47 protein-coding genes, 1 tRNA gene and 1 other RNA gene (2 of these 49 cut by a window edge) are annotated in these 57,671 nt (G+C 38.0%); 7 read left to right on the forward strand and 42 right to left on the reverse strand.

All coding sequences use genetic code 11. From position 1 onward, the window contains the following. The 3 genes from leuS to pheA form a co-directional block, all read right to left on the reverse strand. A protein-coding gene (gene leuS / locus DYE54_RS02565) for a leucine--tRNA ligase (protein ID WP_115309767.1) crosses the window boundary here: on the reverse strand, positions 1 to 1,339 show its 5' portion. Its footprint begins 1,130 nt before the window's first position; only the first 1,339 of its 2,469 coding nucleotides appear in the window; its start codon is at positions 1,337 to 1,339; the stop codon falls past the left edge of the window. A 113-nt stretch (positions 1,340 to 1,452) separates the two neighbouring features. Continuing rightward, positions 1,453 to 3,120 (reverse strand): glycosyl hydrolase family 18 protein, encoded by a 1,668-nt coding sequence (locus tag DYE54_RS02570; protein ID WP_115309768.1) that lies wholly within the window; start codon positions 3,118 to 3,120, stop codon positions 1,453 to 1,455. A gap of 50 nt (positions 3,121 to 3,170) precedes the next feature. Continuing rightward, positions 3,171 to 4,025 carry a prephenate dehydratase gene (pheA, locus tag DYE54_RS02575; protein ID WP_172460541.1) on the reverse strand — a complete coding sequence of 285 codons (855 nt, stop codon included), beginning with the start codon at positions 4,023 to 4,025 and terminating at the stop codon, positions 3,171 to 3,173. A 139-nt stretch (positions 4,026 to 4,164) separates the two neighbouring features. On the opposite strand from pheA, the gene lgt reads away from it, so the two are divergent. Further along, positions 4,165 to 5,064, forward strand: a complete 900-nt coding sequence (gene lgt, locus DYE54_RS02580; RefSeq protein ID WP_115309770.1) for a prolipoprotein diacylglyceryl transferase — start codon at positions 4,165 to 4,167, stop codon at positions 5,062 to 5,064. Positions 5,065 to 5,333: 269 nt separating this feature from the next. On the opposite strand, the gene DYE54_RS02585 is transcribed toward lgt, so the two are convergent. Further along, entirely contained in the window at positions 5,334 to 5,942 is a 609-nt protein-coding gene (locus DYE54_RS02585) for a ferric reductase-like transmembrane domain-containing protein (protein ID WP_147285256.1), read from the reverse strand. Between the two features lie 211 nt (positions 5,943 to 6,153). Between DYE54_RS02585 and DYE54_RS02590 the strand changes: the two genes are divergently transcribed. Further along, entirely contained in the window at positions 6,154 to 6,981 is an 828-nt protein-coding gene (locus DYE54_RS02590) for a LysR family transcriptional regulator (protein ID WP_115309772.1), read from the forward strand. Positions 6,982 to 7,126: 145 nt separating this feature from the next. Here the strand turns inward: DYE54_RS02590 and hslU are convergent, their stop codons facing one another. The 20 genes from hslU to DYE54_RS02690 all read right to left on the reverse strand — a co-directional run bounded on the left by hslU (position 7,127) and on the right by DYE54_RS02690 (position 29,689). Next, positions 7,127 to 8,530, reverse strand: coding sequence for an ATP-dependent protease ATPase subunit HslU (gene hslU / locus DYE54_RS02595; RefSeq protein WP_115309773.1), 1,404 nt, complete (start codon positions 8,528 to 8,530; stop codon positions 7,127 to 7,129). Positions 8,531 to 8,549: 19 nt separating this feature from the next. Then, on the reverse strand, positions 8,550 to 9,092 hold the full coding sequence (gene hslV / locus DYE54_RS02600) for an ATP-dependent protease subunit HslV (protein ID WP_115309774.1): 543 nt from the start codon (positions 9,090 to 9,092) through the stop codon (positions 8,550 to 8,552). Continuing rightward, positions 9,089 to 10,405 carry a methylenetetrahydrofolate--tRNA-(uracil(54)-C(5))-methyltransferase (FADH(2)-oxidizing) TrmFO gene (gene trmFO, locus DYE54_RS02605; RefSeq protein WP_245935679.1) on the reverse strand — a complete coding sequence of 439 codons (1,317 nt, stop codon included), beginning with the start codon at positions 10,403 to 10,405 and terminating at the stop codon, positions 9,089 to 9,091. Before trmFO ends, hslV begins: the two co-directional genes overlap by 4 nt. Positions 10,406 to 10,421: 16 nt before the next feature. Beyond that, the gene (gene topA, locus DYE54_RS02610) at positions 10,422 to 12,719 is read right to left on the reverse strand and encodes a type I DNA topoisomerase (RefSeq protein WP_115309776.1); all 2,298 of its coding nucleotides are present in this window, start codon (positions 12,717 to 12,719) and stop codon (positions 10,422 to 10,424) included. Further along, positions 12,709 to 13,857 carry a DNA-processing protein DprA gene (gene dprA, locus DYE54_RS02615; protein WP_115309777.1) on the reverse strand — a complete coding sequence of 383 codons (1,149 nt, stop codon included), beginning with the start codon at positions 13,855 to 13,857 and terminating at the stop codon, positions 12,709 to 12,711. The genes topA and dprA overlap by 11 nt, the downstream gene beginning before the upstream one ends. Before the next feature lie 65 nt (positions 13,858 to 13,922). Beyond that, positions 13,923 to 15,458 carry a YifB family Mg chelatase-like AAA ATPase gene (locus tag DYE54_RS02620; protein WP_115309778.1) on the reverse strand — a complete coding sequence of 512 codons (1,536 nt, stop codon included), beginning with the start codon at positions 15,456 to 15,458 and terminating at the stop codon, positions 13,923 to 13,925. Between the two features lie 33 nt (positions 15,459 to 15,491). Beyond that, positions 15,492 to 15,845 carry a YraN family protein gene (locus DYE54_RS02625; RefSeq protein WP_115309779.1) on the reverse strand — a complete coding sequence of 118 codons (354 nt, stop codon included), beginning with the start codon at positions 15,843 to 15,845 and terminating at the stop codon, positions 15,492 to 15,494. A gap of 324 nt (positions 15,846 to 16,169) precedes the next feature. Then, positions 16,170 to 16,985 carry a ribonuclease HII gene (locus DYE54_RS02630; protein ID WP_115309780.1) on the reverse strand — a complete coding sequence of 272 codons (816 nt, stop codon included), beginning with the start codon at positions 16,983 to 16,985 and terminating at the stop codon, positions 16,170 to 16,172. Further along, positions 16,972 to 17,892: a ribosome biogenesis GTPase YlqF gene (gene ylqF, locus DYE54_RS02635; protein WP_115309781.1), complete on the reverse strand. Its 921-nt coding sequence runs from the start codon at positions 17,890 to 17,892 to the stop codon at positions 16,972 to 16,974. Before ylqF ends, DYE54_RS02630 begins: the two co-directional genes overlap by 14 nt. A gap of 288 nt (positions 17,893 to 18,180) precedes the next feature. Then, positions 18,181 to 18,522 (reverse strand): 50S ribosomal protein L19, encoded by a 342-nt coding sequence (gene rplS, locus DYE54_RS02640; RefSeq protein WP_115309782.1) that lies wholly within the window; start codon positions 18,520 to 18,522, stop codon positions 18,181 to 18,183. 121 nt (positions 18,523 to 18,643) lie between these two features. After that, the gene (gene glyS / locus DYE54_RS02645; RefSeq protein ID WP_115309783.1) at positions 18,644 to 20,695 is read right to left on the reverse strand and encodes a glycine--tRNA ligase subunit beta; all 2,052 of its coding nucleotides are present in this window, start codon (positions 20,693 to 20,695) and stop codon (positions 18,644 to 18,646) included. Position 20,696: 1 nt separating this feature from the next. Continuing rightward, positions 20,697 to 21,572, reverse strand: a complete 876-nt coding sequence (gene glyQ / locus DYE54_RS02650; RefSeq protein WP_115309784.1) for a glycine--tRNA ligase subunit alpha — start codon at positions 21,570 to 21,572, stop codon at positions 20,697 to 20,699. Positions 21,573 to 21,690: 118 nt separating this feature from the next. Then, the gene (gene recO, locus DYE54_RS02655) at positions 21,691 to 22,407 is read right to left on the reverse strand and encodes a DNA repair protein RecO (RefSeq protein ID WP_115309785.1); all 717 of its coding nucleotides are present in this window, start codon (positions 22,405 to 22,407) and stop codon (positions 21,691 to 21,693) included. Further along, positions 22,404 to 23,753, reverse strand: coding sequence for a hemolysin family protein (locus DYE54_RS02660; protein WP_115309786.1), 1,350 nt, complete (start codon positions 23,751 to 23,753; stop codon positions 22,404 to 22,406). The genes recO and DYE54_RS02660 overlap by 4 nt, the downstream gene beginning before the upstream one ends. Before the next feature lie 9 nt (positions 23,754 to 23,762). Continuing rightward, entirely contained in the window at positions 23,763 to 24,659 is an 897-nt protein-coding gene (gene era, locus DYE54_RS02665; RefSeq protein ID WP_115309787.1) for a GTPase Era, read from the reverse strand. After that, positions 24,652 to 25,128, reverse strand: coding sequence for an rRNA maturation RNase YbeY (gene ybeY, locus DYE54_RS02670; protein ID WP_115309788.1), 477 nt, complete (start codon positions 25,126 to 25,128; stop codon positions 24,652 to 24,654). Before ybeY ends, era begins: the two co-directional genes overlap by 8 nt. Before the next feature lie 35 nt (positions 25,129 to 25,163). Next, positions 25,164 to 26,156, reverse strand: coding sequence for a PhoH family protein (locus DYE54_RS02675; protein ID WP_115309789.1), 993 nt, complete (start codon positions 26,154 to 26,156; stop codon positions 25,164 to 25,166). 11 nt (positions 26,157 to 26,167) lie between these two features. Continuing rightward, entirely contained in the window at positions 26,168 to 27,133 is a 966-nt protein-coding gene (gene mnmL, locus DYE54_RS02680) for a tRNA modification radical SAM protein MnmL/YtqA (protein WP_115309790.1), read from the reverse strand. After that, positions 27,133 to 28,974 (reverse strand): B12-binding domain-containing radical SAM protein, encoded by a 1,842-nt coding sequence (locus DYE54_RS02685; protein WP_115309791.1) that lies wholly within the window; start codon positions 28,972 to 28,974, stop codon positions 27,133 to 27,135. The genes mnmL and DYE54_RS02685 overlap by 1 nt, the downstream gene beginning before the upstream one ends. 127 nt (positions 28,975 to 29,101) lie before the next feature. Continuing rightward, the gene (locus DYE54_RS02690; protein ID WP_172460542.1) at positions 29,102 to 29,689 is read right to left on the reverse strand and encodes a histidine phosphatase family protein; all 588 of its coding nucleotides are present in this window, start codon (positions 29,687 to 29,689) and stop codon (positions 29,102 to 29,104) included. Between the two features lie 286 nt (positions 29,690 to 29,975). Between DYE54_RS02690 and DYE54_RS02695 the strand changes: the two genes are divergently transcribed. Further along, complete coding sequence (locus tag DYE54_RS02695) at positions 29,976 to 31,187, forward strand: MFS transporter (protein WP_115309793.1); 1,212 nt, start codon at positions 29,976 to 29,978, stop codon at positions 31,185 to 31,187. A 67-nt stretch (positions 31,188 to 31,254) separates the two neighbouring features. Beyond that, the gene (gene nadE, locus DYE54_RS02700) at positions 31,255 to 33,207 is read left to right on the forward strand and encodes an NAD(+) synthase (protein WP_115309794.1); all 1,953 of its coding nucleotides are present in this window, start codon (positions 31,255 to 31,257) and stop codon (positions 33,205 to 33,207) included. 87 nt (positions 33,208 to 33,294) lie between these two features. Here nadE and DYE54_RS02705 read toward each other — a convergent pair whose 3' ends face one another. The 12 genes from DYE54_RS02705 to DYE54_RS02760 form a co-directional block, all read right to left on the reverse strand. Then, positions 33,295 to 34,134 (reverse strand): HAD family hydrolase, encoded by an 840-nt coding sequence (locus tag DYE54_RS02705; protein WP_115311067.1) that lies wholly within the window; start codon positions 34,132 to 34,134, stop codon positions 33,295 to 33,297. Between the two features lie 181 nt (positions 34,135 to 34,315). Continuing rightward, positions 34,316 to 34,684: a hypothetical protein gene (locus tag DYE54_RS02710; protein WP_115309795.1), complete on the reverse strand. Its 369-nt coding sequence runs from the start codon at positions 34,682 to 34,684 to the stop codon at positions 34,316 to 34,318. A 22-nt stretch (positions 34,685 to 34,706) separates the two neighbouring features. Next, positions 34,707 to 36,149 (reverse strand): Asp-tRNA(Asn)/Glu-tRNA(Gln) amidotransferase subunit GatB, encoded by a 1,443-nt coding sequence (gene gatB / locus DYE54_RS02715; RefSeq protein WP_115309796.1) that lies wholly within the window; start codon positions 36,147 to 36,149, stop codon positions 34,707 to 34,709. After that, on the reverse strand, positions 36,146 to 37,603 hold the full coding sequence (gatA, locus tag DYE54_RS02720; RefSeq protein WP_115309797.1) for an Asp-tRNA(Asn)/Glu-tRNA(Gln) amidotransferase subunit GatA: 1,458 nt from the start codon (positions 37,601 to 37,603) through the stop codon (positions 36,146 to 36,148). The genes gatB and gatA overlap by 4 nt, the downstream gene beginning before the upstream one ends. 13 nt (positions 37,604 to 37,616) lie before the next feature. Then, positions 37,617 to 37,907 carry an Asp-tRNA(Asn)/Glu-tRNA(Gln) amidotransferase subunit GatC gene (gatC, locus tag DYE54_RS02725; protein WP_115309798.1) on the reverse strand — a complete coding sequence of 97 codons (291 nt, stop codon included), beginning with the start codon at positions 37,905 to 37,907 and terminating at the stop codon, positions 37,617 to 37,619. Between the two features lie 60 nt (positions 37,908 to 37,967). Beyond that, on the reverse strand, positions 37,968 to 39,992 hold the full coding sequence (ligA, locus tag DYE54_RS02730; protein WP_172460592.1) for an NAD-dependent DNA ligase LigA: 2,025 nt from the start codon (positions 39,990 to 39,992) through the stop codon (positions 37,968 to 37,970). Between the two features lie 26 nt (positions 39,993 to 40,018). Continuing rightward, positions 40,019 to 42,214, reverse strand: a complete 2,196-nt coding sequence (gene pcrA / locus DYE54_RS02735; protein ID WP_115309800.1) for a DNA helicase PcrA — start codon at positions 42,212 to 42,214, stop codon at positions 40,019 to 40,021. 106 nt (positions 42,215 to 42,320) lie between these two features. Further along, positions 42,321 to 43,598, reverse strand: coding sequence for a manganese-dependent inorganic pyrophosphatase (locus tag DYE54_RS02740; RefSeq protein WP_115309801.1), 1,278 nt, complete (start codon positions 43,596 to 43,598; stop codon positions 42,321 to 42,323). Positions 43,599 to 43,796: 198 nt separating this feature from the next. Continuing rightward, a complete protein-coding gene (gene dcuC, locus DYE54_RS02745; protein ID WP_218564750.1) occupies positions 43,797 to 45,176 on the reverse strand; it encodes a C4-dicarboxylate transporter DcuC in 1,380 nt (459 codons plus the stop codon). A 314-nt stretch (positions 45,177 to 45,490) separates the two neighbouring features. Further along, complete coding sequence (locus tag DYE54_RS02750) at positions 45,491 to 48,634, reverse strand: efflux RND transporter permease subunit (protein ID WP_115309803.1); 3,144 nt, start codon at positions 48,632 to 48,634, stop codon at positions 45,491 to 45,493. Between the two features lie 11 nt (positions 48,635 to 48,645). Next, entirely contained in the window at positions 48,646 to 49,776 is a 1,131-nt protein-coding gene (locus DYE54_RS02755) for an efflux RND transporter periplasmic adaptor subunit (protein WP_115309804.1), read from the reverse strand. Next, positions 49,769 to 50,332, reverse strand: a complete 564-nt coding sequence (locus DYE54_RS02760) for a TetR/AcrR family transcriptional regulator (RefSeq protein WP_115309805.1) — start codon at positions 50,330 to 50,332, stop codon at positions 49,769 to 49,771. Before DYE54_RS02760 ends, DYE54_RS02755 begins: the two co-directional genes overlap by 8 nt. A gap of 434 nt (positions 50,333 to 50,766) precedes the next feature. On the opposite strand from DYE54_RS02760, the gene DYE54_RS02765 reads away from it, so the two are divergent. Beyond that, positions 50,767 to 51,171, forward strand: a complete 405-nt coding sequence (locus DYE54_RS02765; protein WP_115309806.1) for a ferritin family protein — start codon at positions 50,767 to 50,769, stop codon at positions 51,169 to 51,171. Positions 51,172 to 51,313: 142 nt separating this feature from the next. On the opposite strand, the gene DYE54_RS02770 is transcribed toward DYE54_RS02765, so the two are convergent. Next, complete coding sequence (locus DYE54_RS02770; RefSeq protein ID WP_115309807.1) at positions 51,314 to 51,868, reverse strand: YagU family protein; 555 nt, start codon at positions 51,866 to 51,868, stop codon at positions 51,314 to 51,316. A gap of 286 nt (positions 51,869 to 52,154) precedes the next feature. Between DYE54_RS02770 and DYE54_RS02775 the strand changes: the two genes are divergently transcribed. Continuing rightward, complete coding sequence (locus tag DYE54_RS02775) at positions 52,155 to 53,186, forward strand: YeiH family protein (RefSeq protein ID WP_115309808.1); 1,032 nt, start codon at positions 52,155 to 52,157, stop codon at positions 53,184 to 53,186. Positions 53,187 to 53,287: 101 nt separating this feature from the next. Here DYE54_RS02775 and DYE54_RS02780 read toward each other — a convergent pair. Next, positions 53,288 to 53,371, reverse strand: a tRNA-Leu gene (locus DYE54_RS02780). Positions 53,372 to 53,638: 267 nt separating this feature from the next. On the opposite strand from DYE54_RS02780, the gene ssrA reads away from it, so the two are divergent. Beyond that, positions 53,639 to 53,982, forward strand: a transfer-messenger RNA (tmRNA) gene (ssrA, locus tag DYE54_RS02785). Positions 53,983 to 54,109: 127 nt separating this feature from the next. Here ssrA and smpB read toward each other — a convergent pair. The 4 genes from smpB to sigH all read right to left on the reverse strand — a co-directional run. Further along, complete coding sequence (gene smpB / locus DYE54_RS02790) at positions 54,110 to 54,589, reverse strand: SsrA-binding protein SmpB (protein ID WP_115309809.1); 480 nt, start codon at positions 54,587 to 54,589, stop codon at positions 54,110 to 54,112. 103 nt (positions 54,590 to 54,692) lie between these two features. Next, the gene (gene rnr, locus DYE54_RS02795; protein WP_115311068.1) at positions 54,693 to 57,086 is read right to left on the reverse strand and encodes a ribonuclease R; all 2,394 of its coding nucleotides are present in this window, start codon (positions 57,084 to 57,086) and stop codon (positions 54,693 to 54,695) included. Positions 57,087 to 57,140: 54 nt separating this feature from the next. Further along, the gene (gene secG / locus DYE54_RS02800; protein WP_115311069.1) at positions 57,141 to 57,377 is read right to left on the reverse strand and encodes a preprotein translocase subunit SecG; all 237 of its coding nucleotides are present in this window, start codon (positions 57,375 to 57,377) and stop codon (positions 57,141 to 57,143) included. A gap of 14 nt (positions 57,378 to 57,391) precedes the next feature. Beyond that, a protein-coding gene (gene sigH, locus DYE54_RS02805; RefSeq protein WP_115309810.1) for an RNA polymerase sporulation sigma factor SigH crosses the window boundary here: on the reverse strand, positions 57,392 to 57,671 show its 3' portion. 392 nt of this gene lie beyond the right edge of the window; the window shows 280 of its 672 coding nt (coding positions 393-672); the start codon falls outside the window, past its right edge — the gene reads right to left on this strand; its stop codon occupies positions 57,392 to 57,394.

Consider the following 57,671-nt stretch of genomic DNA (forward strand, 5'->3'; position numbering starts at 1 on the left):
GCTCACCACATTTATCACAATATACAACAGGAATTGGCACGCCCCAATACCGTTGACGAGAAATCAACCAGTCACGTAAACGATAGTTGACCATTTTACGACCGATTCCACGATCTTCAAAATTCTTAATAATCGCTTCACGGGCCTCAGCCGATGTCATGCCATCATATTCACCAGAATTAATAAGTACACCATCTTCATGCGCCTCAGTGTGCCATTCGTCAAATGTTAAAGTCTGTGCTTCATTTTGAACAACAGGAAGGATTGGTAAATTGTATTTACGAGCGAACTTATTATCGCGTTCGTCATGCGCTGGTGAACCCATAACGGCGCCAGTCCCATAATCCACTAATACATAGTTAGCAATCCAAATAGGAATCTCTTTCCCCGTCATAGGATGTTTAGCATAAGCCCCTGTGAAAAGGCCTTCTTTTTCTACATCAGTGGATGTACGATCAATTTCATTAAGATTGCGTACCTTATGAATAAAAGCATCTAATTCAGCTTTATTAGCTTTATTAGCAATCAATTCTTCCACATATGGATGTTCTGGTGCTAACACGATATACGATACGCCATAAATCGTATCGACACGAGTTGTATATACTTCAATATTTTTATTGATTTCAGGAATTTCAAAAGCAAACTGAGCCCCTTCACTACGGCCAATCCAGTTCTTCTGCATAGTTTTAACACGTTCAGGCCAATGATCAAGCGTATCTAAATCAGCCAATAAACGATCTGCATATTCTGTAATTTTTAAGAACCATTGTTTAAGGTCTTTCTTTTCTACCTTATTATCACAACGCCAACAAAGACCATCAATAACCTGTTCGTTAGCTAATACAGTATGACAGTGATCACACCAGTTAACTTTAGCTTCTTTTTTATAGGCTAACCCTTTTTTATAGAATTGTTGGAATAACCATTGAGTCCAACGATAATAATCTTCTTTGCAAGTTGCTACTTCACGATCCCAATCATAGGATAAACCTAACTCTTGTTGCTGACGTTTCATATTAGCAATATTTTCAAGTGTCCATTTGCTTGGGGCAATCCCATGTTTGATAGCTGCATTTTCAGCAGGCATACCAAAAGCATCCCAGCCCATTGGATGGAGAACATTAAAGCCTTTCATTTTTTTGAAACGCGCTACAACGTCACCAATCGAATAGTTACGAACATGTCCCATGTGAAGATTACCCGATGGGTATGGGAACATTTCTAATACATAATATTTCTCTTTATTTTCATCGTATTCCGTTTTAAATGTTTTATGTTCAAGCCAATACGCTTGCCATTTCTTTTCAATATCCTGGGCTACATATTTTTCGTTCATGCCACAGCCTCCTCAGTTCAAATTCCTCTAAAACCTACTCTACTCTCTTAAACTACAAGTCTTAAACTTAATTATATTACTAATTGTCAACTACCGTCAATACAGGAATATACTCATGATTCTTTAGTAATCATTACGCTAGATGACTTAGTATTTTCTTGCTTTGTTTTGTCTTCTTGCTTTGTTTTGTCTTCTTGCTTTGTTTTGTCTAATTTTTTCACTTTTGTAGCATCATACTCTTGGATTATAAATTGACGAAACTCTGGAGTTTCAAACCCTTTACGCCAAGCCGCAAACCCTGCCAGCTTTAATTCAGGAATCAAATTTAATTTGTAGGGCATAGACAGAGTATCTTCAAACCACACTTCGGTAATAGTCGCTGTTTTATTCCGCAATCCCCCAGCTATCCGTGGCTCACGCCCCGTTTCAGCATAAGCAATCAATTGTTCCCCTAAATCAGTATTACCAAAACGCAGATAATTGACTTTTAACTCTTCATTCCAGCTTACACGTTCACCATACTTAGCTTTTAATTCATCTGCTTCAGCCATCGGTAATGTCCGAGCTTTAGCCGGCCCATAATGAACCGTCCCCTTATCATCTACCGATATCGTTTTTTCCCAAATACGCATATAGTATGGAATTCCTAATACTAATTTTTCAGGAGAAATTTCACGCATAATGGCCATACTATTCTCCTTTACCCAAGGATAGGACGCCACTGGCCCAGCCGTTTTGCTCCCTGCTGGTGTTTCATCATATGCCATAAGTACAACATAATCTAATAACTCACCTAAATGCTTGCGATCATACACCTTTGACCAATTTTCACTATCAGAATACCCCGTCACATCCATAGATACAAATAAATTAGCCTCGTGGAGTCGTTTCATTAAATACGCTACAAAGCTAGTCAATTTCGCCTTATCTTTATAGTAGATATTTTCAAAATCTAAATTATAACCATCATATCCATAGGTTAACGCATAAAGCACCAAATCATCACCAATCAAAGGCCAAGATTTTTCATTATTTAAGATTTTGCTGGTAAAATCTGGCTCAAAGGTATTTGTCACTAAGGGCCATACCCGATAGTCTTGGTCTTTATATGTATTCACATAATCTAATCGAACATTAGGTTTTACTGTCAAGCCCTGCTCACTAATATCAAACCAAGTTGGCGATACAATGGACGTACTTTTTTTAGCGATAGGCCCTTCATAAGTTTTCGTCACAAAAGGATCAAAAACCCAAGCAATAGGCTCTTGTATTTCCTTACGGTCTGCTAGCTTGATAGCTCCTAATGGGGCGTATAGTTCAATCCCTTGTTTAGTTTTAGTCGCTGTAACTCCCAAAGCTGGGGAAATGCTACTCATATCTACATACTGCTGACCATTGCGAACAGTCGTGGCCAACTGAATTTTCCGCTGACCTTGCCTTGTATCCCCAGTATATAGCATATCGCCGGCTCGTCTTGGCGCTGGAAGTTGTATATAGGATTGGCCCTTTTCAGAGGTAATAGGGTTCAAATTTACTTGCTTATAGATAGCTAATGGTATATACAGATGTTCACCTTCTGTAATCGCTAATTCATCTGTTGATGAAATTTGTCCATATAAAGTTCGTAAAAAAATAGTAGGCTCATTAACCGTATTTTTGCTTACCTCATTTGTATTAATGGTCGTTGCATCTTTAGTTACCAGTATTTCAGCTGCTTCTACATTCGCCAATCCCAAAGTTAACGAAGCAAGTACTAAAGCACCTAACATTCTATGTTTCATATTCTATCCTTTCTATTCTCTAGGCTATCGCTTTTTATATAATCAACAATTTATTCTACATGATATGTTTCATAAGTGCCTAATAATTGCATTGAAGTGGCTAACTCTTTTAATTCAGCTAACGCCTCTTCGATTTGAGCCCCATTATGATCAATTTGTAAATCTAAAAAGAATTTATAGTCACCTAATCGACCTTTAGTAGGTCGTGATTCAATTTTTACCAAATTAATTTGTCGTTTAGCAAAAATACCCAAGCATTCCCATAAAGATCCCGGTCGTAACCCATCAAGTTCACATTGCAAAGATACTTTGCCAGATACTTTCGAGGCATCAAACTGAATCATTTCATTTGGCTTAACTAAAATGAATCGAGTTAGATTAAAGGCATTATCCTGCACTTGATCTGTCAATTTAATTAATTTATATTGAGCGCCCATCGCTTCTCCACCAATAGCGCCCCATTTTTTATTACCTGCGGTAGCGACTATATATGCCCCTTCGGCAGTAGACGTAGTAACTTCCTGTTTAACAGCGCTTAACGTATCTTTTAGAAACCGTTTACACTGCCTTAATGCTTGCGGATGAGAATAAACTGCTTCAAGGTCAATTAAACTAGCTTGAGGTATGCCCCACACATAATGACGAATGGGCATGCTAATTTCTGCTACAATTTCAACGTTCTGATGTTCCGCTAAATAATCCATAGTTGTTAACACGGTACCACCTAACGAGTTCTCTACAGGCACAAAGGCATAGTTAGCTTTTTCAGTCATAGCCTCTTCAATGGCTTCTTCAATAGTATGAGTCGCTTCTTTGGTCACTGTCAATCCTTGCCATTGACAAAGACGATTTAACGCTTCTTCTGTAAATGTTCCTCGCGGGCCTAAAAATGCTATAATTTTCACGCGCATCGCCTCCTGACAATCTAAGTAACTACTATTATGCCTGCCTAACAATAATTTTTATTATAACATATGGTCTTTTTATTGTCATAAGAAAGGCTCTCCGCTATAATGAAACTATACTAATTATTAGGAGGTTTCTATGCATCAATATTTATTTTATATCGGTGATTTTCCTGTTCGTGCCTATGGGCTACTTTTATCTCTAGGCATTTTCTGTGCCGCCGCAGTTGGCTACTTCTTATTGAAAAAAGATGGTCGTGGCTGGCATGTTCATATGGTCGATTTTGCCATTTATACTGGCATTGCTGGTATAATCGGGGCTCGTCTATGGGATGTGTTCTTTTTTGACTGGACCTATTACCAACATCACCTACTAGAAATTCCTTTCGTATGGCAAGGCGGCATGGCCATTCAAGGTGGGGTTATTTTGGGGACCTTAGTCGGTATTTGGTATGTAAAACGCCAGGGCATAGACCCTTGGGCGTTTGCTGATATTTTTGCCCCAGCTTTAATTCTCGGTCAATCGGTGGGCCGTATGGCTAACCTTATGAATGGCGATGCATTTGGTAACCCTACTGGTGGAAACTTTGGTATACTCTATCCTGAAACAACTTTAGCCTTTAAAACCTATGGAGCGCAACCCCTTTGGCCTGCTGAAATCTGGGAAGGACAAATCGACATATTAATTTTTGTCATTCTCTTACTCTTTAACACAACAAAACATAAAAAAGGACAAACCTTTGTATTATATGCAATCCTTTACTCTACAGCCCGCTTTTTCTTAGAGTTTCTACGCGGTGACTATGTAAACCTTACGATGGGATTAAAATCAGCTCAAATGACTAGCTTAACCGTGATCATTATTGGAATTGTTATCTTTATTGCTTTACAAATCAAAGGCAAATATGATGAACACGTTCTATTAGCCCATGAAGCAGCTGAAGAAGCCGCTATATCTGGAAAAAGACCTCCACAAAATTCTACAGTCAATAAAAACGGTGTAATCTCAGATAAGAAAAAAAATAATAAACGCAAATAATTTAAATCATTTTGCTATAAGATAAACCACAAAAGAGGCCTTTCACATGCTATGTGCCTAACTACTAAACTAATTTAGTTTACAGTTAAAACACATACATAGAAAGGCCTCTTTTTTAGGCATTACACCATCATTAGCTTCTCCTAAAGCATACATACAATCCTAACCATTTTTAACTGACCAGTAATAGCCCCATAAAATATAAGGCTAGCTAGCACCATGACATCGGCTTTATACAACGTATGACCTTTTCGTTCAGCACCTTCAATTTATCCTTTTAATTTATGCCATCCGTATATTGCCAGAACCAATAATGTATAGCCATCAAAGAGCATCATAAAATACATACTATTAGCAATTCGTATAATCAAATGAACATGAAGCCATCCTAATAAAATGGCGCTTATATACAAACGATGAAGCCATAAACCACTTTTTCGTGACCACCGTTCACGAATGATTGTTTTCAAGTGGCGAAACCCTATCAATGAGCGACTTCCTAAAGGGCTCAATATGAGTACAGCTATCAAAAATGCTATTACAGATAATATGAGAGCTACTAATCCTGTGTATTTTATTTCACTATGCATAGTAAATGAGAACCAATAATGGCCAATAGCTGTTACTAAGGTCAAAGAACCCAATACGCGATGCCAAAACATAAGACGTCCCATACCAAACCAACGTACTAACCAATTAGGTCGGGTACTAATATATAAAGCTATTAACCAACCTACATAAGCTAATATGCCTACATCATAACTATATAAATTTCGCTGACTTTCAATAACTCCGACATATAAGAAAACTATTAAAGGCAAGCTAACAAGTAACCACCCTATGACTAACTGAATAAAACTATACACCGATCCCATCATATGCTCCTCTCAATTGAAGTAAACTTTATATTTATAATTACCATACAACCTAAAGTTAACTTCAAGTCAAGCTCTCTATTCATTGTAATTTCTATAGATAGACTATCAATTTTGCTAAAAATAGTACAATACCAACTATCTAATGTAGTATAATATAAACGCATAGTGAAACTAATCATATTGGATTTATATAAATACTAGCGAGGTACCTATGATTGATTTACGCTTATTGGAACAACTTATCGCCTTTAATGATTGCGGTACTTTATCTAAAGCAGCCGAGCAACTTTTAATATCCCAACCAGCTTTAACCCGTAGTATGCAACGCTTAGAGAATGAACTAGGGGTTCAGTTATTTACCCGCACGAAAAACCGTATGACATTAACCGACACAGGTTACTATACTGTAGCACAAGCGCGTCAACTCTTACGCCACTCTCAAGAATTTTTAAATAAAGTACACCACCACGCTTTACAACAATTGGTTCTTTTTATTGGTTCTTGTGCACCTGGGCCTATTTTTGAAATCACCTACCGAATCAATTCACGTATGCCTAATCAAAAAATAACAACAAAGCAAGAAGAAGAAAATACATTAAAAGAAGCTTTACTCAATGAAACTTACCAAATTGTAATTACAACTGCCCCTTTAGATGATTCACGAATTGCAACAAAACCATTTTTTACAGAAAAATTATTTTTATCTGTATTAGACGATCATCCATTGGCCAAACAAGAATCTATTACATTAGATGACTTAGCGGGTTTAACTATGCTATTACGAACACATCTAGGGATTTGGAACCATCTTGTTAGTCGCTTAACAAAAACAACGTTTATTAAACAAAATGACAATGATACCTTTATTGCCTTAGTGAACGCCTCCAATCTACCTAGTTTTACAACAAATCTAAGTCAATTTCATGGGATACTTCCTAAAAATAGAGTTAATATTCCTATTAGTGATTCCGAAGCAGCTATCCCCTTTTTTATAAATACACTCAAGAAAAATCATCATATTGTAGACGAATTACTCTAATATAAAATCACTAAAATAAGAAATTTTAAATCATATATTAAAAGTTAAACAAAAAAGCAATCTGTATAAGTAGACGCTCTTAAACGAATGCTACCTATACAGATTGCTTTTTATAATAAATATTACAAACTAATCGACCCAATCATTACAAGATATAATTAGACAAATCCACATCTTGTACAATAGTACCTAATCGTTCCTCTACCATTTCGGCTGTAATGGTTACATCCACTTCTTCGGCTGGTGGTGCATTAAAGGAAATATCTTGTAACAATTTTTCTAAAATCGTATGTAAACGACGGGCGCCAATATCTTCGGTTTCATTATTAACACGATAGGCCAATTCGGCAATTTTATCAATAGCCTCTTCTTTAAAATGAATGGTCACTTTATCAGCCTTCAATAACATATGATATTGTTTTAGCAACGCCTGTTGTGGTGTCGTTAAAATTTCTTTAAAGTCTGCTTGTGTAAGACTATTTAGCTCTACACGAATTGGGAAACGACCTTGTAATTCAGGAATCAAATCAGATGGTTTTGATACATGAAAGGCACCAGCAGCTATAAATAGAATATGTTCCGTTTTAATGGGCCCATATTTAGTATTTACCGTTGCCCCTTCTACGATAGGCAAAATATCTCGTTGAACCCCTTCTCGAGATACATCAGGGCCAGATGCGCCACTACGTGCAGCGATTTTATCAAACTCATCTATAAATACAATACCTTCTTGTTCTGTTAATTGAACCGCTTTATCATTCACCGCATCCATATCCAACAATTTTTGAGCCTCTTCTTGGATAAAGATTTTGCGGGCCTGACCTACTGTCGTATGACGTTTTTTCTTTTTCTTTGGTAATAAATTACCAAACATCTCAGAAATATCCGTTCCCATGCTATCAGGTGCGCCATTTAAAGGCATTGCAAATGCTTTAGCCTGTTCTTCCACTTCAATTTCAATCTCACGGCTATCCATAAGACCATTTTTTAATTGTTCATAGAACTGGCTACGCTTTTCAGACATTTCTGGTGTTTCTGGCTCTTTCTTTTCTTCTTCTTTAGCGTCCTCTGGATTAGCAAAAAGCATTTCTAAAGGATTTGTCATCTTTTTAGATGTTTCATTCTCCTTTTTAGGCCAAAGAATCTGTAATAATCGCTTATTCGCTAATTCTTCTGCTTTTTCCTGTTGCCCTTCCATCATTTCTTCTTTGACCATGCGTACTGCATTTTCTACTAAATCACGAATCATTTGATCCACATCACGACCAACATAGCCTACTTCAGTAAATTTAGTTGCTTCCACCTTTACAAAAGGTGCTTTTACTAATTTAGCCATACGACGAGCCAATTCTGTTTTACCAACCCCAGTAGGGCCAATTAACAAAATATTTTTTGGCGTATATTCTTCACGCACATCTTCTGGTAATTGTTTCGCGCGCCAACGATTACGCAGCGCAATGGCTACCATCTTCTTAGCTTCTTTTTGTCCAATAACATATTTATCTAACTCGGCTACAATCTGACGAGGTGTAAAATTGTTACTATCCATTCAAATCCTCCAATATATCTTATTTAAGTTCTTCCACAATTACATTGTGATTCGTATATACACAAATATCAGCTGCAATATGCAATGCTTTTTCTGCAATTTCACGCGCACTAAGTTCCGTATTGCTAGCTAACGCACGAGCCGCGGCTAGTGCATAGTTACCACCAGAACCAATCGCGCAAATTCCATCATCTGGTTCAATCACTTCACCATTACCCGAAACCAGTAAAATAGTTTTACCGTCAGACACTAATAGTAAGGCTTCTAAATTTCGAAGCATTTTATCACTGCGCCATTCTTTAGCCAACTCTACAGCACTGCGCACTAATTGCCCATTATATTGATTCAATTTAGCTTCAAATTTATCGAATAAAGTAAAGGCATCGGCTACAGAACCTGCAAACCCAGAAATAACTTTACCATTATATAAACGGCGAACCTTTTGGGCCGTATTTTTCATAACTACGCTTTGCCCCATTGTAACTTGGCCATCACCAGCAATGGCAATCGCATCATTACGTTTTACAGCACATATAGTAGTAGCATGAAATTCTACACTCATCCTAAATATTCCTCCTTAAGTGTTGCTAACGTCTCTAATGCACGTTGTGCAATAAGACCATTCTTTTCTTTCTTCTTACGAACCTTAGTAGGCCATGGTTCCATTATACCAAAATTAATATTCATTGGTTGGAAATCAGAGCCTTCATATTCACTAATATAATGACTTAGCCCACCTAAAGCGGTCGTCCTTGGGAAGCTAATAAAATCTTTTTCCGCTAATAATTGACTGACTTGAATTCCTGCCATAAGGCCAGAAGCAGCTGATTCCAAATAGCCTTCTACGCCTGTCATTTGCCCAGCAAAGAATAAACGACTATCTGCTTTTAACTGGAAAAATTCATTTAACAAAGTTGGCGAATTAATGTATGTGTTACGATGCATAACACCATAGCGAACAAATTCCGCATTTTCTAGACCAGGAATCATAGAAAATACTCGTTTTTGTTCACCCCATTTTAGATGAGTTTGAAATCCTACCAAGTTAAACATAGTCGCTTCTTTATTTTCTTTGCGAAGCTGCACAACGGCATAGGACTCTGTGCCCGTACGCTTATCAACTAAGCCAACTGGTTTTAAAGGACCATAGCGCAAGGTATCAATGCCACGAGAAGCCATAATTTCTACAGGCATACAACCTTCAAAATATTGTTCTTTTTCAAATTCTTTTAGCTCTGCCACTTCAGCCGTTGTTAAAGCATCCCAAAATGCTTTATATTCGTCTTCTGTCATAGGACAATTTAAATAATCCGCATCACCTTTATCATAGCGGGATGCTGCAAATACTTTATCATAGTTTAATGACTCTGCCGTGACGATAGGAGCTGCCGCATCATAGAAGTAAAAATCACCTGTGCCAGTCTTAGCTTTTACTTGTTCTGCCAAGGCCTCTGACATCAATGGTCCTGCTGCCACAATAACAATACCTTCGGTAGGTAATTCCGTTACTTCCTCGCGCACGACTGTAATCAGTGGATGCGCTGTTAAACGTTCAGTCACCATTTGACTAAATAAATGGCGGTCTACGGCTAAAGCACCACCAGCTGGTACTGCCGTTGCATCAGCACAAGCCATAATAATAGAATCAAGCTGGCGCATTTCTTCTTTTAAAAGGCCCACTGCATTTTCAATATTACCAGCCCGTAACGAATTACTACAAACGAGTTCTGCAAATTGCTCTGTATGATGTGCTGGCGAAGTCCGTTGTGGCCGCATTTCATATAAGGTTACAGGAATGTTGCGTTTAGCTAATTGCCAAGCTGCTTCGGAGCCCGCTAAACCTGCACCAATAATCGTAACTTTCGATGTAGTCACAATATCCTCCTTTATACTATGCTTCTTTATTATCTTCATTATCTTCAACTTTTTTCTTGCGAGTCCGTTTTTTAGGTTGAGTTGGACAGTTTTCATTGGAACAGAATTTTTTAGTCGTTCCATTTTTATACGTTTTTTCTGTCATAATACTACCACAAGTTTCACAAGTTTCATTAATTGGTTTATTCCAAAGGGTAAAATCACAAGCGGGATAACGATCACAGCCGTAAAATACACGGCCTCGTTTAGATTTACGTTCTACAATAGTCCCTTCCTGACATTTAGGACAAGTGACCCCCGTACTTACAGTAATCGGTTTTGTATTTTTACATTCGGGAAAATTAGAACAAGCTAAGAAACGTCCAAAACGACCAAATTTATAAACCATAGGGCTGCCACAAAGATCGCACACTTCATCGCTCTCTTCATCAGCAATCTTTACACGCTCTACTTCATTCGCTTCCTCTAATTCTTTAGCAAATACTGAATAAAATTCATTCAATACATCTTGATACGTTTCTTCACCGCTCGCAATTTCATCTAAATCTTTTTCTAAATGAACGGTAAAATCTACATTGATAAATTTTTCAAAATGAGCGATTAAAAAATCAACTACGACAAAGCCAAGTTCTGTCGGTATAAATTGTTTATCTTGCTTCTCTACATAATTGCGCGTCATAATGGTATCAATGATAGGGGCATAAGTACTTGGACGCCCAATACCTTGTTCTTCTAAGGTTTTAATCAAACTAGCTTCTGAATAACGAGCTGGCGGTTGTGTAAAATGCTGTTGTGGATCAATGGCCGTATTGGTCACCACTTGCCCTGCTTCCATACTTGGAATTAACTTAGGTTCTTCCCCTTCTTTTTTCGTGTCTTCATAGACTTCAGTAAATCCTTTAAAGATTACCTTGCTCCCAGAAGCACGCAATGTATATTCACCACAAGCTAATTGAGCCGTCACAATCTCTGACTGTTGAGGTGTCATTTGACTTGCCATAAAGCGATTCCAAATTAAAGTATATAACTTTAACTCATCTCGACTCAAAAATGGTTCAACCATTTTAGGAGGAAGTTCTAAACTAGTCGGACGAATAGCCTCATGCGCATCTTGACTGCTTTCTTTAGTACCAAACACATTAGGTTTAGCTGGATAATACTCCTTGCCAAAATGATTAATAATATACTCCTTAGCTGCACTTTGCATTTCTTGAGCAATACGCGTCGAATCTGTACGCATATACGTAATCAAACCTACATGACCATAACCACCAATTTCAAGACCTTCATATAAATGTTGAGCAATCATCATAGTCCGTTTAGCCCCAAAATTAAGTTTACGAACCCCTTCTTGTTGTAACGTAGACGTAGTAAATGGAGCTGGTGCTTTTCGTGACCGTTTGCGACGATCAACACTCATAACCTCAGCAGTTTGCTTGGCTAGATCAGCCTGAATCGCCATAGCCATAGCTTCATTAGGTATACTGATCTTTTCTTGCCCTTTATGTGTCAATTCCGCTGTAAAAATTTCCTTGTTCGCCGTTTCATACTGACCTTCAACAGACCAATATTCTTCAGGAACAAAGGCCTGAATTTCTCGCTCTCTTTCACAAATAAGACGCACTGCTACTGATTGCACACGTCCAGCACTAAGTCCCTTACAGATTTTTTTCCAAAGTAAAGGACTTAATTTATACCCAACAATGCGGTCGAGCATGCGCCGAGCTTGTTGTGCATCAACCATATTTTTATCAATCGTACGCGGTGCCGAAATCGCCTCTGCTACAGCATGCTTTGTTATTTCATTAAACGTAATCCGGCATTTAGACGCTTCATCTACATTTAAAATATATGCTAAATGCCAAGAAATGGCTTCCCCTTCTCTATCCGGGTCAGTCGCCAGTAAAATAGCTTTTGATTCATCGGCTTCAGCTTGTAATTCTTCTATTAATTTTTTACGAGTCATTAAATTAGCATATCGTGGTACAAATCCATTTTCTATATCAATGCCTAGCTGACTCTTCGGTAAATCTCGTAAATGCCCCATACTTGCTTTTACTACATAATCAGGGCCTAAAAATTTCTCAATTGTTTTTGATTTTGCTGGTGATTCCACAATCACTAAAGTTTTACCATCAGGATTAAACGTGCGTGGCGGTAATGTTTTCGCTAAGTCCCCAACAGCCTGCATAACAGGTTTAGTTTTTCCTTTAGCGGACACAGCCACTTTACCTTCTAAGCGACGTTCTTCCTTCTTAGTTGCTCCTTTAGTATCATCTTTTTCACCTATTACAATGGAACGTTTAATGGACAAACTGATTCCTCCCGTATTCCAAGATTATATATCCCTTTGAAGCGGTGCGTTCAATACACTGCTTAAGCTCTAAGGACAATAAGCTTAAGTGGAGCGCTCCCTCTGAAAGATTCGTTGTCATCGCTAATGTTTCAAGCGACGTTTCCTTAGCATTTGATAATGATTCTAAAATCTTTCGTTCCTCCAAAGTAAAGCTTAACACACCCATGCCGTTATGGCTACCCATTTTTTGCGATATATCTAAATCTATCGTATCCCAATTATATATTTTGGGCAATTGTTCGACATTCGTTAATAAACTGGCCCCTTGTTCTAACAGCCAATGATTTCCCACAAAATCATCTGTTAACACATTACCAGGCACCGTATATACATCGCGCCCCTCACTATTAGCCATATCCGCGGTGATTAAAGAGCCACTACTAGCTTTTGCTTCAACAACTATGACAGCTTTAGCAATGCCACTAATAATGCGATTACGCATAGGAAAGTTACCGGCCCTAGGCTCTACACCAGGTCCAAATTCAGATAGCAATAGTCCCCCTTCTTCTACAATCGTGCGAAATAATTTAGCATTGCGACGAGGATAGCAATAGTCAAGACCACATCCCATAACCGCAATGGTAGTTCCTTTACCTTTTAATGCTCCTTCATGTGCATACGAATCTATACCACGAGCTCCGCCACTTACAATAGTAATACCATACTTAACTAATTGAGAGGCAAACCAAGTCGCCACATTTCGACCATACGGAGTACAGTTGCGAGCACCTACCATAGCAACTTGACGTGAATTTTGTAGTAACTGCCTGTTTCCACGGAAAAAAAGAACTTGTGGTGGATTAAAAATTTCTCTCAACTGCGCAGGGTATACTTCATCATCAATCCCCAATACGTCCATATGGTAACGTTCCATTTGCTGAGCCAACGTGTCTAACTCTATATTTAAAATACCTTTTACCAAAGCATTTTTATAACGCGTGGCAATTTTTATCTCTGGATCAATAGCTTTATCTTGATGAATTACATCCCAAACAGTTTTTGCTGTTTTATAATATGTTAACACTTCTTTAATTGTCACACTGCCTACATTAGGCAAGGAACCTAATGCTGCCAGTATTAATCTATTTTCTTCCACGGTAATATCCCCTCTATAGCTTAACGTCTAATTAATTCGTATCTAACACCATAATATACCCTGATTTAATTCATACGATAACTCAGTGCCTCTGCTACGTAATCAGCTTCCACGGTAAGCGACTGTTTTAAATCAGCAATTGTACGTGCTACGCGTAAAATCTTATCATAACTGCGAATACTTACTTGTAACCGTTGAAACACTTGAGCTAACATGGACTCTGCCATACCTGTTAATTCACAGGTAGCTAATAATTGACTATGTGTAAGTTCACTATTTAAAAGCGTTTCACAGAGCCCTTTTTGTTTCATACGCCAAGCTTGAAACTCCCTAGCCTGTATAACCCTTTCTCGAATAACAGCGGATGTTTCATTCACGGCTTGCCCACAAAATTCTTCATAGCTAGGTCTTGCTACTTCAATTACCATATCAATACGATCCAATAAAGGGCCTGATAAACGTCGTATATAATTTTCTCGTTGCCATGGTGTACACGTACAAACATGGCCATCTTTGCTGTTATACCACCCACAAGGACAAGGATTCATAGCCATTAATAAAATAAATCGGCAAGGAAATGCATAATTACCGCGTGCCCTTGCAATATGAATAACGCCTTCTTCTAAGGGTTGTCGCAATACCTCTAACACAGTTCGCGAAAACTCAGGTGCTTCATCTAAAAAAAGAACGCCTCCATGACTTAATGTTAATTCACCTGGCTTTGGCACAGAACCTCCACCTGCCATGCCAGCTAGTGTAATTGTATGATGAGGACTTCTAAACGGCCTAACCTGCATAAGTCCTTCATGAGGCAATAAACCGGCGACACTATAAATCTGACTAATTATCAATTGTTCTTCTTCTGTTAAAGGTGGCAATATAGAAGGCAGGGAACGCGCTAACATTGTTTTACCTGCGCCTGGTGAACCAGATAATAAAACATGATGGCCTCCAGCCGCTGCAATTTCTAATGCTTTTTTGGCAATCACTTGCCCTTGCACCTCTTTAAAATCAGGTAACAAATCTATCTTCTCAGCGACAGCAGTTGCTTTTTCGGCTAAACGAATAGCCATCTGACCTGTTATCATATTGACCAATTCATGTAATGTATCAGCAATAACAACAGACTCACCAAAACCACTTTTTATTTCGCTACCAATACTCGGTGTTGTATAAATCGTTGAAATTCCTTTTTTACGAGCCCCCATGGCCATAGCTAATCCGCCTGTAACACCTTTAATATATCCTTCGAGTGATAATTCACCAATAAATACTGAGCTATTAGCTAGCATATCTTGTTGTGTTTTTTTCAGTTTTAAAACATGCGAAGCTAATAATATCCCCATCGCCATAGCTAAATCTAATCCCGAGCCATCCTTACGTATATCAGCTGGTGCCAAATTAATAACAATACGCCGCATAGGAAATTCAAAGCCCGCATTACGAATCGCTGCTCGCACACGTTCTTTAGCTTCTCTTACAGCGGCTGTTGGTAAGCCTACTATTTCAAAACAAGGTAAACCTGCCGCTATATCCACTTCTACAGTAACAATTTCACTTTGTAAACCTAATAGAACTAGGCCCTTTGTTTTTGCATACACCGTTTACACCCCTTTATTTAACTAACGCCCCCATTAAAAACAACCTCTTAAATGTTGTATATGAGTGACTACGTCTCCTAGAACATATACTTCGACTACGTCAAATCGCACCTCCATTTGATGATTTCCATATTGAGCTAAATACAAGGCCATACTTTGTCGTATATGCCGCTGTTTTCTCCTATTTACAGCCTCACAAGGAAGACCATATTGACGACTCCGCCTAGTTTTAACTTCAATAGCCACTAATACACCCTTATCCTTCATAATAATATCTAGTTCACCACATCGAGTCCGAATATTACGACCTATTAAAACATAGCCTTGCTTTCGTAAATATTCAGTAGCCATTTTTTCACCAAAATAACCTAATTCTAAATTCGTCATCTTCCGATGCTCCTATTTAAGATTCATATATGATTAAATATACTTTCCAAGTATTTACCATAACAGGTTATTTTGTATCTGTAAAGTTAACTAACCATTGATACTCTCTATATTTATAAATCTTTCTTTTTACTTGTATTGACAAAATCAATTTATTTGTTCTAAGTTGAAATGAATAATTATTCATTTTATATATTCTTTCTTTCAGCTATACCTCAGCCAACTGTATAAATACAAAAACCAGTCCTTTGGGACTGGTTTTCCATGATACTTTATAGTATTAAATTATATAGATTCTTATGTAACGTTATATGTCTTAATATATCAGACTTTTTGTGTCTGATTCGAATACGTAAATCCTACCATACTCTTAATAGGCTCAAAACTTTTGCGATGAAGGGGCGTTATTCCTTGTTGTTCCAAAGCGTCTCGATGAAGCGGTGTATAATACCCTTTATGGATAGCAAAACCATAGCCTGGATACTCAGCCTCTAATGATTCCATATAGCGATCTCGCGTCACTTTAGCCACAATGGAAGCCGCTGCAATAGAAGCACTCTTCATATCCCCTTTTACTAATGACTCTACTGGAATTTGTAACTCTGGCAAAGGCATAGCATCCACTAATACAGCTCTAGCAGGTACCTTCAACGTACGAATGGCTTCATACATAGCCTCACGTGTCGCTCGATAAATATTTAACTCATCAATTTTTTCAGGACTATAGGAAATACAACTAACCGCTACTGCCTGTGTCATAATTTGATTATAAATCAGCTCTCGTTTATGGGGAGCAATTTTTTTAGAATCATTAAGTCCTTCGATATGAGTATGGGGTGGCAAAATAACAGCTGCTACCGTTACTGGACCAGCAATAGGGCCTCGTCCTACTTCATCAACACCAGCCACTTCATAAATGCCTTCTTCATAAAAACTCGCTTCATATGTATAGAGAGCCTCTAATCGTTGTGATTCTAGTAATTTTTTCTTTTGACGCATAACATAGGCCGCTGCTAATTTGCGCACCGATGAACGACTATCTTCTTGTGCCCACAAGAGCGCATCAAACTCAAATTGATTAGATTCTAACAAAGCTTTTATATCTTTAACTTTTAATTGATCAAACTCATTTTTCGTCATACTCTATCGTATCCTCAATTATAACAGGTTCTTCGTCTACACCATCTAACGTCAAATTTCCTAATTTTTGATTCCGATAATCTGCTAATACAATACGACGGGCCTTGTCTAAATCTACAACTCCACCACTTACTAAACAGCCTCGCCGACGACCAATGGACTCTAATAACTGTTCCATATCATCAAGTTCTTCCGGTTTTAATTTATATCGTTCGACCAATAAATTAGGATTATTTTCTTTCACTTGACGCAACAATTGTTTCATTACAGATTCCAGGTCATACACATCATCAGAAATAGCACCCGTCATCGCTAAACGAGCGGCTGCTCGTTGATCTTCTAGCTTAGGCCATAATACACCTGGAGTATCTAATAATTCAAGATTTTTACCAATCTTAACCCATTGCTGTCCCCGTGTATGACCTGGCTTATCTGCTGTACGAGTTGCAGCTGCACCAGCTAATTTATTAATTAAGGTTGATTTACCTACATTAGGAATCCCCAAAATGATGGTGCGCACGGAGCGACTACGTATCCCTTTCTTTAACCATTTATCAATAATAGGTTGTGACAAGCGTTCTACTGCTTTGACTAATTGTTTATTTCCTTTACCAGACTTAGAGTCAATAGCTAAGACTGTCATGCCTTGAGTGGTAAAATATTCCGTCCAAGCCTTAGTTTCTTTCGGATCCGCTAAGTCTGCCTTATTTAATACAATAATATGAGGTTTTTCACCAACAACTTCACTAATTACAGGATTGGCACTACTTCTTGGAATACGTGCATCCAATAATTCAATAACCACGTCAACCTTCTTCACATATTCCTTAATCATACGAGTAGCTTTTGCCATATGACCGGGAAACCAATGTACTACTGGAAACACATCTTGTTTCATATCTGCCATTGCTATCGCCTCCTATCATTTATCTTTTCATTTATCTTTTCATTTATCTTTTCATTTATCTTTGCCTAGTCAATATACATTCAAAACTAGGTTATTCAAAAATTACAAACTAATTTTAAAGTATCTAAAGGCAATATGAATCTCTTATTACTCACAAAACCACTTTAAAATACATCCGACTGATATAAAAAAACATTTTTATGCGATTCGTGTATTTCTAAAATTTAACCCTATATGTATTATAGCAAAAAATAAAGGGCTGCCATAGGCAACCCTCTATCTTTGTAATTAGCGTTTTTCGCGAATACGCGCAGCTTTACCAGTGAGATTACGTAAGTAGTACAATTTAGCACGACGAACAACACCACGACGCATAACTTCGATCTTAGCCAAACGTGGGCTGTGAAGCGGGAATGTACGTTCTACACCCACACCAGAAGCAATACGACGAACGGTGAAAGTTTCACGAACGCTACCACCTTGACGGTTGATAACCAAGCCTTCAAAAACCTGGATACGTTCACGGCTACCTTCGACAACCTTTACGTGTACACGAACGGTGTCACCAGCGCGGAATGCAGGAATGTCTGCACGAAGTTGTTCTTGCTCAAGTACGTTAATAATGTTCACTTTTATTTCCTCCTTATTGTAGACATTCTTACCCATACCTCATAGGCAGCGGACTATCTCAAATTAACGTTACTATTTTAGCACATACTATGCTCTAATAGCAAGCTTTATTTTCATTTTTTTATTTTAAAGCACTTACATTACCAATAACAGCCATCACTTCATAGGCCAAACGAAGAAGTTGTAAACGATTAGCCTTAACAGATTCATTATCAGCCATTACCATAACAGCTTCAAAGAAATTATTAATAGGTGGTACTAGTGTTTCTGGTAACGCCACTACTTTATCATAATCCTTAGCTTCTAATGCCGTTTGAGACGCTTCATACGCATTAATGGCCGCTTGGAATAACTCATTTTCTGCTTTATCTTCAAATAGAGTTTCATCAACGGCTGTATATGTTACCTCTTTTACCAAATTATACATACGAGTAAACGCTTGTACGAGTTCCACATTTTCATCAATACGATGATTCATAATCGCTGTTGCTAGCCCATCCGCTTTAGCTACCGTTACATCCTCATTCGATAAAACTAATTCAATTACATCATGTGGAATCTGGCGGTCTAAGTAAATATTTTTCAAACGAAGCAAGAAGAAATGAGCCAACTGGGCAACAATTTCATCATGTTTTGCGTCTGCTACGCCAAGTAATGTTAAATCTCGACGCCATACTGGCTCTAAAGATACATCAAGAGCACTTTCGCTAAGTGTGTTTAAAACACCAATCGTTTGACGACGGAGCGCAAATGGATCTTGTGAACCAGTTGGAATTAAACCGCGGCTAAAAGTAGCTACAATATTATCTACTTTATCAATAATACTCAAGACTTTACCAGCTGGCGTTTTAGGTAAAATATCCCCAGCAAAACGTGGCAAATATTGTTCAAAAATAGCGTCTGCTACTTCTGCCGATTCCCCATCAAGCAACGCATATTCTTTACCAATCACACCTTGTAATTCAGTAAATTCTGTTACCATGCCTGTTGTTAAGTCAGTCTTAGCTAACACCGTGGCTCTTTCCAATTCTACCATAGCATCTTCACCAAGGCCGCAAGCTTCACCAAACGCTTCACCAAGAGCTAACAAACGCTCTGTCTTATCCGCTAAATTACCAAGACCTTCTTGGAATACGATTTTCGTTAATCCTTCAGAGCGATCTGCCAAGGATTTTTTGCGATCTTCATTAAAGAAGAATTTAGCATCATCGAGACGAGCACGTAATACGCGTTCATTACCAGCAGCAACAACCTCAAGGCTCTTAGCATCCCCATTGCGAACAGTTAAAAACATAGGTAATAATTTACCGTCTTTAGATACTAATGGGAAATACCGTTGATGATCCTTCATTGGCGTAATGACAGCTGCATCCGGTAAATTCAAATAACTTTCATCAAAAGTACCACAAAGGGCTGTTGGATATTCGACTAAATATAAAACTTCTTCTAGTAAATCTTCATCCCATACAATGGTAGCTTCTTTACTAGCAGCAAGTTCCTTTAATTGTTTAGTGATCATATCGCGGCGCACATCTTGATCTACAATAACAAAGTTATCTTCTAAGTTTTTAATATAATCAACAGGATGCTGTACTAATACGCCTCGTTCACCTAAGAATCGATGACCACGACTAAAATTAGAAGAACGAACGCCTGCAAATTCTACAGGAATAACGGCTGTATCTAATAAAGCTAATATCCAACGGACCGGACGAATAAATTTATCATCTAAATTAGCCCAATGCATGGATTTAGGGAAACTTAAATCATGAATTAACTGTGGCAAAATTTCAGTAAAAATATCCATAGCTGCAACACCAGCAGTTTTATTTTCTGCATAGATATAGCCATCTTCTACAACTAAATCAGCTACATCAAGCCCTTTACCACGAGCAAAACCAATCGCTGCTTTAGTTGGATTTCCCTCACCATCAAAAGCAATCTTTGCTGATGGCCCTTTATGACGTTCACTAAGTTCAGCTGACATATCCGCTACACCATCAATCATCAAAGTCATACGACGAGGTGTCCCTAATGTTCGAAGGTTTTCATAGCTTAAATGATGTTCCGCTAATTTATTCTCTGCTAAAGTTTTAAGCTGGGCTAAAATACCTGGCATAGCGCCGGCAGGGATCTCTTCAGCGCCAATTTCAAATAATACATCTTTTGCCATATTACTTATCTCCTTTCAACAGAGGGAATCCTAATTCTTCACGTTTTGCTAAATATGCTTGCGCACAAATACGGGCTAAGTTACGTACACGACCAATAAAAGCAGTACGTTCACTAATACTAATTGCCCCACGAGAATCTAATAAATTAAACGTATGTGAACATTTTAAGACATAATCGTAAGCGGGTAAAATATAACCTTCACCACAAATACGTTTTGCTTCTTTTTCATACATGTCAAATAAAGTAAATAACATATCCGTATCAGCTAATTCAAAATTGTAAGCAGACTGTTCTACTTCATTCAAATGCCAAATATCACCATAAGTAATGGTATCATTCCACTTTAAATCATACACATTTTCAACGCCTTGAATATACATGGCTAAACGCTCTAAACCATACGTAATTTCAACTGATACAGGTTTTACATCAATACTCCCTACCTGTTGGAAATAAGTAAACTGTGTCACTTCCATACCGTCAAGCCATACTTCCCAACCAAGACCCCAAGCACCTAAGGTTGGCGACTCCCAGTTATCTTCAACAAAGCGAATGTCATGATCTTCTGGATGGATACCTAAAGTTTCTAAACTTTTTAAATATAATTCCTGAATATTATCAGGCGATGGCTTAATGATTACCTGAAACTGGTGATGCTGAAATAAACGGTTTGGATTGTCCCCATAACGGCCATCAGCAGGACGACGAGACGGTTCTACATAACAAACAGCCCAAGGTTCTGGCCCAATTGCATGTAAGAAGGTCGCTGGATTCATCGTACCAGCCCCTTTTTCAATATCATATGGTTGCTGTAAAATACAGCCTTGCTCTGCCCAAAATTTTTGGAGATTCAAAATTATCTCTTGAAATGTCATGTCCATTCCTCCTAAACTATTATCCGTTGCGGACTATAACTTCTGTTACAATACCAAGTCCCGTTTATATTGTCAACTAAAAAACAGTAAGAATCAATAATTAAGCTATTCCATTATCTTAAAATGCTTTTGCCTTCATGTCATGTAAAAAGCGTAAAGATGTCAATTCTTGCCCTAATTGTATAGTTGCATAAGCAAACAACCCACGCTCTAATTCTTGCCACAAGGACCGTGGAAGTTGTACGACTAATTCTGGCTGCCAATTATAATTTAAAATCTCACCTAATGCAGCCTGTGCTTGATGGGATAAATTAAATCCTGTACTGCCTTTAAATTCTGATACAAAACGAGCTACCCCATCTGTTTGTTGATATGCTTTAGCTGAGGGTATAAAGCCAGCAATACTCAATAATTGCCACCCTAATAAAATAACAGCCAATGGCACTGGCTTAGTTTGAATCAATTGAGAAAAGCGAACTACCAACTCATATAAAGTCAAATCAACTTCCTCTTGTGCAAACGCCGTGCTAATTAATTCTCCACCAAAAGCCGCATAACAAATGCTATCTAAATCACTTTCAATAGACCGAATTAAATAGACCCCATCAATCTGCTGTAATTCATAATATTCACCATTAGGGCTCAAGGTAATATACACCTTACTAAACGGCTGTAAATAACCCACATTTTTTAAACTTTGCCAGCGGCGTTGTGGTATAGAACAGTGAATAATACCTCGTTGTTTTGTCAAAAATGTAACGATTGAATAGATCTTACGTTTTCGCCGATACAGTACAATGGCCTCACAATTAATCGTTAACTTCGCAGTGCTCATGTTGGCTCTTCCTCAGCTGATGTATCCTCTTCCTTCGGCGGTGCCGGTGTTGCTTTTAAGCGCGCAATCCGGTAGCCTTGCATTTCAGTAACGGTAAATATGTATCCTTCGGCTTCAACGGTATCCCCCACTACAGGAGTTCGCTCTAAAATACCAAAAATATAACCACCAATTGTATCTTCTTCTGGATCATTAAAATCAACACGCATAGCATATTCTACTTCATCTACCAATACCTTACCATCGAAATCAAATGTACCATCTTCATTGATCATAACAGCTGGTAAATCAGTTTCATGCTCATCTTTAATATCACCAACAAGTTCTTCAATAATATCTTCCAGACATACCAGTCCTACCATACCACCGTATTCATCAACAACCACGGCCTGATAAATTCGACGGGTCCGCATATACTGAAGTAAAACAGACAATTTCATAACTTCTGGAATGGTTAAAATATCACGACGAACAAGACGTAAATCCTTACGCGCCTTTTCTTTTTGTTCCATCAAATCTTTAATGTGAACCAATCCAATAACATGGTCTTTATCTTCCATACATAGCGGATATCTTGTATGACTCGTTGCTGAAATACTTTTTAACGTATCCTCAAAATCATCTTCTACAAAGATACAGTCTACATCCTGACGTGGAATCATTACTTCGCGCGCCATCCGCTCTACGAAGTCAAACACATTGTCAATGAGTTCCCCTTCTACTTGGTCTAATTGCCCCTCCAAATGACTTCGATTAACCATCATACGAATTTCTTCTTCCGTATGAACTAAATCGAGTTCATTTTTATAAAGCGTGCCAAAACTTTTCAGTAAAATAGCACTTACATATTGAGCAATTAACACAAAAGGCGTAGCAATGGCCCCAAAGGCAACAACAAATTTAGATGTCCAACGTACATAACGAATTGGAAATGATAAACCAAGCGCTTTAGGAATAATTTCACCAAAGGTCAAAATAATCAAAGCAAATAAGGCTAATACGATAATATCAAATAAACTCGTAAGCCATTCATTATCAAGGCCTAATTGTTGTTCCCATACATCAATATAAGGAGCAATCAACGTGCTGCCTACACTAGCTAGGAGAACAATAAAAAAAAGAATTAAAAACTGAGTTGTATTAATAAAGCGTTCCGGTCGTTGATATAATTTACGCAAAAAAGTTTTCGCCTCTTCGCTTAAATCCTCCATATCATCCAGATGTTCTTCACTAAGACGAGCAAAAGAAAATTTTGCTAACACTAAAATATTAATCATCAATAAGCAGAATGCGGCTAGCCCAATTATTAATAAGCCAGCCTCAAGGGGGGTATCGATACGAATCATTCCTTTCTATTATTCATAACCAAATTCAGAAAGCATACCAGACTTATTACGCCAATCTTTCTTCACTTTTACCCATAAATCAAGATACACCTTAGTTGCTAATAAGCGTTCCACATCCGTTCGTGCTTCTGCACCTAATTCGCGAAGCATACTTCCTTTTTTACCGATTATTATACCCTTTTGAGAGTCTCGTTCGCAATAGATAGTTGCTCGGATATAAGTTGTGCCATCAGTACGTTGCTTCATTTCATCCACATCTACAGCTATAGCATGAGGAATCTCTTCTCTCGTTTTGAGAAGAATTTTTTCACGCACAATATCGGCTATAATCAGCCGTTCTGGTTGATCAGTAATCATATCTTCTGGGAAGTACTGAGGACCTTCTGGCAATACCTGCTCCAATACTTGAAGAACTTCCTGAATATTATCTTTTTCCAAAGCAGAAATAGGAATAATCCCTTCAAAGGGATATAAATTTTGGTATTCTACAATCACTGCTAAAATGTCTTCTTTGGATAATGTGTCAATCTTATTAATAACTAAAAATACAGGAACATTCACATTTTTAAGCTGTTCAATAATAAAATTGTCGCCTGGTCCACGTTTTTCATTACCAGCTACTAAGAATAAAACAGCTTCTACTTCTTTTAAAGAATCCACTGCTGCTTTTACCATAAATTCCCCTAATTTATGTTTTGGTTTATGAATACCTGGAGTATCCATGAATACGATTTGTTTTTTTTCATCCATATATACACAAACAATACGATTACGCGTTGTCTGTGCTTTATCTGAAACAATAACAATCTTATCACCAATAAGCGCATTAATTAATGTCGATTTTCCCACATTTGGACGACCAACAACGGCTACAAATCCAGATTTAAAGTGTTTATCTTTATTCATTATATGGTGCATCCTCCCGCACATAGCCTAAATTACCTAATACAAATTCTTCTTCTTGGCGCATTTCTTTTTTATCAGCATCAGTCATATGGTCATATCCTAAAATATGCAAACAACCATGGACTGTTAAATACGCCAGTTCTCGTTCAAACGGATGTCCATATTCTTCCGCTTGTTCAGCTGTCCGTTCTAATGAAATAATTAAATCCCCCAATAAATGGGATTCTTCTTCACTATCCTCTTCCTCCCCTTCATTAAGGGCAAAAGAAAGCACATCTGTAGGCCGATCAATTCCTCGATAGGTTTTATTTAGTGTATGAATGTATTCATTATCACACAATAGAACGCTTAATTCTTCTTCTTCACCAAGACCATAGACTCTACTTACTTCAGCACATACTTTAAGAATAATTTCTTCGTAAGCCGCCTCAGTCGTCATGCCTTCTGCATAACTAATTGTTACTTCCACCGTACTACTCCTTTATACCTGACTTTTTGAAATTGTTATACTTTTGCCGCTTCTTTGGCAATATCGCGACTCGATTTTATCCCTTCATACCGTTCATAAGCACGAATAATCTTACTTACTAAATCATGACGCACAACATCTTCATCAGTAAAATGCACCATCGAAATACCGGCTAAGCCCTTTAATACCTTTTCCGCTTCAATAAGGCCAGAAATCATACGCCCTGGTAAGTCTACCTGTGTACGGTCACCATTTATAACCATTTTAGAATTATTGCCTAAGCGAGTAAGGAACATTTTCATCTGCTCTGGGGTAGTATTCTGTGCTTCATCAAGAATAATAAAGGCATTTTCTAGTGTACGACCACGCATATAAGCTAGTGGCGCCACTTCGATGATTCCTTTCATCATAAAGCGATCCACTTGCTCTAACCCAAACATATCATTGAGCGCATCGTATAAAGGTCTTAAATAAGGATCTACTTTTTCTTTTAAGTCACCTGGTAAATAACCTAACTTTTCACCAGCTTCTACAGCAGGACGTGTTAAAATAATACGCTCTACATCACGATTTTTTAGATAAAAGGCTGCTAATGCAACAGCCAAGAATGTTTTACCCGTACCCGCTGGCCCTATGCCAAAAGTAATCGTATTACGACGGATACTATCAACATATATTTTCTGACCTTCTGTTTTAGGTGTAATCATACGCCCCTTAATAGTTACATTGATGGTATCTTCAAACATAGTATGCAACAAATCAGCTTTGCCACTTTTTACCATTTTTACGGCCATACGAATTTGTTGTTCCGTAATCGCACTACTTTCATTATATAAAAAAACTAATTCTTCAAGAACACGCCAAAATTGATTAACAATTTCGTCATCCCCTTTAAGCTGCAACGTATCACCGCGACTCACTACTTGGCACGGCAATTCTTCAACCATAATTTTTAAATGACGCTCTTGCAAGCCTAAAATAGGGCCTGCCATTTCATACCGTGGAAACGTAAATGTTCGTTCCGTCATACACTACTCCTTTACTTTAAAAATTTGCGCACTGCTGAGCCATTTAAGTAATTACATAAATCACCTTGACGCACATCTCGTTCTTCCATGCGTCGTTCTATTTCTTCTTGAATCCGCCACCAGCCCATAGACCAATTAGTAAACAAGGTATTTTCTTCTGGTGCTCGTCCCACTAAACGCTGGAGTACAATATCCTTATCTAAATGGCGCAAAAAAGCGATAACTCGTTCAATGTACTCGTCAGCACTAATGAGTGAAAATTCTCCAGCTTCATACCAGTTAGCCATAAGGGTATTTTTAACAATATAAAGGGCATGTAATTTAACTTGGTCAACGCCTAAAGCAGTCAACATACGAGCCCCTTCAACCGTATCTGTCATCGTATCCCAAGGAAGATTGACAATCATATGGGCACATACACTAAAACCATACCGTTTAGTCCGTAAAACCGCATCGATAAATTCAGCCATGCCATGGCCACGATTTATTTTCTCCAGCGTATGATAATTGACTGACTGCAAGCCATATTCTAAATAAATATCTACACCATATCGTTCTTTAATATCTTGCAATATGTCTAGATACGTATCATTAATACAATCTGGTCGTGTAGCAATAGCCAGCCCTACTGTACTATCAATACAACCAGCTTCCATATAAGCTTTAAAACGTTCCGGCTCTAAATAGGTATTACTAAAATTTTGATAATAGGGAATGTATTTATAGGCCTTATACTTAGGGGCAATATGGGCAATGTTTTTATGTAACTGCTCTTGTACAGTCATGGACGCTGGTAAATTTTCATAACCAGCCCCAATTTCACCACAAAACACACAACCGCCCACACCCGCTGAGCCATCCCGATTTGGACAAGTCAACGGTAACGCAACTGGCAATTTATATACTTTTTCACCATATTTTTCTCTTAAAAATGTCGAGATTGGTCGATACCGTTTTGGTTTCGTTGTATCACTCATTAATTAGCCACTACCTCCGGTCTTACAAACGGCCGCTGCCGTTGTTTCACATCTATAATCAAAGTTACTTTTGAAAGACCTTCTTTTTGATACGTCTCTAAGGTCTGATTATCAAGAGCCCCCAAAATATGAGCTGTTTCTAAACTAACCGTATGTTCACAATAATCTTGACGAATACGTCGCCATTCCACAAAGCGATACGTTGGTATATATTGGCGCACTAACGTTTCTTCACGCCAAAATGCTTCCCCTGCTTGTAATAATTCCTTAGTCTGTTTAGGCAAGCCCAATTCATCGCCTCGCACCTTGCCACCAAAACTAACCAAACAATCATATTCTAATAGTTCTTGACTAACCACATCACCTTGTTTTTCAAAATAAACATGTAAAAAGGCCATTTGATCACGATCATTTAACTTGCGTTGATGTAAATCTTGCTGAAGCCAGGCCTTAGTCAACGCTTCAAAATAATGAAAAGCACTCGACTTTTCACGGATTAGGCGCTGTCCTAAATAACCAAATACAGTACGAAGTCGTTCACTATTATAAAAACGCTCAAATACATCTTCAAAATGTTTTAAAAAGCGAATATCCTCATAGGGCATCACATGAGTAGACAACACTTCATACGGTGCTTTCGGGTCATACACATAACTAAATTCATTACTTCGTTCTAAGCCAGATCCTTGTAATAACTTCAAAAAGCCTATCTGCAAAGCATGCGGTGTTAAACTAAATACATCATTAAAAGACTGTGCAAAACGCTCATAAGGTTCATGTGGTAAACCAACTATTAAGTCCATATGTACATGAGTTCGCCCTGCTTTAATAACAGGCGCAATCACCTTACAAATATGATCCCAATTATTATATCGGCGAATCGCCTGCAGTGTAGCAGGATTTGTACTCTGCACGCCTACTTCTATTTGCATGCGACCTTTCGGTGCTGAACTAAGTAGAGCCACTTCCTCATCACCCATGAGCACTGGCTCCATTTCTAAATGAAAATTCGTATTTGTAGCCACATCATGCATCCACTGCATTAATGGTAAATGATGATGTTTGGCACAATTAAAAGTGCGATCTACAAATTTAACTTGTTTCACCTTATGATCCACAAACCACTTAAGTTCTTTAAACGTCCGTTCTTGCGGAAAGAAACGAACTGTATTGGCATTACCAGATAAACAATATTGGCAGGAGAATGGACAGCCTCGCGACGATTCATAATAAATAATCTTATGTTCTAAATCGACCATATCTGATTCATCATAAGGAAACGGAATTGTCCCTAGGTCAGCCACTTCGGCTACTGTTTCAGAGCCAACGATTTTGGTGATTTCAGCTTCCTCTATCTGAGTATTAGCTGAATAATTTATCGGTTGTTCTAATGTTTCACCAATCCTCTGGCGCCCCAGTATACCTGTGATTTCAGGCTTAAAAGGTGATTCCTTCTTGTCTAAACGCGCCACAAGTTCCGCAAACACTTCTTCACCTTCACCTTGCACGATGAAGTCAATATAGTCATGACTTTCTAATATCCGGCGCGCCGTATAGGATACTTCAGGCCCACCTAAAACAATTTTTATTTCTGGTTTTACCGCTTTTAAAAGTGAAGCTACATGAAGCGTCATATCAATGTTCCAAATATAACAGGCAAAGCCAACAATATCAGCTTCATGCTCCGTCAAATCACTAATAATATCTAAAACAGGCATATTAATAGTGTATTCCACTATATCGTATGCCTGTCCACGGGTACGCCCATAAGCACGCAAATAACGCAATGCTAAAGACGAATGTATAAATTTTGAATTTAAAGTACTTAATACAACTTTCATCGATATCCTCATCATATGATCGCAGTAAACTACACTGCCACTTAACTAGTTATTTCTCTTTATTATAGCACATTTTATGACAACTATGATAGATATGTCATAATACACTTAATCTTTTACACAAGTTTTACGGTAAGTTGTATGTCAAAATATCACAGTTATGAATGACTGGACAATCAAAGAATTCAGCCATCAATTTACTAGCTGGCGCTGTTGGCTGTTCCAACACTTGAAAAAAAGCCTTCATAAACAGTGCGTGTGTAAAAAGCGCTACTACAGCCTCTGTACTAGCAAATCGTTCTTCCAATTTTTTATGAGCTAACTTAACACGCGTAATAAACTGACCAAAAGACTCTACTTCAGGGCTTACTTGTAAATTCGGATCCAACCGTCCCCAAAAATCGTCCACTAAAGGTCGTCGCTCCTCCATTGTAGTGCCTACACAAAGGCTAGGGTCTAAATATGTGAATTCTCGAACTAACGCCCACTCCTCTACTGCAGTTTGTGGATGCACCTGTATGGTAGGTTGTGCCGTCTCTTTCGTACGTAAATATGTAGAATGAATAATATAGTCCAATGTATTAGGTAACCGACTAGGCACTGTTCGGGCCTGCTCATGACCAAGCGGGGTCAAAGGAATCAAATCTGTTGCCTCCGTTTTAAGCCCCGCATTAGCAGCACTCTCCCCATGACGAATTAAATAAATCGTTGCCATATAAATCCTTTCCATATATTAAGATTATCGTCTAAAATCTATCAAATATATAAACTTTGCTAATTTTTAATCCTTTATAAGCGACCAAATGATACTTATCTGCTTTTATTATATAGAGTCCTATGTAGCAGGTCAAATTAGTGATAAATATATAGGTAAATAACCGTATTAGTGTTACAATGAAATTATAATTTCTGAGTATATTATATTTCTTTCTTTGACTGCTAGATGATGTCCAAATAAATGGTCTGTTTATTGCTATATAACTACACTAAGTGAGGTACTTATGCAAAACGAAGTTAGTCTTACTCAAGACCCAATAGAACCAAGTATTTTTCAAAAAGGTCGTGAATATTTACCGGCTATCTGCCATATGGTTAATGATACAGCACAAGGATCATTACCAGCCCTTTTACCTTTATTTATTACTAATTACGGTTTAACCTATGAAGAAGTAGCTATCATTATATTTTTTAATACAGCGTTGGCTTCCGTTGCCCAACCTTTCTTTGGCTATTTAGCTGATAAGCGGACGTTTTGGCCCAGTGTTCCTATGGGTATCATGATTTGTTGCCTTAGTATTACTGCTATTGGCTTTGTAAGTAGTTACGAAAGTATTATATTATGCTCATTGATTGCTGGCTTTGGTTCAGCTTTATTTCACCCTGAAGCAGCGCGTTGGGTAAATGCTCTATCTGGTCAGAAAAAAGGAAAGATTATGGGTTATTTCTCGGTTGGTGGTCAAGCCGGTTTCGCAGTTGGCCCAATATTAGCCAGTACAGCCTACATATGGGGCCCTCATAGTCTAGTTATCTTTGCCGCCATGGGCGCACTTTTAGTGACATTTTATTTATTAGCTAAACCTTATAAATTAGTAACCGCACGCCAGAAACAAACAAAACAATCACAAACTATAATCAATCAAAATGATTGGCGCAGTTTTAATATATTATTTATTATTATTGCCGCTCGTTCGATTATATTTTCTGTATTAAATACCTTTATACCTATTTATTGGATTACTCAACTTGGTCAAAATACCGCTTCAGCCAACTTCGCCTTATCAGCCTTTTTCATCTGTGGCGTTATCGTCACACTCATTGGTGGCACACTGGCTGACCGTATTGGCTTTGTTAAAGTCATTCGTTATTGCTATGTATTATTAGTCCCTATCATGCTAGCCTTTACCCTTAGTGATATCTATTGGTTATCTATGTTACTCTTATTACCTTTAAGCTTTGGCGTCTTTTCACAATATAGCCCTATTGTTATTTTAGGCCAACAATACTTAGCTAAAAACATTGGCTTTGCTTCTGGCATTACTTTAGGGCTTGGCATTACCTTAGGTGGTATCATAACACCATTAATTGGTAAACTAGCTGATATGTATGATTTACAAACAGCTTGGCTGACACTTAATCCCATTTGTTGGCTTGCTTTATTAGCTACTTTTTTAATTACAGATTTACCTCGTTTTAAACTTAAAAATAAAGAGTAAAGAGCTTTTTACACTACACTAGATACTAAAAAATTATGCACCTAATACAATATATAAGGAGTTACCTATGATTCGAATTGGTATGGGCCAAATTGAAATTGTCCCTGGAAACCCACGTAAAAATAAAGAAACAATTTTAAAAGCAATTGCTTATGCAAAAGCATTACGCTTAGATTTACTCATTTTACCAGAGCTCGCCATTAGTGGCTATTTAGTAGGCGATGCTTGGGATCAGCCTGCCTTTGTCAACGAATGTGTGAAAATGGGCGAAGATATTATTGCTGCTACCCAAAATATAGCCGTCGTGTTTGGTAATGTAGCCGTAGATCCAACTAAACATAATGCAGATGGACGTAGCCGTAAATACAACGCTATTTTTGCAGCGCAAAATGGTAAAATTCTAGCCCCACAAGAATCCCCATACCCCTTTGTAATCAAAACCTTAGATCCTAACTACCGCTTTTTCAATGAGGCTCGATACTTTACAAGTCTCACAACCGTCGCCTATGAATTACATCGTCCTATCGAAGAATTATTAGGCCTCTTACCCTTCACTTTTAAAGGACAACCATTTACAGTTGCGCCCTTACTTTGTGAAGATAGTTGGGATGAAAACTATCTTGTATCACCCACTACAACGCTTCATGAAAAGAGTCAACTTTTAGGAACACCGATTGATGCTTACATCAATCTTTCGGCCTCGCCTTTTACCTTAGGCAAAAATGAACGCCGTCACCGTATATTTAAAAATCAAGCTAAAGAATTAAATGCCCCTATTATATATATTAATTCTATTGGCTTACAAAACAATGGCAAATCACTTTGTACCTTTGATGGTCAATCGACTGTTTATAACGCTTCCGGTGATATTAGTATTCAACTACCCGCTTATGAAGCAACTGTAATGCCTATATTACTAGAACGATTAGAAAATTTGACCTATGAACCAGTCAATCTATTAGAAGGCCAACCAGTAGCTCGAAAAAGTTTTAAGCCTGCAAAACCTAACGAAATTGAGCAAATTTTCAAAGCCCTTCAATATGGAATTCGTACTTTCTTACAACAAACAGGTATCAAAAAAATCATTATTGGTGTATCTGGTGGCATTGATTCGGCCTTAAATGCTGCTTTATATGCGACCATTTTAAAACCCGACCAAATATATTTAGTCAATATGCCTTCCCAATTTAATTCATCGGCTACCAAAGATTTAGCAGCCCAATTAGCGCATAACTTAGGTTGTCACTATGCCGTTTGTCCTGTAGAAGATAGCCTCCAATTAACAACCAAGCAATTAAGTAACTTAGTTTTTACACAACCATCAGGCGAAACAGAGACTTTAGCTATCAGTTCATTTATAAAAGAAAATATTCAAGCCCGCGATCGTTCAAGTCGTATTTTAGCTGGCGTAGCGGCGGCTGTCGGCGGTGCCTTCACCTGTAATGGTAATAAGACCGAATTTACTATTGGTTATGCCACCTTATACGGTGATTTAGCCGGATTCCTTGCTGCTACCGGTGATTTATGGAAATATCAAGTCTATGGGCTAGCCCACTATATAAATCAAGAAATCTTTAAACGAGACGTCATCCCTCAAGGCACTATCGACATTATTCCTAGTGCCGAACTATCTGAAAATCAAGATATTAGTAAAGGTCAAGGTGATCCATTGCAATATGAATATCACGACCGACTATTTCAATCTTTTATAGAACCTTGGAACCGCCTAAGCCCAGAAGATATTCTGTTAGCTTATAAAGAACAACGGTTAGAACAACTCTTATCTATTCCTCAGCCAATTCACCATTATTTTAAAACAGCACAAGAATTTATTAGTGATTTAGAACGATGGTGGAACCTATTTTCTGGTATGGCCGTGGCTAAACGAATTCAAAGTCCCCCCATTATTGTGGTGAGTCGTCGTGCTTACGGTGGAGATCTATTAGAATCTCAAATGAAACCATATTATACAGAAACGTACTATGCATTAAAAGAGGATCTCTTAAACGCTAACCATTAAGAGAAAAATTATGTATATACTATAAATCCCCTAGTACTACCTACTATATAGGTACTATTAGGGGATTTTTCAATACTTTAATTGTAATTATATACACTGTAGTTCTTCCACAGCTTTTACTTTATTAATGATTGTTTTAACGATGTTCTCTAACCGACTATGTTCTTCATAATCAGCAGGTGTAATAAAATTAACACGATTATCTCTGACTAACTTAGTAGCAGACGTTAATCCAGTGTCATTATCTAAATTATATACTGCAATAGATTGTCCACCATTTACCTTCACTAACTTCATGCAAGGTACATCAGTCAAACCATCACCAATATATATCATATTGCTAAAAGGTACACGCCGTTTAACTTCTGGTGTATATTGATTGAGCTCTCTATCACTATGAGTGGTAATATCTAAAACACCTTTATTGATGCGGAATAAAAACTGTGTCTTTGCCGTATAATTAACAGCCACTTTAGGCCATTCAATAAGACCATTATAATCATATTTAAACTCACAAGCATATATTTTCTTAAAATAATGCGCAATACTTGTACCATCAATAATTTCTTTTACACCAGATGATACAATATAATGCTCGACTTCAACCCCTTGTGACTTACCATAAGTATTAATCCGATCAAACCAAGTGGCTACACCAGGGAAAAATTCTATCCCATTACCTAATCGATTAAGAGTTTCTCGAGTAATCCGTACTTCATGGCGTTGACTCATTTTAACCATCATAAACATGTACGCTAAAATACCATCCATACCTTCACTATCAGTTAAATTATTTGCTTCCTGCCAAAATTCAGCTGGTGTCACACCTAGTTCAGGAATAAAACCATATTCTTGCATGTCTTTTGTACAAAGCGTTTTATCAAAATCATACATTAACGCTACAATCGGCTTATTTGTTTCTTCCATAGACATCCTTACCACACTCCCTTCTTTTTACTTGCACGACCGCTCCTCAAACACTGCGCTTGCTTATTTCGGCGCTTTTTATACCTATTGTATTTAAGAAGAAACCGCTATACGGGGGAACAAGTTGGCATCCGTGCTTGCACGACTAGCCAACGGTTTCCCCGTATAGCGGTTTTACACACTAAAACAATTTTCGCAAAAGCGCCAATAAAGCAACCCCAACTGCCACTACACTAAACCCAATTAAAAATAAACTACCAAAAAAGAACAACACACCTAAAGCAACAGCTGCTAAGGTAGCTAACACAAGCTTGCCTTTCCAACCTAGGGAACTAAAAGTATAGACTTTCATTTTAGGAAAGCCATCATACGAGTTTTTGTCTCGCCCATATTCATAGGCCCCTTTAGTTTCCGCCTGCTTAGCACGACGAATATCCTCTTCTGATTGTTCGCGCCCTTCTTCATCAATAGTCAGCCCATCAAAAGAACGACGTTCCTCATCAGATAAAACATTCGTATTTTTTGTTTCATAAGATTGTTTATTTTCCATAGGCCATCTCCTGTACGTACAATTAAGCTTTTAAGTGTTTCTGCAATAATTCATTAACTACGCCAGGGTTAGCACGTCCCTTGCTGAGCTTCATAACTTGCCCTACTAAGAAACCAATTGCTTTACCTTTACCACTTTGGAAATCTTCTACTGATTTAGGATTATCAGCAATAACTTGTTTTACGATTTCTTCAATAGCACCCGTATCGGTAATCTGAACAAGACCTTCTTCTTCAACGATTGTCTGAGGGTCTTTACCAGATTCCCACATAGATACGATAACTTTTTTAGCTATTTTACCAGAAATTGTACCTTTTTCAATCAAACCAATCATAGCGGCCAATTGCGCTGGTTTTACCTTAGCCTCAGCGAAAGTAATGCCTGCTTCATTCACCATTTTAGATAAGTCACCAAGCATCCAGTTAGCTGCTGTTTTAGCATCAGCCCCTGCTTTTACAGCTGCATCCAAATAATCAGCTGTTTCTCTCATAGCTGTTAAAATACTGCTATCTTCTTCAGATAAGCCATACTCTGCTTTAAAACGAGCAATTTTAGCATCGGGCAATTCAGGCAATGATTGACGCGCTGCTTCAATTTGTTCATCGCTGATTACGATTGGTACCAAATCAGGTTCTGGGAAGTAGCGGTAGTCATTTTCAGCTTCTTTTTTACGCATAGATAATGTCATACCTTTACCATCATCCCAAGTACGTGTTTCTTGTACGATTTCACCACCATCTTCTAATGTTTCCGCTTGACGAACTGCTTCATATTCAATCCCTTTCTGCAAAGCAGTTAAGGAGTTCATATTCTTAATTTCAGTTTTAGTACCTAATTTTTCTTCACCCATTAAACGCACGGAAATATTGGCATCACAGCGTAAGCTACCTTCTTCCATGCGTACATCAGATACGTCTAAGTATTTAATGATAGAACGAAGTTTTTCTACATAGGCGCGAGCTTCTTCACCGGAACGAAGATCTGGTTCAGATACAATTTCAAGAAGTGGAACGCCGGTACGGTTATAATCTACGTTAGAAGAATCAGAAGTGCTAATTGTATTACCACTATGCACAAGTTTGCCTGCATCTTCTTCCATGTGAATGCGTGTAATGCGAATACGACGTGTTTCACCATTCACTTCAATATCTAAATGGCCGTTGAGGCAAATTGGCAAATCATATTGCGACGTCTGCCAATTTTTAGGTAAATCAGGATAATAGTAGTTTTTACGGTCAAATTTATTAAATTGTAAAATTTCACAATTTAAAGCTAAGCCCACACGAATTGCATAGTCGACTACTTTTTTATTAAGTACTGGCAAAACGCCTGGTAGGCCTAAACATACAGGACATACATGGGTATTTTGGTCGCCACCAAATTCAGTAGTACATCCACAGAAAATTTTAGACTTTGTTTTTAATTCAGTATGTACTTCCAGCCCTACGACTGTTTCATATTTCATAGTGTTACCTCCCCAATGGCTGCTACTTTATTACATTCAGGTCGAGCTTGTTCAAAGGTGTAAGCGGCGCGTAATAATACCTCTTCACCCATAGCAGGCGCCAATAATTGCATGCCAATTGGCATGCCATTGCTTGCAAAACCAGCAGGGATAGAAATACCAGGAATACCCGCTAAATTAACTGGGGTGGTACAAATATCTTCCATATACATAGATAATGGATCATTAATTTTTTCACCAAATTTAAACGCTGTATTTGGTGCTGTTGGCGTTAATAAAACGTCTACATTTTCAAAAGCTGCATCAAATTCGTTTTTAATTAAACGACGCGCTTTTAAAGCCTTCAAGTAATACGCATCATAATAGCCAGAACTCAATACATATGTGCCAAGTAAAATACGGCGTTGTACTTCTGGGCCAAAACCTTGAGTCCGTGTTTTCGTTGACATTTCCACTAAGTTATCAGCTGGCACACGAAGCCCATAACTTACACCATCATAACGAGCCAAATTAGAGCTTGCTTCTGCTAGAGCGATAATATAATACGCAGATAAAGCATATTTAGAAGTTGGTAAACTTACTTCTACAATTTGAGCGCCTAACGCTTCATACGTTTTAGCTGCTTTTTCAATAGCTTCACGAACTTCACTATTAATACCATCACCAAAATATTCTTTTGGCATGCCAATTTTAAGACCTTTTACATCGCTCACCAAAGATTGAGTATAATCTGGACGTTCCCCTGGAATAGAGGTAGAATCACGATGATCATGACCAGTAATCGCATTCAATACAATCGCTGCATCAGTAACATCTCGTGTTACAGGGCCAATCTGATCTAAAGAAGAGGCAAAAGCAATCAAACCATAACGAGATACATTACCATAAGTTGGTTTTAAACCGACGACACCACAATAAGCCCCTGGTTGACGAATAGAACCGCCTGTATCAGACCCTAAAGCCCAAACAGCACTACCAGCGGATACAGCAGCTGCACTACCACCAGAAGAACCACCTGGCACATAGTCTGCATTCCATGGATTTGTCGTTTTCGCTAAGGCCGAATTTTCAGTGGAACCGCCCATAGCAAATTCATCCATATTTACTTTGCCAAGGCTTACATAATCTTGGCTTACTAATTTTTCAATAACAGTTGCATTGTACGGAGGCACAAAGTTTTCTAACATTTTAGAAGCACAAGTAGCCTTCTGATCTTTAATACAAATATTATCTTTAATAGCCCCTGGAATCCCTGCTAATGGTGAAATTGTTTCACCATTAGCAATTTTTTCATCTACTTTAGTGGCTACTGCTAAAGCAGCTTCATGAGAGTCAGATAAGTACGCATGTACTGCTGGCTCTGTTTTTTCTTTATGAGCAATCACAGCCTTAGTCAATTCTACCGCAGACAGTTCTTTAGCTGTTAATTTTTTATGTAATTCATGAATTGTCACAGTGCGTCTCCTCCTATTCTTGTACTACGCGTGGTACTTTGAAATACCCATTTTCTTCTTCTGGTGCATTTTGTAATGCTAAGTCATGGTCTAAAGAAGGTTTTACTTCATCTTCGCGGAATACATTTTGCAAAGGCACTGCATGGGCCATAGGTTGCACCCCATCAAGGTCTAATTCTTCTAATTCAGTTACATAGGACAACACATCATTTAAGGCTTTTTCTACAGAGCCCATATTTTCTTCGCTAATATCTAAGCGTGATAATAAAGCAATCTTTTTAATTTCATCCCGAGTGATTTTCATCCGTACACATCCTTTCATTGTATTATTATATCAAATCGGCTGTAACAATACAAAACGAGCCTATTGCCAGTCTTTAATCAATTCTAAAAACTCTGCTTCGTTCATTATACGAATTCCTAGCGATTCTGCTTTCGTCAATTTACTTCCAGCTTCAGCACCAGCAATAAGAATGGTCGTTTTTTTACTAACAGACCCAGTAATTTTAGCACCATGAGCAGCCAAGAGTTCTCCCGCTTCCTTACGGCCCATACTTTCTAAAGTACCTGTTAATACAATCGTTTCACCAGCAAGTTCTGTTCCGCTTGGCTCCGTTACTTCTTCCTGCATAACGACGCCCACCTTGCGTAATTCTTCAATTAAGGCCAAATTATACGGCTCTTTAAAATAGGCAACCAAGCTATCAGCCATAGTAGGCCCAATTTCACTAACAGCTGTCAATGTTTCAATGGTAGCTGTTTGTAAACTTTCCATCGTAGGAAAATGCTCAGCAATCGTACGGCCTGCTTTGGCTCCAATTAAACGAATACCCAAAGCAAATAACAAACGTCCTAAACCTCGAGATTTAGAGTCTTCAATTGCTTTTAATAGATTCTGAGCTGACTTGGTACCCATCCGTTCCATCGTCACTAACTGCTCTTCGGTTAAATGATATAAATCAGCAACAGTGGCAATGAGTTTATAGGAAATCAGACTTTCTACAATGCTTGGGCCTAAGCCATCAATATTCATAGCATCCCGTGAAGCAAAATGAATAATCTTTTCTTTTTCTACAGCCGGACAATGTTCATTACTACAACGAACTGCCACTTCACCATCACGCCGTATTGTCGGAGAATCACAAATAGGACAATGACTAGGCATCGTGAATTCAATTTCGCTCCCCGTTCGCTTTTCAGGTAATGACTTTATGACTTCTGGAATAATTTCCGCCGCTTTGTGAATCATTACATGATCACCAATGCGAATATCCTTATCTTTTATAAAATCTTCATTGTGAAGCGTAGCACGCGCCACATTTGTTCCGGAAACAAATACAGGCTCTAATTCTGCCGTCGGTGTTAGAACGCCAGTACGACCAATATTAATCGTAATATCCTTCACAATCGTTTCGACTTCTTCCGGTGGATATTTAAAAGCTGTCGCCCAACGAGGATCTTTTACGGTAGCCCCTAATTGCTCTTGATCTTCAAACGCATTAACTTTGATGACCATACCATCTGTATCATAGGGTAAATTATGTCGTTCTGTATCCCAATACGCAATGCGCTCAATAATTTCATCCGCATTATGGCATAGCTTATAGTTAGGATTCACATGGAAATGATACTCATCTAACATCGCCAGTAATTCATGCTGTGAACGAATACTAGCACCATCTGAGGAACCAAGTGCATACGCAAAAAAGTCTAAATTACGACTGGCTGTAATCGCTGGATCTAACTGACGTAATGAACCAGCAGCCGCATTACGAGGATTCACAAAAGTAGGTACCCCTTCCGCTTCGCGCTCTTCATTAATTCGCTGAAATTCTTTATGTGGCATATACACTTCACCACGAATTTCAATGTATGGTGGCGCATTTTCAATCCATAAAGGTACTGATTGAATAGTCCGTACGTTGTTAGTCACATCTTCACCAACACGACCATCACCACGAGTTACTGCTCGTACTAATACACCATTTTCATAATGTAAATTACAAGCAAGTCCATCAATTTTAAGCTCCACCACATAGTCTGGTTGATGACCTAAATCACGTTCCGTCCGTTCTGTGAAACCACGAACTTCTTCATAGGTAAATACATTGCCTAAACTAAGCATAGGTGTGCCATGAACAACTTTTGGAAAATCACCTTCTACTTTGGCCCCTACCCGCTGAGTTGGCGAATAGGACGTAATATATTCAGGATGTGCCGTTTCTAATTCTACTAATTCACGATACAGTTTGTCGTACTCATAATCCTCCATTTGTGGAGCATCTTTTACATAATATAAATAGCCACAATACGCCAGTAAATGCTGCAAAGCATGCGTTTTTGCTTCATCCGTACTAGCTTGCGTTAGGGCTGCTCTTAATTCTTTCATTGCTGGCATAATAGTCTCCTGCAGTTTTACTTTTCTAATCGTTTGACGGGGGCAAATTGAGCCATAATTAAACGAACTCCCTGAGTTGGGAATTCAATTTTAAGTTTCAAACCTGGGCCAGACCCTTGTAATTCTAATACTGTACCATTCCCCCATTTAGCATGAACAGCGGTATCACCCACTTGCCAATTTTCTACGACAGGGTTACGCAAGGTTGGTTTCGTCACTGGTCTCGACATAACTGACAAATGAGCGGGCACATGACGTTGTACCTCTTCTCGAACTTTTCGTTTCGCCCGTAATTCCTCAATCAAGCCTTCAGGAATTTCCTTTAAAAAACGTGATGGCAAATAGCCATTAGTTCGACCGAAGACAGTACGCGTCGTTGCATTTAATAGATATAATTCTTTTTCAGCACGAGTAATCCCCACATAGCAAAGGCGGCGTTCTTCCTCAATTTCTTCTGGATTCATAAGCGTGCGACTATGAGGAAATAAACCTTCTTCAAGACCCGCTAAGAACACAATCGGAAATTCCAGCCCTTTCGCTGAATGTAATGTCATCAGAGTTACTTTGGAATCTGCTTGTTCATAGGTATCTACATCATTCACTAACGCTACTTGTTCTAAGAAATCCTGTACTGTGCCCGTGGGATTTTCATCTAAGAATACTTTGGCTACAGACAGTAATTCACCAATGTTTTCAACCCGCGCTTCATCTTGTGGATCTGTACTATCTTCGAGCTCTTTTAAATAGCCTGTTTTTTCTAATATAGATTCTAAAATCTGTAATACATTATGGTCATCCATCATGGCAACTAAAGTAAAGATTAAAACACCAAATTCTTCTAATTTATCCTTAGTTTTGCCTTTTATCGTAGGAATCTGATTTAACATAGTAAGGGTCATAAATAACGAATTACCCGTTTCACGAGCATAATCTTGTAATTTACCCACAGTTGTGGCCCCAATACTTCGCTTAGGCACATTAATAATACGCAATAAACTCAAATCATCAAACGGATTAAATAGTACCTTTAAATACGCTAATACATCTTTGATTTCCTTGCGATCATAGAACTTAGTACCCCCTACCATTACATAAGGAATCCCTCGTTTAATAAGACCTTCTTCAAGTGCACGCGACTGTGCATTAGTGCGATATAAAATGGCCATATTACCATACGGTACTTCATGTAAGTCATGTTGTTTGGCAATCGTTTCGCTAATAAAAGCCGCTTCTTCCTGTTCCGACTGCGCTTCAAAATGACGAATCTTTGGTCCCATATCCTTGTCTGTCCAAAGCACTTTATCTGGTCGACCTTCATTATTGTCAATGACGGCGTTAGCTGCTTCTAGAATCGTTTTTGTAGAGCGATAATTCTGCTCCAATTTAATGGTTTTACAAGTTGGATAATCTTTTTCAAAATCTAAGATATTTTGAATATCCGCCCCACGCCAAGCATAAATACTCTGATCAGCATCCCCAACTACACAAATATTTTGCCATTTAGAAGCCAGTAAATGAGCTAAGGTATATTGAGCATGGTTTGTATCTTGATATTCATCAATCATGATATAACGGAAGCGCTGACTATATTTAGCTAAAATCTCTTCTTTATTTTGTAATAATTTAACAGCAACTAATAATAAGTCATCAAAATCCAGAGCATTATTCTTTCGCAATTCTCGTTCATAATACTCATAAACATCAGCTACTTTTTGACTATAAAAATCACGCGCTTCCATCCGATAATCATGAGCTAATAATAAACGATTCTTTGCATCAGAAATAGCACTTAGCATGGCACCTACAGGGAAATATTTATCATCTAAATTGAGCGCTTTTAAAGCCCCTTTAATAACAGCTTGTGAATCACCGGTGTCATAGATAGTAAAGTTTTTGCTGTAGCCTAAAAAATTATCTAACTCAAATCGTAAGAATTTAGCACAAAACGAATGAAAGGTGCTAAGCCAAATGCGGTCTGCTAACGAGCCTACTAAATCTTCTACACGATTTTTCATCTCTTTAGCCGCTTTATTGGTAAAGGTAATGGCTAAGATTTCATAAGGGTTCACCCCTTGTGCTAATAAATGAGCAATTCGATAAGTAAGAACTCGTGTTTTACCGGAACCGGCGCCCGCTACAATCAATAAGGGACCTTCCGTAGTGCGTACCGCTTCTTGTTGCTCTGTATTCAAACCATCAAATAAACTACTCATAACAATCCTTTCCTTACTTTAATCGGTAATGAACAAAAACGTTGCAGAAGGCAACGTTTTTGTTAGTACTATATCCAACACAAAAGCTAATAGCTACTGAATTGGCTTATTTCATAGCCCCCAAAATCTGAGGTACAATTTGTTTTTTACGAGACAATGTATTGGCCAAGAATACTTCTTGATCTTTTGGTTCTTCACCAAACGCAGCCTTAACAATATCAGCTACATCACCAGCAAATAATAAATTGGTACTTTCTTTTAAAATATCTGTAACCATAATATACGATGCTAAATAATTATTAGTAGCGCGTAATTCTTCTAATGCTTTCAATAAAGCTGGTTTACGAGTTAATACTTCTTCAGCATTCATAGTTGATAACTGGCCAATTGTAAATACTTGCCCATTGGCACTAAATTCTTTCATATCCGTACGAACAATCTTTTCGTCGCTAAAATCAGATACATCAGCACCCGCTTTTAACATTTCAAGACCATAAGTTTCTAAATCAACACCAGCAATTGTTGCCAATTTCTTAGCTGTTTCTACATCTTTTGGTGTGCAGGTTGGCGAACGGAATAATACTGTATCAGAAATAATAGCTGATAATAAAAGACCCGCAATTTGCTTAGGAATTTCTTGACCATACTGCCAATAGAAATTAGCAACAATAGTACAAGAGCAACCTACTGGTTCATAGTGAATGAAAATAGGATTTTCCGTTACTAAGCCACCAATGCGATGATGATCAACATTTTCCACAATTTCAGCCTCTTCAATATCATCAATGATTTGAACTTTTTCATTATGGTCGATTAAAATCACTTTTTGTTTATCTTTAGGTGCCTCTACATTAGAACGAACCATACCAAAATACGTATCTCCCCCTACTACTGGGAAGGCACCATTATGACCACGATCAAATTCTTTCAATTTAAGGTCAGGCGAAATTAATTGGCAGCCAGCTTTCGATACGATTTCACCGGCGGTTACTGCTTTTTTATCAAGCCAAGCATTAGCCAAAGCCTCAATTAAACGGCTAGGCAAAATAACGCCTACAAATTTACCATCTTTTACTACTGGCACACGATTCATATCATGCTCTTTGCGCCATGCAAGAACAGTTTCCAAATTAGCACTTGCTTCAACTGCTGGCACAGCTTCTAATACATCTTTAATACGCACAGCAAAGCTTGTTACTATTTCCGGATGTTCTACTTTGAAATAATCAAGTACAAAGGACGTTTCTTTATTAGCTTGACCTGCACAAATAGCTTTTGCAGGAATGCCCATTTGATTTTTTAAATTTGCATACCCTAAAGCAGAGCAGAAAGAATCAGTATCAGGGCTCTTATGGCCAGTTACGAAAATCACATTTTCACTCATGTATATCACCTCATAAAATATTTAGAATTAACGATGTTAATTTATCTTATTTATTATATCATAGATTATCCCTTTACAGTATGGTAAATCTAGGAAGAAATAAAATCTCCACCCAATTCACTTGGATGGAGATTTTATATGCCTCACTTTTTCAATCACAGTGACCAAACGAATGACTGAGAGTGACTAAACTTTTAATTATAAAAACATAACAAAGTTAGCAATTACTAAAGTAATACCGGCACCAATCATTGGGATTGCTGTCCGTTTTACTAGATCAAATGGCGAAATACCGGCCATACCAGAAGCTACTACGATAACAGCGGTAATTGGTGAAATAGCACGGAAAGCGCTGGCAATAAAATGCATAGGTAAAATCATAAGAGCCGCTGAAACACCAGTAGAGGCCGCAATAGATGGTACTAAGTTAGCAAACGCGAAGAAAGGTGCATTACCAGAGCCCATTACCACCGAAGATACACCAATAATTGCTACCATAACAAGTGTAATACCAATACCACCAAAACCAGATGTCTTCGCCCAATTAATCAACGCATCAATAGTACCAATCGCCATGAGCCCTTTAGCAAATAATTCACCAGCTACGATAAGACTTACTACATTTGCCATTTGACGGCCCATACCATCAAAATACACTTGTAAATCAGCAAGGACTGATTTACCATCTAACGTCCGCACATATTGGAAAATCATCCCAATCGTAGTACCAATTAACATGGCCATAATAATATTCATTTTAATCCAAGAAATCCAAAGACTGGAGAAGGATAAAATTAAGGCTAAAGGAATCACTGGTAAAATTGCATAATATAACGGAGCCTCAACTTTTAAATCTTCATTTGTCATCTTATCTTCGTTAACTGTTGCTTCTTGGGCAACTACTACATGACCATCTCGTTTATCCATGTATTTTTGAGTAAAATAATGTAATACGGCTACTACTGGGAACACCCATAAAGCTACCGGTACTTGGAACGAATGCCAATATGTTACAGGATCAAGACCAGCTAGTTCAGCCGCAAAAATAGTGCCTGTATCACTTGGGCTCCAGTCTAAGCAAAGAGTCGTTGCAATGGCTGCCGTAGCAGACAATTTGCTCACGCCTAATGCAATCAGTACTGGATACATGGTTACCATTAATAACATAGCAAGTCCAGATGCACTATTAATCGCCAAACCAATGACCATACCTAATACCCAACATGCACTTAATACGATATAAGGAGATTTTAATTTCTGCAACGGTTTAATTGTTAACGTTACTAAAGCTCGAGATGCACCGATATGATCCATATAACGAGCAAACCCAGCTACGGCCATAATATTAAGACCTAATTTAGCAGCACGTTCACTAAATAAAATACGAATAAGTTCATAAATGTCAAAAATAAAGTTGCCCGTTGCTTGTTTAGCTCCTAATATAGTGCCGTATCCTAATAAATAGGCCAAGGCTAATAATACCATACCACCAATGAAAAGTACGGCCTGTGCTTTGTACCGCTTAAATACAAGGGTACCAATCCACAAAATAACAATAATAGAAATTAGAATGTTCACATGCATACCTCCTCACCTAAATCACAACTTAGTAATTCTTACTGTGTTACGAAGATGCATGCCCCCTGCTCATATGCATACATCTAAATTTGTATACATTATATCACGAACATATTTATCTTAATTATACTTAATATGCATAAATAGCATTTTAAAGTATTTATTCTAACAGATTTCAACATTAGATTTCAATATAAAAACGTGAGCATACCTTATTGCATGCTCACGTTTTTTATCTGTCAATCTATAACCCATATACTGAAGATTTAACAGTAACTATTTAATTTTAAATGATTGTAGTACAGACCCTATGTTTAATGTTTCTTATTCTTTTTACCAAAACCGATATTTTCGATAAGAATAAATAACATTGGAATAACAAAGATGCCGAATAAAGTAGCCGATGTCATACCAGCAACTACGGTAATCCCCATGGAAACACGGGCACCAGCACCAGCACCACTAGAAATGGCCAATGGAATACAACCTAAAATAAATGCTAAAGATGTCATCAAAATTGGACGGAGACGAATCTTAGCAGCTTCAATAGCTGCATCAACGAAGCGCATGCCACGTTCATCTACACGAATCTTAGCATATTCAATAATCAAAATCGCATTCTTTGCTGCCAAACCAACCAGCGTTAACAAACCAATCTGCAAATAAATATCGTTGGTTAAACTATACGCCCCTGTTAAATTTAATAACCAAGGAATTAAGGCCGCCCCTACGATACCTGATGGTACAGAGAATAGTACGGCAAATGGAACTTTCCAAGATTCATATAAGGCAGCCAATACGAGGAATACGAAGATAATCCCCATGCCCAAGATAAGAATTGTCTGAGTCCCAGCTTTAACTTCTTCACGGCTTTGGTCCGCCCAGTCATAAGTATATCCTTGCGGTAAGTTTTTAGCCGCTTCTTCCAAGGCCGCAATCGCATCACCCGAACTATAACCAGCACCTTGGTTACCACCGATTTTAACCGCTGGATAGTTGTTAAAACGAGTGATTGTAGATACAGATGTAGTCGCTGTCGATTTAATATAGTTAGCCACTGGATACAATGTACCACTACTACTAGCTACATAAATATTGTTGTTATTTTCTGGCGACATACGATAATCTTGTTGCGCTTGAATAACAACTTTGTAGTTTTTACCAAACTCATTAAAGTCATTGACTTGAATACTACCATAGAAGCCCTGTAACGTTGTGAAAATATCTGCTACACTCACGCCGTCACGTGCTGCTTTATCACGGTTAATATCAAAATCATAAGTTGGTGTACCATCACTGTAAGTTGTATAAATAGAAGCAAATACAGGTTGTTTACGAGCTTCACCTAAGAAGTCATTAACAACAGTAGCCATCTGTTCAGGTGTATCCCCTGCTTTGTTAATGATATACATGGAGAACCCGCCTGTGTTACCTAAACCTGGAATTGGTGGTGGGTTCATTGGCAAAATTGTAGCTTCTGGAATAGTGGCTGAAAAGCCCATCAATCTGCCAATTTTAGAATCTACATCCTGCCCTGCACCTTTACGCTCACTCCAATCAGCTAACGTAGCAAACATCAAGCCACCACTTGTTTTCTGTGCATTAGATAAGATGTCGAATCCAGAAATCCCCGCTTTATCCACAATATCAGGGTCTTGATTCATAAATTCTGTTACTTTTTCAATAACACCCATAGTACGGGAAGACGTAGCCCCTTCCGGTAAGCTAATAGCAACCATGTAGTAGCCATTATCCTCAGAAGGAACAAAGGCTGATGGTAATACGCGGAACACGCCTACAGAAACCAAAACAAAACCAATTAGTACAACGACTGTTAGCCATAAGTGTTTTGCTAGGCGAGCTAATTGGAAACCATACCAATCACTAAAGCGTTCTAACTCATCATTGAATTTATTAAGACCACGATGAATGAAATCTTCTTTTTCTTTTGGCACATGTGGTTTTAACATCATAGAACAGAGCGCTGGCGTCAATGTTAACGCAACAAACGCGGAAATTGCTACAGATACAGCAATCGTCAAAGCAAACTGTTTATACAAAATCCCTGTCATACCGCCCATAAAGGATACTGGTACGAATACCGATGCCAATACAAAGGCGATACCAACTACTGGACCTTGTACATTTTTCATCGCCTCAATCGTTGCCTCATGAGGTTTTAAACCATTGACTTTAATTTCATATTCTACGGCTTCAATAACAACGATAGCATCATCGACAACCAGACCAATAGCCAATACCATGGCAAACAAAGTCAATGTATTGATTGTAAATCCTAATACCTCAAAGGATGCGAATGTACCTAACAAAGATACTGGTACAGCAATCATTGGAATCAACGTGGAACGCCAGGACTGTAAGAAAATGTACACAATCAAGGCAACCAAGATCAAGGCTTCCACAAAAGTATGAATAACTTCTTCAATAGATGCGGTAACGAAGTTTGTATTATCTACGATAATAGTATATTCAACACCAGGTGGTAAACTTTCTTTCTGTTGTTCTAATACTTGTTTTACTTTAGTAATTGTTTCAATCGCATTAGCATCACTTGTTAACGATACGGCGAAGGCTGCCATTGGTTTGCCATCACTCTTAGCACTGAAACCATAATCTTTAGATCCTAATTGAATATTAGATACATCTTTAAGACGTAACAAGTTACCATTATTATCAGTCTTAATAATAATATTACCAAATTCTTCTGTAGTCATTAAACGACCTTGAATTGTAATATTATGTGACACTTGTTGCACACTTGGTGTTGGATCTGTACCAAGAGAACCTGCGGCCGCTTGCTTATTCTGTGTAGAAATAGCATTAACTACTTGAGCAATTGTCACATTATGCTGCGCCATCTTAGCTGGGTCTAACCAAACACGCATAGCAAAGTCAGAACCGAATTCTTGAACACTACCTACCCCATTGATGGATTTAATCTCATCCATCATATAGTTAGATGCATAGTTTTTCAAAAATGTCTGGTCATAGGTACTTTCATCAGTTGACTTCAAGGCAAATACTAAGGACATATCGCCTGTAGATTTAGTTGTAATTACACCAACGTTTTGAACTTCAGAAGGTAATGACGCTAATGCACGTTGCACACGGTTCTGCGTGTTAACGGTATCCATATCTGCATCAGTGCCTTGATTAAATTGAACTGTCAAAGAGTAAGTACCGCTACTACTACTTGTGGACATCATATAGTCCATATCCTGTACACCAATAATCTGAGCTTCAATAACAGACGCTACAGTATCACTAACAACAGATGCAGAAGCACCGACATAACTAGTGCTTACACGAACCTGTGGTGGCGTAATTTCTGGATAACGAGCAATTGGCAAAGTAAACATAGATACTAAACCAACAATCGTAATAATCAAGGACAAAACGATGGCGAATATAGGTCGGTTTATGAAAAATTTCGACACGATATCCCCCCTTATTTAGTCTTTTCTACTTGGTCTTTAGTTAAGGCCGTGGCATTAACTTTCACACCATTACGAATCTTAGTCAAACCATCAACAACAACTGTTTCACCTGGTTTTAAACCACTTTTAACAATCGTATAAATTCCCTGTGTACCACTTGTAACTACTGGCACCTGAGTTACCGTACCAGATTCATCTACCGTATATACAAACGATTTATCCAATACCTGTGTTAATGCTTTTGTTGGAACTAAAATAGCGCCTTTAATAATATCCCCAGGGGATACAACAGAAGCATACATATTAGGCAATAACATGTGTTCTGGATTTGGGAAGGAGGCTTTGAAAATCAACTGGCCAGAAGAACTGTCAAGATTTTTAGCCGCTTGTACTAAGGTGCCTGTGTACTGATAAATGGATCCATCAGACAAACGAAGTTGTAATGGTAAGTTATCTAAACTTTGCCCCTGTTTATTTTTCATGAAATCCAAATATTCAGATTCGCTCATAGCAAATTGTACATATACAGGATCTACCGTATTGATGGTAACTAATGTAGTACTACCTGCCGTTACATAAGAGCCTAAATCAATGTCATCCATCTCTAATGTGCCATCAAATGGTGCATAGATTACTGTATCTTGTAAATTATCCTGTGCAATACGTACTGCCGCTTCATTTGCTTCTAAGGCAGCTCGTTGTTGTTCTGCTGTACTTGCTTGTGTATCGAGCGTCTGACGAGCAATCGCATCTTCATTCGCTAATTGTTGGTACCGTTGCAAATCACGTTCAGAATTTAAGTACGATGCATTAGTAGACGCTGCTGTAGCTTGTGCACTAGCTAAATTAGCTTCATACTGACGGGAATCTAAACGGAATAAAGGTTGACCTTTCACAACTTGTTGACCACCTTTGACATATTTTTCAACTACATGTCCCGATACACGAGCATGAATCGCCGTTTTGTTCTGAGCTGTAATTGTCCCATTAAACGATGTTGCAATCTGCGTATCCGTAGCCGTTATCTTATAGGTATTAACAGCCACCTCATTAGGCCGCGCCTCCTCTTTGCCACAACCAGCTACTACTAGCATCATTGCCATAATAGCTACTAGGGCTCCTGAAAAACGAAACTTACTCATTCTTTGCCTCCTCATTTAAAATACCATGCAATATCATATTCATAGCTTCTGATAAAATTGTAATACAATCTTCAGGGTTGCGATGTCCATCATAGAAAACTGTCCGCACTACACCTTTTAACATCAACAACAACACTTCTATATCGCCTTCTTTAATAATACCAATTCGTTGTTGTTCTTTTAAAAAGTTTCCTAATAAGTCCCAGTCACGTTCAAATACACGCAACACATTATCTACTAATGATGGAACTGATGCAAACATTAAACGATAATGATCACCACTAATAGCAGCATACAAATCAGACCGCACAGAAAAATACTTCTTTAACTTAGTTACACAATCCAATGTAGGATCTTCAAGAATTTCTTTATGGAGATTATAAAAATCTTGGCTTTTTTCAAATAAAATCCGCTCTATAATCTCATTTTTAGAATGAAAATTCTCATATAACGTTCGCTTGCTAATATTTAATCGCTTAGCCAAGTCATCCATCCGGAATGACGAGCCGTGCAATTCTATCTCAGCTACAGCTGCTTCAAGAATCCGTTGCTTCATTGTCGCCTCCCTTACGTCACACAAACTAAAAGCACAACAGCCCTAGTCTATATTTTTCAAAACACAATACTTACACATAGACCATACAAAAAATTTATGAAGTTTTTGTACTCAATAAAGTCTCTATCCATAAAAAAAGCTCCCAATCCAATACGTCACTAGCTCACGAAAACCGAATTGAAAACTCTAGTACCATTTCTCAGTTTAACTAAAAGTAAGTCAATTGTCAATATCAAAAATAGCTTACTACTCAATATTTGACAACATTCTCCTCTATAACAATTTTACGCAATTTAATTGACATAAATTTTATTTTCTTGTATACTAAAACTATCAAATCGAAAAACTTAGTAATAGTCACTGTTTCAAACTATTACTTTATCAATTTAGTGCGTATTATCTTTTTAGATACGGTTATTCGTAGGAGGAATTTAATGAGTTTTTATAATGTAACCAAAGATACTCAATTTGAAGAAATTTTTAAAGGTGGCGTTGAAGCCGAGTTACATGGCACACGCATATATATGACTTTATATTTATTAGCTAAAGAACAAGGTCTCGATGATGTAGCGGCTACCTTCCACGAAATTGCCGTACAAGAAGCGGAACACGCTGGTTTCTATGCCCTTTGCAATGGTGAACAAAAACCTGACTTCTGGGCCGTGGCTAAACAGATTCAACAATTAGAAGAACAAGCTGGTGATCGTCTTGATGAAAGAGCAGATGCACTCCGCTCTGCCGGCCTTACAAACGCTGCTGACCATATGAATTTTATTGCCAAACAAGAAATCAACCATGGTAAATTGTTAAAATCCCTCTTTGAAAAATACGGAAAATAAACATCCATAAATACGCTAAAACGTACATAAAAGGTCCTCGTGAATCCTAGTATTTAACTACTAATTTTCACTGAGGACCTTTTCGTTTAATCCAATAGCTTATAAGCTACTATAGTAGTGCTACCTATCTAATTGGCAACAGCTATACATATTTCTCAGGATCAAGTTCTCCTGTCATGCGATTACGCAAGTCTCGACGAGCTACTTCCATAATCCACAACCACCACAAATGACCAAATAATTCAGAAAGATTTTCATCAAATGGAATCTGTGGTAATGGTGGTACTAAGCCCATCAAAGGCATTACAATAACATGAGCAAATAAATACGTAAAAAAGCCAAATACACATCCTTGCCACATTTTTATACGAGGCCAATATTCAGCAATCACACAATACATAATGCCAAAAACTACAGAAAATAACACATGCACGATAAACACATCAAGTGGCAACTGCACACCTGAAAAAGTATATGATAAATCAGGTGCATTAAACATATCTAATACAACCTTCGGTGGCGTTACTCGTTCCATCGCCCCTAATGGCCAAAATACATTAGGATCACGTGGTGGGAACGGTACTTCCCAACCCCATTTCGCAATAGCACCTATAATACCTACAATAATACCGATTACAATGGATAAGCCCAGGCGTCGTCTCCCTGCTTCTGTGATGTAATTAAAACCTGCTTTCATCACAAAGCCTCCTTTCTTGCCTCTTTTAAAACTTACTACCGTGGCAGTCAACAATTCACTGCCACTGAATTAAAGTAACCGCTTCAATCTACAACGTCTTTACTTAAATTCAGTTTTGTATTTTATCACTAACTTTGTCATTTGTCACCACTTTTATTCAAATTCAATATTTATATTTTCAACTAATTTTTTAATAGTATTTATGATAAAATAAACTCAAACTATTATCAATCCATATCATTTAGAGAGCCCCGTATCTTATTATGACGCTTTGGAGGACTTGTGTATGAAATGGTTACAACAAGAACGACTTGGTTTAACGCTCTGTACCCTTATCGCCATTCCTTGCTATATGCTAGGGCAAAAATTTCCCCTAATTGGTGGCCCTGTCATAGCTATTATAGTTGGTATGCTGCTTGCTCAATGTTCTTTTAACCGCCAACTATTCGAAAAAGGAATTACCTACGCTAGTAAACAAATTTTACAGTATGCCGTCATTCTTTTAGGATTTGGTTTAAACTTACGAATCGTATTTGAAACAGGTTTGCAATCACTTCCCATCATTATTTGTACCATTACCATTGCTTTATTAGTCGCCTACTTATGTTATCGTTATCTATCGATTAATAGTACGATGGCTATTTTAATCGGTGTTGGTTCTTCCATATGCGGTGGTTCAGCTATTGCTGCTACAGCCCCTATTATAAAAGCTAATGACAAAGATATTGCCCAAGCCATTGCAGTCATTTTCTTTTTTAATGTAATAGCAGCGCTTCTCTTTCCGCCTTTAGGTATATTCCTCGGTCTTTCCCCTATATCAGGCGAAGCTTTTGGTTTATTTGCGGGCACAGCTGTCAATGATACCTCTTCAGTTACTGCCACCGCTGCTACTTGGGATAGCATGTTCAATCTTGGCTCTGAAACGCTAGATAAAGCAGTAACCGTGAAACTAACTCGTACCTTAACTATTATCCCCATTACTTTACTACTCGCCTATGGGACAGCTAAAAAAATGAAAACCTCAAATACTACCGCACCAAATATAAAAAAAGCAGTTCCTGCATTTATCCTTTACTTTATCAGTGCCAGTTTACTCACTACGCTATCCTCTGCACTAGGTATCCCTATCGAAATCTTCAGCCCTTTTAAAAGCTTGTCTAAATTCTTCATTGTAATAGCCATGGTCGCTATCGGTCTAAATACAAATATTTTAAAATTAATTAGCAATGGCCCTAAACCTCTCTTAACAGGTTTTCTGTGCTGGTGTAGTATCACCATAACTGCACTATTTTTACAATACACCTTAGGCTTTTGGTAACTATAACCCTTTTTTGAAAATAAAAAAAGACTGTCAGCCCTAGTATCTAGGTTCTAACAGTCTTCATAGAACATCACTTCAGTCAAGCAATGTCCAATCAATGGTGCCGGAGGTGGGACTTGAACCCACACGGTGTTACCCGCTTGATTTTGAGTCAAGTGCGTCTGCCATTCCGCCACTCCGGCACGTTCGGAACAATAGTTATTATACGCAAACTTTACAATCATGTCAATACACTTTTTCAAAATTTTTCATTTCATGTACTATTCTTCCTTCGTCTATTTTCTTTTTATTACTGTTCTTGCTCATGTACAGCATCTAGTAAAAAAACTACCCCATAACAGAAAAAGAATAATAGCTATCACTCATATATCACCTAGGCTCTTTTCATTTGACACTACTACCTTAGTTGTTTATAATAAAAGATACGCAATACACAATTATACACACATGGGGACGTAATGGTTTCGACAGGGGTGCGTGTATCATAGATAGCGAGTCGGCGTTCCATGAGGCCGTAAAACGGTGGAACTTTTAAATTAAACGCAAAAGAAAACTTTGCATTAGCTGCATAAGCTACGTCTTACCTTACTCTGCCCGTGAGTAGGGATAAGGCGTCAAACTACGGGCTCGCCTACTTTATATGCTCAAGTAAATTAGGTTAAACCATTGAGCTGGGCTAGTGTAGTTTGTCGTTGTACAATAGCTAGCTAAGATTCTAAAACAGCGACTGCACTCGGAGAAGTCTGTGGGGCAACGCTTTTGGACAGGGGTTCGATTCCCCTCGTCTCCACCATAGCATCTAAAAGGCAGTAACGATGAGTTTCATAACTTATCGTTACTGCCTTTTTTAATCCATACTATTAAAATATCCACTAATACTCAATATTAAAATGTCCAGTAATACTTGTGCAATTAAACAATCAATAATCCCTGCTCTGCTCTTTCATACGCCGACGAATATCTCGTTGTGCATCCCGATCAGCAATATCTTGACGCTTGTCATAATTCTTTTTACCAGTCACTAAGCCAACGGTTACTTTAATCAGTCCATGAGCAAAATGAAAATTTAAAGGAACTAAAGAAAAACCTTTTTCTTTTACTTGACCTAACAAGCGGTTAATTTCACTCCGATGCATTAACAACTTCCGTGTGCGCATAGGCTCATGATTAAACTGATTTCCTTGTTCATAAGGGCTAATATGTGCTTGAAATAAGAATAACTCACCATTTTGAATCGCGCAATAACTATCTTTTAAATTTAACCGTCCTTGACGAATGGATTTCACTTCAGTACCAGTTAATACAATACCCGCTTCAAATGTCTCATGTATATGATAATCATGGCGCGCTTTGCGATTATCAGCAATTAAACTACTACTATCTTTTTTTGCCTTACTCACTACGTTCCTCCTACAACTTCCTTTTATAATACTTCTATCTTACAGCAAATGCTAGACATAATCACTCATATAAAATGATACAATTTAACCTGTCTATATTTCATCATTTCTTTTTGCCACTTTTTTTCTTGCCTTTACCACTTTTAGAGCCTTTTTTACTTTGTTTTTTACTTTTAGATTTTTTAGCAACTTTACTAAATGAATCTCGCCCTGTTTTCTTACGGCCTTTACGTCCACGGTCTTCATTTGAGTCGGCCCCTTTACGAGTCTTACGACTTTTACCTCGACTAGTGAACGAGGTATCCGAAGCCGATCTACGCATACGACTATGTAAAGACTTTTGAATTAATGTTGCTGCATCCACTTCACCTAATAAGAAATCAATTTGTTTTTTATCTTTATCCGCTTTAATTAATGTAACCTTAACAGCTTCCCCTAAATGATAAGTTCGTCCAGTTCGACGCCCCACCAATAAGAAGTGTTCTTCATCAAAGAAATAATAATCATCATCCATTGTAGCAATATGCACTAAACCATCAATACCATTTTCAAGTTCTACAAACATACCAAAGGATGTGATAGAGCTAATTCTACCATCAAAAACCTCACCTACATAAGGCTCCATATATTGGACTTTTTTCAAATCATTGGTATCACGTTCTGCCGCAACAGCAACTTGTTCTTGCATTGAGCAATGTTCAGCTGCCTCTGTTAAATATTCTTCAGAATCATCGTATTTACTGTATCCATCCGGCCAATGTAAACGTTTCTTTAAAAGTCTATGAACAATTAAATCTGGATACCGTCTAATTGGCGAGGTAAAATGCGTATAACAAGCCGAAGCCAGTCCAAAGTGACCTACATTAATAGCAGAATAACGAGCTTGTTTCATGGAGCGCAACGTCATAATTTGTGCAATCTGTTCTATATCAGTCCCTGCTATACTATCCAAAAATTGTTGAATATCTTTCGGTTCTACTGCGCCATCTGCTAAATGGAATGGCTTACCTAAATAGGTAACTACAGTCTGCAAGGCTTGAAGTTTTTCTTCACTTGGTTGTTCATGTATACGATATATAGATGGTTTTCCTGAATCACGCAAATATGTAGCTACGGTTTCATTAGCAAGCAACATGCAAGCTTCAATAATTTTTTCTGCAATCGTCCTATCTTTACGAACAATTTTGAGTGGTGTACCATCATTAGCTAATAAAATTTTATATTCAGGGAACTCAAACGATAAGGCTCCTGATTTTTCACGCATAGCAATTAAAATCTTAGCTACTTCATGCAATTCATGTACCATCGGCATTAATGGTAATAAATCATCAGGAATAATCGCTTCTTCCAAGGCTTTATATATTTCTGGATAACTACAACGACGATCTACACGAATAACTGAAGGGCTAATTGTAAAATCAACCACTTTACCAACATGATTAATTTCCATGATACAACTCATAGCATAGCGATCTTCTTTAGCATTTAAACTACAAATACCATTCGATAACACGGTCGGCAACATAGGCACTACTCGATCGACTAAATAAACACTAGTTCCTCGTTTGTACGCCTCTTTATCAAGAGCAGTATTACCTCTTACATAGTGACTTACATCAGCAATATGAACACCTAGTTGATAATGACCATTAGCTAATTGCTTACAACTTACAGCATCATCTAAATCTTTCGCATCTTCACCATCAATTGTAATCATAGGCACATCTCGCAAATCTAATCGTTTGCCAGTGACCGACACATCAAAAGACACTGTTTCCGCTTCTTTTAATACAGGTTCTGGAAAGGCGAAAGGAATCTTGTGCGCTGCCATAATACAATTAATATCTACGCCCACATCCCCAGTATAGCCTAATATTTGAGTAATTTTACCTTCCGGATGACGTCCCTTGCCATCAGGCCAAGAATTTATTTCTACTAACACTTTGGCCCCACTCCGTGCTTCCATTGAGTCAGGCAGTGCTACATAAATATCATCTACCAACCGTTCATCATCAGGTGTCACAAAACCAAATTGGCGTTGTCGATCATAAGTGCCAACAATTGATGTATTTACATGTTCTATTATACGTTCAACGCGCCCTTCTGGTCGCTGATCCCCAATTCGACCAAATCGAAAAATATGAGCTATTACTTTATCATTATGCATGGCCCCATTACGATCATCTGACCCAATAAGTACTTCATGTGTTCCTGTTTCGACCACCACAAGGCCCCGGCCATTACGTAAGCTTTTATAAGTACCTTCTACCGTATTTGCTTGTTGTGGCTTATTATTAGCCTCTACCATCGGCACTGCTAGTCTGTAGTAATCTCCGTTTCGTTTTGCCAATAAACCAACCTCAGATAACTCTTTTACTTGACTCATAAAAGTTTCTAATTCTTCAGCCCCTTTAATACCTAGAATATAGGCAGCATCTTCCACATGATACGCTTCAGGACTAATCGCTTTAAAAAAAGCTAAAATCTTATTTTTCATATCTTCCATAGTTTCTTACCTCTACCAAAAAAGCCTGCACAAGGCAGGCTCCCATTAATATTGATTTAAGTAGATTCCTAAGAATAAGCTCAAGATGGCAAAAAGAATACCCAACACGATAGTGCATTTCGATAACAACCCGTCTATACCTCGAGCTTTACCACCAAATACAGAGTCAGCAGCACCACTAACGGCACCACCCATACCAGCACTTTTACTCGATTGTAACACTACCACTAAAATCAATAAAATAGCTACTACCACTTCTGCAAACATCAAAAAATTTCTCACAATTGTCATCCTTCCTATAGCTCATCCTGTTTTGCTGCATTACTGCGATGGGCTAAATATTTTTCTAATTTACGTTTCACACGTTGTAATGCATTATCAATGGACTTAACACTCCGATTATATTCAGCGGCAATTTCATTGTACGACTTCCCATCTAAGTAGCCCATCAACACCTTACCTTCTAAATCACTTAATATCGATCCCATCTTTTCTTCAATATCAGAAAACTCTTCCCGATTAATGAATAATTCTTCTGGATCAGTTCCTTGCCCCTCAACGAGAACATCCATTAAT

Source organism: Veillonella criceti (assembly GCF_900460315.1).
In the GTDB taxonomy this organism is placed as follows: domain Bacteria; phylum Bacillota; class Negativicutes; order Veillonellales; family Veillonellaceae; genus Veillonella_A; species Veillonella_A criceti.

Bases quoted from the DNA above. Each gene is read 5' to 3' on its own strand.
- DYE54_RS02570 (WP_115309768.1), bottom strand. From the start codon at position 3,120: ATGAAACATAGAATGTTAGGTGCTTTAGTACTTGCTTCGTTAACTTTG.
- lgt (WP_115309770.1), top strand. From the start codon at position 4,165: ATGCATCAATATTTATTTTATATCGGTGATTTTCCTGTTCGTGCCTAT.
- DYE54_RS02585 (WP_147285256.1), bottom strand. From the start codon at position 5,942: ATGATGGGATCGGTGTATAGTTTTATTCAGTTAGTCATAGGGTGGTTA.
- DYE54_RS02590 (WP_115309772.1), top strand. From the start codon at position 6,154: ATGATTGATTTACGCTTATTGGAACAACTTATCGCCTTTAATGATTGC.
- hslU (WP_115309773.1), bottom strand. From the start codon at position 8,530: ATGGATAGTAACAATTTTACACCTCGTCAGATTGTAGCCGAGTTAGAT.
- hslV (WP_115309774.1), bottom strand. From the start codon at position 9,092: ATGAGTGTAGAATTTCATGCTACTACTATATGTGCTGTAAAACGTAAT.
- DYE54_RS02625 (WP_115309779.1), bottom strand. From the start codon at position 15,845: ATGACGAATTTAGAATTAGGTTATTTTGGTGAAAAAATGGCTACTGAA.
- DYE54_RS02630 (WP_115309780.1), bottom strand. From the start codon at position 16,985: ATGACGAAAAATGAGTTTGATCAATTAAAAGTTAAAGATATAAAAGCT.
- ylqF (WP_115309781.1), bottom strand. From the start codon at position 17,892: ATGGCAGATATGAAACAAGATGTGTTTCCAGTAGTACATTGGTTTCCC.
- glyS (WP_115309783.1), bottom strand. From the start codon at position 20,695: ATGGCAAAAGATGTATTATTTGAAATTGGCGCTGAAGAGATCCCTGCC.
- glyQ (WP_115309784.1), bottom strand. From the start codon at position 21,572: ATGACATTTCAAGAGATAATTTTGAATCTCCAAAAATTTTGGGCAGAG.
- recO (WP_115309785.1), bottom strand. From the start codon at position 22,407: ATGAGCACTGCGAAGTTAACGATTAATTGTGAGGCCATTGTACTGTAT.
- DYE54_RS02660 (WP_115309786.1), bottom strand. From the start codon at position 23,753: ATGATTCGTATCGATACCCCCCTTGAGGCTGGCTTATTAATAATTGGG.
- era (WP_115309787.1), bottom strand. From the start codon at position 24,659: ATGAATAAAGATAAACACTTTAAATCTGGATTTGTAGCCGTTGTTGGT.
- DYE54_RS02675 (WP_115309789.1), bottom strand. From the start codon at position 26,156: ATGACGGAACGAACATTTACGTTTCCACGGTATGAAATGGCAGGCCCT.
- mnmL (WP_115309790.1), bottom strand. From the start codon at position 27,133: ATGAGTGATACAACGAAACCAAAACGGTATCGACCAATCTCGACATTT.
- DYE54_RS02685 (WP_115309791.1), bottom strand. From the start codon at position 28,974: ATGAAAGTTGTATTAAGTACTTTAAATTCAAAATTTATACATTCGTCT.
- DYE54_RS02690 (WP_172460542.1), bottom strand. From the start codon at position 29,689: ATGGCAACGATTTATTTAATTCGTCATGGGGAGAGTGCTGCTAATGCG.
- DYE54_RS02695 (WP_115309793.1), top strand. From the start codon at position 29,976: ATGCAAAACGAAGTTAGTCTTACTCAAGACCCAATAGAACCAAGTATT.
- nadE (WP_115309794.1), top strand. From the start codon at position 31,255: ATGATTCGAATTGGTATGGGCCAAATTGAAATTGTCCCTGGAAACCCA.
- DYE54_RS02705 (WP_115311067.1), bottom strand. From the start codon at position 34,134: ATGGAAGAAACAAATAAGCCGATTGTAGCGTTAATGTATGATTTTGAT.
- DYE54_RS02710 (WP_115309795.1), bottom strand. From the start codon at position 34,684: ATGGAAAATAAACAATCTTATGAAACAAAAAATACGAATGTTTTATCT.
- gatB (WP_115309796.1), bottom strand. From the start codon at position 36,149: ATGAAATATGAAACAGTCGTAGGGCTGGAAGTACATACTGAATTAAAA.
- gatC (WP_115309798.1), bottom strand. From the start codon at position 37,907: ATGAAAATCACTCGGGATGAAATTAAAAAGATTGCTTTATTATCACGC.
- ligA (WP_172460592.1), bottom strand. From the start codon at position 39,992: ATGAAAGAATTAAGAGCAGCCCTAACGCAAGCTAGTACGGATGAAGCA.
- pcrA (WP_115309800.1), bottom strand. From the start codon at position 42,214: ATGAGTAGTTTATTTGATGGTTTGAATACAGAGCAACAAGAAGCGGTA.
- DYE54_RS02740 (WP_115309801.1), bottom strand. From the start codon at position 43,598: ATGAGTGAAAATGTGATTTTCGTAACTGGCCATAAGAGCCCTGATACT.
- DYE54_RS02755 (WP_115309804.1), bottom strand. From the start codon at position 49,776: ATGAGTAAGTTTCGTTTTTCAGGAGCCCTAGTAGCTATTATGGCAATG.
- DYE54_RS02760 (WP_115309805.1), bottom strand. From the start codon at position 50,332: ATGAAGCAACGGATTCTTGAAGCAGCTGTAGCTGAGATAGAATTGCAC.
- DYE54_RS02765 (WP_115309806.1), top strand. From the start codon at position 50,767: ATGAGTTTTTATAATGTAACCAAAGATACTCAATTTGAAGAAATTTTT.
- DYE54_RS02770 (WP_115309807.1), bottom strand. From the start codon at position 51,868: ATGAAAGCAGGTTTTAATTACATCACAGAAGCAGGGAGACGACGCCTG.
- DYE54_RS02775 (WP_115309808.1), top strand. From the start codon at position 52,155: ATGAAATGGTTACAACAAGAACGACTTGGTTTAACGCTCTGTACCCTT.
- rnr (WP_115311068.1), bottom strand. From the start codon at position 57,086: ATGAAAAATAAGATTTTAGCTTTTTTTAAAGCGATTAGTCCTGAAGCG.